The organism is Porphyromonas bennonis DSM 23058 = JCM 16335 (genome assembly GCF_000375645.1).
GTDB lineage: Bacteria > Bacteroidota > Bacteroidia > Bacteroidales > Porphyromonadaceae > Porphyromonas_A > Porphyromonas_A bennonis.
Window position 1 is genome coordinate 1 of the sequence record NZ_AQWR01000006.1, and the last position, 57,671, is coordinate 57,671.

Consider the following 57,671-nt stretch of genomic DNA (forward strand, 5'->3'; position numbering starts at 1 on the left):
AAAGAGTGGTGAACGAAGCACCCCGACAGGGGTGCCCGCTTTTTAGACCCGGGTCGAGGGGCGTAGCCCCGACGACCCGGGGGTCAGGCGTTGCTCGCGATCCCGCGACCCCGCTAGGGTGTCGCACTGATTGACTGACTGGTATGTGCGACACCATGGCGGGGTCGCTGAAGGCTATGCTCGGCGACCCACAAGGGGTCGAGGGGGTAGGGAAGGGTCTTTGTACATCGGTCACCGCTTCGCGGATGACCGATGCCTATGGAGCGAGCACCCTTCGGGTGCCTCACGGATAAGCCCTCTAGGTATATGATTACCCCAATGCTCAAATGCGTCACCCCTGTCCGAAAAACAGGACTAACGGGATATGACCTCAGACTTATGTCGGTATTAGTGATCACTATTACCGCTATTAGTGTCGACTAATACCGGTAATAGATGAGTCTAATACCGGTAAAAGAAACGAGCGAACCCTACACGCTGATTCCCAAACCTGTAAGCATACGTGACATAGGGTTCCCTTTTCTAAGATCGAGACTCCTCCTGCATAATGTGGTAGGCACTAATGCGCTGTACTGATCCGGGCAGTATATGAAGCTATTCCAAAGGGGGAAATCTCGCTCCCCCATCAGTCTAACTCTTCAGAAGACCGTTGCGGTAAGAGAGACCTGGGCAATGGGTACGACGAAGTGACCTGACCGGGGATGCCGATCAGGCTTTGCTTAGCAATTTGGATGAATAGGGGGATAGACCGACTACGGTCGGGATCAGGGATTGAGCTCCCGCAGGCGGTCACGGACCTGCTCCATCTGCCACATGGGGGTGGAGGTAGCGCCGGTGACGCCCACCGTCCGGACCTCTGGTGGGAGGGGGTCGGTGATCTCGGAGGGGTCGGAGATGAAGTAGGTGTGGGGGTTGGCCTGCAGGGCGGTGTGGTAGAGCACCTTACCATTGCTGCTATTCTTGCCGGCGATGAAGTAGATCACGTCCTTGCTCTTGGCGAAGTCGGTGAGGTCCTTCATCCGATTGGCGACCTGACGGCAGATGGTGTCATGGCTCTCGAGAGGGACCCCGGGGGCGAGATGGTCGCTGATAAAGCCGACGAGCTCCCGGTAAGCCTTGCCGTCCATGGTGGTCTGGCTGAAGAGGTAGACGGGACGACTGAGGTCGACCTTCTCCTCCACGTCGCTGATCGACTGGACGACGATCGCATGCCCCTCGGTCTGACCGACGAGTCCATTCACCTCGGCATGCCCCAGCTTGCCGAAGATGACGATCTGCCCTCCCTCGCGGGAGGTTTTCTCATAAGTCTTGCGGATCTTGCGCTGGAGGGAGAGGACGACCGGGCAGGTGGCGTCGATGATCTCCAGCCCGCGGGCGCGTGCCTCGGCATAGACCTCGGGCGGTTCGCCGTGCGCCCGGAAGAGTACCCGCTTGTCCCTCATACGGCTGAGATCCTCGTAGCGGATCGGACGGAGTCCCTTCTCGGAGAGACGGGAGACCTCCTGACTATTGTGGACAATGTCGCCGAGGGAGTAGAGCGAGTGCCCACCCTCGAGCTCGGTCTCAGCCTTCTCGATCGCAGTGACAACGCCGAAGCAGAAGCCGGACTTGCTATTAATCTCAATGTCGATCATAGGCGCTCCCTCACCCGCTCCTCGACCCAGGCCTGCTGCTGGTCGAGGGTCATATCGGAGTTGTCGAGGACAAGGGCGTCCTCAGCCTGCCGAAGGGGACTGACGGCGCGACCGGAGTCGATGCGGTCCCGCTCTCGGACGTTAGCGAGCACGGAGTCGAAGGTGACCGACTCGCCCTTTGCCGTCAGCTCATCAAAGCGACGGCAGGCACGGACCTCCGGTCGTGCGGTGACGAAGATCTTGAGCTCCGCATCGGGGAGGATGGTGGTACCGACATCCCTTCCGTCCATCACGACCCCCTTCTCCTTCGCCATATCCTGCTGCTGCCTCGTGAGTGCGGCACGGACCTCCGGTATGGTAGCGATCGGGCTGACATGCTCCGAGACCTCCATGCCTCGGATCTCCCGCTCGACATCCTCGCCATTGAGGAGAAGGTGCTGACCATCGGGGTAGATGGCGAAGCGCATCTCTATCCGGGGGAGGCGGCGGATGATCTCCTCGACCATCGGCTCCTCTCCACTGAAGAGTCCCTCACGGAGGGCATAGAGCGTGACGCCCCGGTACATGGCGCCGGTATCTACGTAGGTGTAGCCGAGGGAGCGGGCGAGACGCTTCGCGATGGTGCTCTTGCCACAGGAGGAGTAGCCGTCGAGGGCGATATTGATCTTGCTGTCTGTCATTACTGCATGCGCTTGATGATGTTGTAGGAGCCGAAGACGCCGAGAGCGCCGGCGCGGCTCATGTCCTCGTCCCCCTTCTCCTTATCCCCCGTGGCGTAGTAGGCAAGTCCGCGGGCAAAGAAGGCGTCACCAAATGAGGGATCCCTGATGATCAGATCGCTGAGGGTGGAGATCGCCTCGTGGTACTGTCCCATACCATAGAAGGCATAGGCGAGGTTGTAGAGCGCGGGGAGGTAGCCGGGGACGAGGTCGAGGACCTTACGGAAGTCCTCTATGGAGGCGGTGTAGGCCGCTTTCCTGAGGAGGTAGTCCTTGGAGAGATCTGCCTTAGAGACGTCAACGCCGAGGTCGATCTGGGTGTGGCGGACGGCCTCCCTATTGATGAAGTCCTTGATGCGGGAGACACCGCGCTGGAGGTAGGCATCGGGCTGGTCGGGGTGCTCAGTGATCACCCGGTCGAGCGTCGACACCGCCGCCGCATGGTCACTGACCATCACCTGATCCATAGCGAGAGCAAAGAGATCCTGCTGCCTCATCTGCGGGAAGGAGTCGATGCGGCTCATGTGGTAGTCAAACTGGAGCTGATTGAGTACCGGGAGGTCATTGACCACATAGATCTTACGATCGGACGTCGGCAGACGAAGTTCGCCAGAGTAGTCCCGCTCTTTGCCGAGTCGGGGCTGAGCCTCCTCCTTCATATAGTAGGAGAGGGTAAAGAGCGGCATCGGCTCCACCGGCATGTCTCGATCCTGCACGCGACCACGGATGCCGCCCTCCTCCGCCTCGGCATAGAGCTCATTGTACCCCTTCTCTCGGCTGTTGTAGACGAGGAGACGGAACTTGCGGATGTTATCGTCCCGCTCGTCCCGAACCTGGCGGGCGCCTCCCTCGGCGTACATATTCTCCGCATCCTCCTTCAGCAGCTCGGACATCTCCTTCTGCTGCTGCTCCGCCTTGCGACGGGTAGCGGGATCGTACATCATCTTGCTGGCGAGGTAATTGTCCTTCTTTGCCTCAAGGGTCTGCCCCAGACCCATATTGGCTCTGGCGCGCTCGGCAAAGGCGGGGACAAAGGTTGGATAGCGGGTAATGATCTTGGTGAGGTCGGACTTGGCGAGAGTGTAGCTGCCGAGCTCATTGGCAACTAAAGCGCGATTGAAAATCGCAAAGTAATTGTCGGGCTGCAGCATGACCACTCTGCTGAAGTCGTCGAGTGCGCCATTGAGCTCCCCCACCTGCGTCCGGAGGAGAGCGCGATTGTAGCGGGCAATTAGGTTATTAGGGTCCAGCTCCACCGCCATCGTGTAGTCGCCCATCGCTCCGCGCATGTTATTTTGCTGGTATCGGATGAGCGCTCTATTGGTATAGAGTATCGGCTCATTCGCATTGATGCGGATCGCCTTGTCGAGGTAGTCCTCCGCCTTGCGGTACTCGTGCCTGCTGTACGCGATATCCGCCATCGAGAGGTGGGCATTGGTCAGCGTGGGCGAGAGGGCGAGCGCTTTCTCAAAGAGCCCCTGAGCCGCTACGGTATCCCCCTGCTGCAGTCGGAGACCGCCATCGATCAGATAGCCATCCGCATAGTCGGGATGGAATCGATGGAGGTGGTCTAGGAGGCGACGGGCGGAGAGACTGTCCTTCATGGAGGTGTAGAGAACCGCGGCATTATGGAGCGCTCCCCGATTGTCGGGATTGTCGGCTAGCACCACCTTGTAGTCCTGAAGCGCCAGAGAGTCCTCGCCCAGCGTGTGACGGGTGAGGGCGCGGAGGTAATAGGCATCGTAGATGAAGGGATTGCGTCCGATGCTCACGGAAGCATCCTGCTCGGCACCCCTCACATCCCCAAGGCTGTACTTCGCCACCGCACGCCAGTAGTAGGGGCGTGCCGAGGTGGAGTCGACCCGGATGGCGGTATTGAAGTACTGGATGGCGAGGACGTAGTCCTTGAAGAGGATCGCATTTTGCCCTATGGTCATCACCCGGGTCGGGTCGATCTGGGCGTGTGCGGGCAGGAGATGGCAGACCACCAGTAGGGCAGTCATCCAAAGTCGTAAGCGGATCCTCTCTCTCATCCCGGATAGTTATCGGCTGTTGGTGATGATCTTGTAGTCCGCCCGGACATTGCCGCGGGACATCTTCTTGAGCTTACTGCGGATCATGGCCTTGCGCATTGCGGGGACCTTGTCCGTAAAGAGAATCCCGCGGGTGTGGTCAAACTCGTGCTGGAAGACCCGAGCGCTGAAGCCTCGGAAGGTCTCCTCGTGCCACTCGAAGCTCTCATCCTGGTACTTCACCCGCACCATCGTCGGTCGACTCACCGGCTCGCTGAGACCGGGAAGGCTGAGACATCCCTCATCCAAGGTCACCTCCTCTGTGCCATACTCCAACACCTCCGCATTGATAAAGGTGTGCTTCATATCCGCCGTCTCGGGATAGGCGTCCTTGAGGGGCGATGCATCGATGACAAAGAGCTGCAATGCCTTGCCCACCTGCGGGGCGGCCAGCCCAATCCCATCGGAGGCGTACATGGTGTCGTACATATCGGCAATCAGTTTCTGGAGACCCGGCAGGTCAGGAGTCACCTCCTTGGTCGGTTCTCTCAGTATGTCGGTGCCGTAGACGTATATAGGTAGTTCCATTGCTTACATTCTATTCATTATTATATCTCTCCCCGCTCCTGCATCTCACGATAGGTCCTGCTCTCGAGGAAGTCCCGCAGGATGATCACGGCGCTGATCTCGTCGACCAGCCCTTTCTCCCGCCTCTTCATCCGCCCCATTCCGCTCTCGAGGAGGGTCCGATTGGCGATCACTGAAGTGAAGCGCTCGTCATACCTTATGATGGGCATGGTAGGCAAAAGTTTACGCAGCCTATTGATCAACGGGGTAATGTACTTCTCACTCTCCGAGGGCGTATTGTCCGCCTGCTTAGGTAGCCCGATGATGATCGCATCCACCTCCTCCTTTTCACAGTATTTCCGTACTCGGTCAGGGATCTCGCCCGTGGAGGCATAGCCCATGCCGTCGGGGATGATCCTCAGGGGATCTGTCACCGCCATACCGGTTCGCTTGCGCCCTACATCCAGCCCTAAGAGACGTCCCATAGCAGCTCTCGGATGGTCTTACCGGTGACCGGGTCGATCACGTCAGGCGCTATCTCAGCCAGAGGCTTGAGGACGAAGAGTCGCTCCCGCATACGAGGATGAGGGATCTCCAGCCACTCGTCGTGGTAGACCAGGTCATCGATCATCAGTATATCAACATCGCAGGTCCGGTCGAAGTGGATCCCGCCGACGCTCTTCCGCTCACGCCCCAGCTCCCGCTCGATCTCGCGCGTCACCGTCAGGAGGGCACGAGGGGCAAGCGAAGTACGGACAGCGAGCACTTGATTGAGGAACTTATGCTCACTCTCAAAGCCCACCGGCTCCGTCTCCATAGGAGAAGAGACGGCGAGGACGTCCCCTACCCGCTCACCGATCAGCCGCGCGGCCTCGGAGAGGTAGTGGGTGCGATCCCCCAAGTTGCTCCCAAGAGCGATATAAGCGGTGCGCTCCATAGGTGTCAGATGATGAGCATAGCATCACCGTAGCATCCAAAGCGGTACTCCTCCTTGATCGCCACCTTGTACGCATTCATCATATGATCGTACCCACCAAAGGCCACCGCCGTGAGCAGCGTAGAGGAGTATGGCATATGGAAACCGGTCACCATACTATTGGCGATGCCAAAGGTGTACTCTGGGTAGATAAACTTCCCCGTCCAGCCTCCATAGGGCTTGATAAAGCCATCGGTGCTGAGCGCAGTCTCCAGTGCCTTCATCGTCGAGGTACCTACGCCACATATCTTATGCCCTCCCACTCGCGCCTTATTGACCACGTCGCAGCACTCCTGAGTGATAGAGATCTGCTCGGATCCCATCTTGTACTTCGCCAGGTCGTCCACGTCGATCTCGTCGTACATCACACGGCTGGTGCTCAGTTCGAGCTTGGCGAAGTGGACATCCTTCAGGTCGAGGCGCTTCATCAGCTCGCGGCTAAAGTGAAACCCTGCCGACGGTCCCACGACAGCTCCCTCCGCCTCTGCGTAAATGGTCTGGTACCGCTCAGCATCCTCCGGTGTCGGCTCACGCTTGATATAGTCGGGCAGAGGCGTCATGCCGAGGTCCTTCAGATCCTGGATGAAGTGGTCATGATCTCCGTCGTAGAGGAAGCGAAGGGTGCGGCCCCGAGAGGTGGTATTATCGATCACCTCAGCGACCAGTCGCTCATCGTCACCAAAGAAAAGCTTATTCCCGATCCGGATCTTGCGAGCCGGATCCACGAGGACATCCCAGAGATAGTTCTCAGCCTTCAGCTCGCGCATCAGGAATACCTCGATGCGGGCATTCGTCTTCTCCTTATGACCCACGAGGTGGGCAGGGAAGACCTTCGCATTATTGAGGACAATCACGTCGTCCTCTGAGAAGTACTCGATCAGATCCTTAAACTGTCTATGCTCGATCTCCCCACTCTTGCGGTGGAGCACCATCATCCGAGACTCATCACGAAAGTCTGTCGGATGCTGAGCAATCAGTTTCTTGGGCAGCTTGAAGCCAAATTGTGACAACTTCATATATCAGTGTCTCTAAAATTGATTTTATCTATTCTCCCCCTCAGCAGCAATACGATCCCGCCACGCCCTCAGGTCGGTCTGGTGGACGGAGGCGTAGACATCCAGCGTCTGCCGGATAAATGACTCAAAGTCCTCCGGACGGATGCAATCCTCCACGCTTCGGTCGCCGACCCGAGTCCGACGCAGTCGCGTGAGATGAGCCCCACAGCCGAGCTGCTCGCCCAGGTCACGAGCCAGCGCGCGGATGAAGATCCCCTTGCCCCCCGTTACCCGTACCCGTGCCAGCGGCGCCTCGTAGCTCAGCAGCTCGATCCGATCAAAGCGGACCCGCTTAGCCGGCAGCTCCACCTCATCCCCCCGGCGCGCAATCATATAGGCACGCTCGCCGCCTATCTTCGCAGCGGAGTAGGCAGGCGGCACTTGGTCGATCTCCCCCTCGTACGAGCGCAGAGCTGTACGTATCTCCTCCTCTGTGAGGTGATCGTAGGGGAAAAAGGCGTCTATGGAGTGCTCCAAGTCAAAGCTCGGCGTGGTGGCGCCCAGTCTTATCGTCGCCTCGTAGCACTTGTCGTGATCCTGCAGCTCCTCAATGCGCTTGGTGAAGCGCCCGGTACAGAGCACTACCACACCTGTGGCCAGAGGATCAAGTGTACCGGCATGTCCGACCTTGAGCCGCTTCAGATTGAGCTCCGTGCAGGCGAGTCGACGAAAGAGATTGACCAAGTCAAAGCTGGTCCAGCCGAGCGGCTTATCTACAGAGATGATCATCCCGTCGCTGAAGGGATTAGGCGGTGCGACACGCCTGCGTCCCCGCTCAGCGCCTATCTGATAGACCGCTCGAGTCAGTCGCTCCTCTCTACCGTCCATAACCCTCACTTAGAAAACAGCAAGATCCATGCCCAAGCCCAGCATCGTCAGGATGACACCCGCGACGACGATGCGATACCAACCAAAAGAGGCAAAGGTGTGCTTCTGCACAAAGGTGATGAAGAAACGGATCGCAGCCAATGCCACGACGAAAGAGATCACATTACCCACCACTAATAGGCCCATATGATCGGAGAGTACCGACAGCTCGCCGGACTTCCAGAACTTCAGCACCTCGTAGCAGGTGGCACCCAGCATCGTTGGCACAGCGAGAAAGAAGCTAAACTCAGCTGCCCGCTTCCGATCCATCCCCGCCACCATACCACCGACAATCGTACTCATAGAGCGAGACATCCCCGGCATAAACATAGCGATGGTCTGGAAGAGACCGACGACAAAGGCATTCTTGTAAGTAATCTCCCGCCCGTGGCTTCCCTTATGGAGCCACTTGTCGATGAAGAGCATCACCACACCTCCAATGAGGAGATTGACTGCGATGATCCACACCGAGCCGAGAGCATGATCCACCCAGTCGCCGAAGAGCAAACCCAGCACGACTGCCGGCAAGAGGCCGATCAGGAGAGCTATGTAGAAGCGGAAGCGGCTCACGTTTCGCTTCCACGTCGGCACATCAGGGTGATCCATCTCCGGTGCCACCCTGAAGTCGAAGAAACGCTTCCAGTAGAGCACCACCACGGAGAGGATGGCTCCGAACTGGATCATGACGGTGAAGGCCTTCACGAAAGGCGTACTCTCGATCCCCATCAGGGACTGAGCGATCACTAAGTGACCGGTACTGGAGACCGGCAGAAACTCTGTCAGACCCTCGACGATGGCGAGGATAATGGCTTGGACAACTGTCATCACTCAGTAGGCTTGGTGGTGTCGTCAGAGGGAGTCTCCTCGACGGAGTCGCTCCCCTTATAGTCGCTTCGTTTCCGCCATAGGATCGCCACGGCGATGCCGGCATATCCCAGCATACAGACCAGCGGAGCCACGCGGATGCGTAGGGGACTGAAGACCTCAGGATTAAAAGTGACCCCATCCGTGGAGGCACCTCCGCTCATCAGCAGGTACCCGATGATCAGGAGAAGGAGTGAGCCGAGGAGGATCAGGAGATTGACTCTCCCGAAGCCGTAGGTCTCAAAGTTCGTTTTCTTACCCTTATCTTTACTCATAGCTTTATGTCTTGATGGCCCGCTCTCAGGCACGATAGAGACGATCCTCATCCATCTTGAGATACCGACTGACAGCAGCGGCAGAGGCGATCCAGGAGATCAGTATCCCTGAGACCAGCACGACTGCCCCGGCGATCACCATATTCTGTGTAGACAGCACACCGCTGAGGATCGGATACTTTGTCAGGAGGTAGTAGCGGCACCAGACCATCAGCCCGATGGCAACCACCGCTGCCACCACCCCACTCCTTATGCCCGAGGCGATGAAGGGGCGGCGGATAAAGGAGCCGGTCGCCCCCACTAATCGCATGGTGTAGATGATGAAGCGTTTGGCATAGACCCGCAGGCGGATCGTATTATTGATCAGAACGACCGAGATCACCAGCAGGAGCAGCGCCAGCGCACCCATGATCAGGGCGATGGTGCTGAGATTGCGATTGAGCTCATCGACCAGGTCCTTGCGGTAGGAGACCGTCTGAGCGATAGGGAAGGACTGCAGCTCCTTAGCCACCAGCTCGATACTGTCCGGACTGGCGGCGTACTCTGAGAGGACATGCACCTCCAGCGTAGGCGAGAGAGGGTTCCACCCGAGGAAGTCCTCAGGATTCTCCCCCAGCTCCTCAGCCAGCTCCTGCATCGCCTCCTCCTTGGAGTAATAGCTCACCTCCTTAGTATACGGTCTGGAGGAGATCTTATCACGCATGGAGACGATGTCGGCATCGGGACTCTCCGGATCGAGCAGTACGGTGTAGCTGAGACTCTCGCGGATGTAGTCCCCCAGGCCACGCCCCACCAGCCCGATCATCGCCACGAGTCCGATCAGGAAGAGTACAGCACAGATACTGACTGTACTGAGGAATGTAGAGCCGGTCACCGGGACCCGATGCGATTTCTTGGGCTTAGTCGACATGTCTATCTACCACAACTTATTTTGACTATCTCGGATGGCGTTAGCTTTCTTCAGAAGCAGGCGAGAGATCTGAGAGCCGATCTCCCAGCCCCCTCTCCTCAGCGCTTCGTCACGCTTACGTCCGTCCTTTCATTACGCAAATATACCAAATCAAACGGCACACCACCCCCTCCCCCGAGCACCTTCATCAGGGGTGCAATCTATTACCGATAAGAGAGAATACTAATACCGGTAATAGACTTCACTAATATCGGTATTAGAATTCTCTATTACCGGTATTAGAGATTGGCGAGAAGTGGGCAGGGAAATGTGGTGACGGTCCGAACGGCTTCAGAAGACTTCTTTGCTCCCCCTCCAGACCACCTCCTGACCACCCTCAGCACGAGCGGCAGTGCGTCCGAGTACGAAGAAGTAGTCACTCAGGCGATTGATGTACTGCAGGACAGAGGGATCGATCTCAGCCGTCGGCTCTGCCTCGAGGAAGGCGTAGATGTCCCGCTCTGACCGCCGTGCCACCGTGCGGCAGATGTGCGCTACGGAGGCGGCTCGACCTCCGGCGGGGAGGATGAATTGCTTCAGCTTCGGCAGCTCTCCATCGAGCCGATCGACCATCTGCTCCAGGTGGCGGATGTCCTCCTCGGAGAGTCCGCTGCCGCAGTACTTCAGCAGCTCCGGGTCAGTTGTGTCCGTCGCAATGTGTGTGCCGCAGGTGAAGAGTCGCTCCTGGATCTCCTGCAGCAGATCATCCTGCCCAAGAGAGGAGGGCAGCTCGGCACGGAGCAGTCCGATGAATGAATTGAGCTCATCGAGCTGGCCGTAGGCATTCAGCCTCGGAGATGCCTTGGAGACTCGCTTACCGCCGACGAGAGAGGTTTTCCCCTTATCGCCACGACCGGTGTAGAGCTTGCTTTTCTTTTTTTCGTCCATTTTTATACTGTACTACGGTAAATGTAAAGGTTATCATTCTTGCTAAATAGCAGGGCATGGTCGTACAGGTCGATCACCACCCCGCAAGTCAGGTGGGCAACCAAGTCTCGCAGTCGCTCCTCAGCAGCCCTGTCCCGTCGGACATCGGTCAGCAGGACCGCCCTACCCTGCACCTGTAGGAAGCGAAGGGCCTCCTCGGCACTGTCGGTATAGAGCAGCGCGCGATCCATCGTCCCGAGGTCACTCAGCGGCAGAGTCCTCATGCGGCTGTCTGCGAGAGCGGCGTAGTCCATCGCCGCCTGCCGATCCGGAGTGGTCTCGCCATAGGCAGTCACCACATAGTCCAGGCGGGCAATAAGCCTATACCAGAGCGCCAGTCGGTCCCGCTCCGGTGTGGGGAGGTAGTACTCATACCTCGGCTGCACGACAGAGCAGACCATCCGGTACGCCATCGGCGAGTGGACGCCGTGTCCCCTCCCGTAGCGGAGCCGACGGAGGATCCGACAGCAGTAGAGGCTCCGATGAGGATAGAGCAAGTGCATGGGGGATCAGAGGACGTTGAGGACCTGCTCCTTGATCTGCTCGAGATGATCCTTCATCTTTACGGTGATCTTCTGGAGCGTGGCGTGGTTGCTCTTGGAGCCGAAGGTATTGATCTCCCGACCGATCTCCTGAGCGATAAAGCCGAGCTTGCGTCCCTGTCCGACCTCACCGTCCATGGTGGTCTCGAAGTAGGAGAGGTGGTTGATGAGCCTATTCCGCTCCTCGTGCACGTCGAGCTTGTCGATGTAGTAGATCATCTCCTGCTCGAGTCGGCTGGCATCGTAGTTATTCTGCGTCACACGACGGAGCTCTGTCTCCAGCCTCTCGCGGACTGTGTCAATGCGCTCCTGCTCGTAGGGCTCAGTGGAGCTGATGAGCGTCCGGATCGCCTCGATATTCTCCTGGAAGACTCGGTAGAGCGACTCACCCTCCTGTGCCCGGAAGGCAGTGAAGTGGTCGATCGCCTCTGAGAGCGTCTCCATCACGATGCGACCGTCACTCTCCGTCTCTGCCTGGTCGAGCTCGGCCGTGCGGACCACGCCCTGGAAGCCGATGATCAGACTCATGGGATCCCTGGGCAGGGGAATGCCGGTATCTGCGCTCAGCTGCTGCAGTCGCTCCCAGTAGGTGGTCGCGACACGCTCATCGATGGTGAGTGGCGCCTGTGTCTCGAGATGGTCGACGCTGATGTAGACGTCCATCTTGCCTCTCAGGCATCGATTGGTAGTGGTCTTGCGGATCTCCTGCTCCAGAGCTCGGAGGTAATTGGGGAGATGGACATTGACATCCGCATTCTTGCTATTGACAGAGTAGATCTCCACGGTGACCTTCCTTCCCTCACCGCTCCGCTCAGCCCTCCCGTAGCCGGTCATTGAGTATATCATATGTGGTGTATAAAAAAGGACAGCCACTCCGCTCCACTGTATCTCCACCGGAGTCAGGGTACGTCATGGCTGTCCTTAGATTAAGTAAATATCGTGCTTAGTTACGGTCAGAGGTTGCGGCCGTGGCAGTTCTTAAACTTCTTACCGCTGCCACAGGGGCAGGGGTCGTTACGGCCCACCTTCTTGGCAGCTCGGTAGGGGGTGTTATTCGCCTGAGCAGCCTCGGAGGCGGCGCGACCAGCCTCGGTGCGCTGCTCCGCCTGCTGCTGGTAGTCATCCTTCTGCTCACGGTAGCGACTGCGGTCATTGGCACGAGGATCATCGTGGTGCTCCCCGATCCTCACCTGCTGCTGAGCGGCGGCTGCTCGTGCCATGGCGGCGGCTCTCGCTGCCTGCGCCTGACGACGTGCCTCCTGCTCCTCAGGGGTGGCGATATTGATGTGACCGCGCATGATGATCTCGGTGATCTTCACATTGAGGTCATCGATCATGCGCTTGAAGAGGTCATACGCCTCGACCTTAAAGATCACCAGCGGGTCCTTATTCTCATACGAAGCGGTGCGGACGGCATTCTGCAGCTCATCCATCGCCAGCAGATGACGCTCCCATGCCTCGTCGATCGTGTAGAGGAGGATCGTCTTCATGAAGGACTTGGAGATGCTCTGCGAGTTGCTCTCTACCGCCTCCTTCAGATTGGTCACCACATTGTACATCAGACGACCATCAGTGACGGGGACATAGATCTGCTCCACCTGAGAGCCGTGCTCCTTATAGAAAGCCTGCAGTGCCGGATCAGCCTGCTCTGCCATCCGGTCCATACGTCGCTTCAGCGTGGCAGAGGCCTCATCCAGCAGACGGGCTGCAATATCATTAGCCTCGAGTCCCTTAAACTCGGTCTCGGAGACCGGACACTCGATGGCAAAGACCTTGTAGACCTCAGTGCGGAAGTCGTCAAAGGAGCCTCCCGCATGCTTCGTGGCGAGATAGATCGCGGACTGCTCGAGCGTATTCATCACGTCGAGTCCGATGCGCTCACCCATAAGGGCGTGACGGCGACGGGTGTAGATCACCTTACGCTGGGCGTTCTTCACATCGTCGTACTCGAGGAGGTGCTTACGGATGCCGTAGTTATTCTCCTCCACCTTCTTCTGAGCATTCTCGACTGTATTGCTGAGCTGCTTAGAGACGAGCATATCGTCATCCTTGAGTCCCATGGTAGAGAGCACCTTCGCCATACGATCCGAGCCGAAGAGGCGCATCAGCTTGTCCTCCAAAGAGACAAAGAAGACGGACGACCCCGGGTCCCCCTGACGTCCTGCTCGACCACGCAGCTGGCGGTCGACACGGCGGGACTCATGTCGCTCAGTACCGATGATGGCGAGACCGCCCGCCTCCTTCACCTCGGGGGATAGCTTGATATCGGTACCACGACCGGCCATATTGGTGGCAATGGTTACCGTACTCGACTGACCCGCCTGAGCGACGATGTCTGCCTCCTTCTGGAAGAGCTTTGCATTAAGCACATTGTGCGGGATGTGTCTTAGGTCGAGCATCCTGCTGAGTAGCTCTGAGATCTCGACCGACGTGGTACCGACCAGAACCGGTCGACCCGCTTCGGTAATCGCCTGGATCTCGTCGATGACAGCGTTGTACTTCGCCTTCGCCGTCTTGTAGATGCGGTCATTCTCATCCCTGCGGATCACCGGGCGATTGGTCGGGATCACGACGACATCGAGCTTGTAGATGTCCCAAAACTCCTTCGCCTCCGTCTCTGCCGTACCGGTCATACCGGCGAGCTTGTGATACATGCGGAAGTAATTCTGCAGCGTGATCGTCGCCTTGGTCTGCGAGGCCTGCTGCACCTGTACGTGCTCCTTCGCCTCGATCGCCTGATGAAGTCCATCGGAGTAGCGGCGTCCGTTCATGATACGACCGGTCTGCTCGTCGACGATCATCACCTGATTGTCGATCACGACGTACTGGTCGTCTCGATCGAAGAGGGTGTAAGCCTTTAGCAGCTGCTGGACGGTATGGACACGCTCACTCTTGACGGAGTAATTGGTCAGCAGCTCGTCCTTTGTGCCGGCCTTCTCCTCCTCGCTAATCTCCTTATTCTCCAGCTCAGACATCTGGGCGGCAATATCGGGTAGGACGAAGAAGGCGGGGTCCTCATTCTTCTGAGACAGCAGGTCGAAGCCCTTATCGGTCAGCTCGATCTGGTTATTCTTCTCATCTACGACAAAGTAGAGCGGATCGGTCACCACATGCATCTCGCGGTTGTTGTCCTGCATGTAGAAGCCCTCCGTATCCAGGAGGCGCTTCTTCACGCCCTCGGTACTGAGGAACTTGATCAGCGGCTTGTACTTCGGCAGACCCTTGTAGCTCCGGAAGAGCAGGAGATAGCCCTCGTCGACCTCCTTGGGGTCGTCGCTCGCGATCTTCTTCTTTGCCTCGTTGAGGAGCCGGGTACAGAGCGTCCGCTGAGCATTGACAACTGACTCCACATCCTCGCGGAACTCCTCAAACATCTGATCCCCCTTAGACTCCACCGGACCGGAGATGATCAGAGGTGTACGGGCATCATCGATCAGCACGGAGTCCACCTCATCGACGATGGCATAGTTGTGGACCCTCTGTACCATGTCCTCCGGACGACGTGCCATATTGTCACGCAGGTAGTCAAAACCAAATTCGTTATTGGTCCCAAAGGTGATGTCGCAGTCGTACGCCCGCTTGCGCTCCATAGAGTTGGGCTCATGCTTGTCGATGCAGTCGACGGTGAGGCCATGGAACTGGTACAGCGGTCCCATCCACTCTTCATCACGCTTGGAGAGGTAGTCATTGACCGTCACCACATGGACGCCATTGCCGGAGAGGGCGTTGAGGAAGACCGGCAGCGTCGCCACCAGAGTCTTACCCTCACCGGTCGCCATCTCGGCGATCTTACCCTGATGGAGGACGATACCGCCGATCAGCTGCACGTCGTAGTGGACCATGTCCCACTTGGTGAGGTTGCCACCGGCCTCCCACTCATTCTTGTAGATCGCCTTGTCCCCGTCGATGGTGACGAAGTCGTGCTCTACAGAGAGATCCCGGTCATACTGCGTCGCCGTTACGACGATCTCGCTATTCTCTGCGAAGCGCCGCGCAGTGGACTTCATGACGGCAAAGGCCTCGGGGAGGATCTCATTGAGCTTATCCTCCAGCTTATCTTTCACCTTCTCCTCCAGCACATCGATCTGCTCCCACAGCGCCTCACGCTCGCTCAGCTCAGCGCTGTCGACCTTAGCCTTCAGCTCTGCGATCTGGCTCTGCTCCTCGGCGACATGGTCGCGGAGATCCTGTCTCATACGAGCGGTGTGAGCCCTCAGCTCATCATGGCTCAGCTGATCGATCGTCTCGTAGGTCGACTTGATCTGATCGACGATGGGGTATATCTGCTTGAGGTCGTTCTGTGACTTGTTGCCGAAGATACCGGCAAGTAAGTCTTTAAAGAAACTCATATATATTGTCTAGTAAAAAAGTGTATCCGTTGTCATTCTCGAGAGTACCGGACTCCAGTGGGAGTCGAAAGGTACAAAAAATATCTGATCAGTCTCGATCAGGGCGTCGGTGGTCGGATACGAAGGACGTGGGAGATTTCTCTGGAGACCCTGCGAAGGTCGAGAGGTGCGCTGATCACCTCCGGCTCGATACCCGCTCCCCAGAGGATGAACATTGTCGGCATCGGAGCGTAAGACGGCTGAGCCGGCTCTGTACCCCGATCAACCACATAGCCGGGGCTAATCCCCACGAAGACGTCCGCCCGATGGGACGGGAGCGCGCTATGGAGTGCCGTCAGGCGTGCAGTCCCTATCCGATCCCCGGGGAGGAGATCGCGTAGGGTATGGTCGGGGATCGTGTAGGAGACTCCCGCCATCTCGAGGAGGAAGGAGGAGACTGCGTCCTGTACTTCTGCCAGGGTGAGGTCGTCCCTCTTCTCGATCAATGTGCGGTCTAAGTAAAGCTCGCCCCGATCGGTTACCTCAGTGACCAGCCCCTTGATGCCATACTTGGCATGGAGGTACATGTTGGTGATCGCTCGGCAGCGCTCGGGGGAGAAGGTGGGATACCTTTTCTTATCATTCCTGATCAACTCCTGACGTGCCATGCCGTTGCCGGTCAGCGCCAGGAGGACCTCCCCTTGTCCAAACTTCCGATCCAGAAGATCCATCAACTCCCCTACCGCACGGTCGAGGAGATGATAGCTATCCAGCAGCTCGGGGGAGATACCTGCTGGGACACCGGGCGGCGTACCTGCCGTAAGGTGGAGCGCCAGCAGATCGACCGAGGCATCGGATCCCAGTCCGGCGCCCTCTATCACCGCCTCAGCAAGTCGGATGACATACTCATTGACCACCGGGGAGTGCTTCAGGTCCTGTACGGACGAAAAGGCTCTCGTATATATATGGTCGGAAGCAAAGGCTCCACTGCCGGCATAGGGCAGAAGCGAAGCGTACAGCGCCGGGTCCGACGCCTGCCAGGTGATCGACCCCTTATCGAGTCGGGTCGCCACTGTACTGCTCTTACTGATATACCATGGCAGACCTGCGGGATAGAAGGTGGAGCTGACCCACCTCGCCGTAGAGTCATCGAGCCAGTATGCAGCCTGAGCCTCGTGTCCACCGGCAATGATTGCCTCCTCGGCACACGGAGCGATGGAGAAGACCTGTCCCAGCCCATGAGTCGCCTGAGACAGTCGGTCAGCAAGGACAGGAGCGCGGAGAGCAAGGGGTGACAGACGGTCAGCCGTCGCATAGCCGATATAGTTCTTATCCTCGAGGATAGAGCCCTCACGGCTCCGCTTGCCGCCCTCCTTGCGCACCACAGCGCGTCTGCCGGTGATCCCACTTGTCAGTCCGAGCGTTCCGGTCTGCAGTACCGCCTCACTCGCTACCGGATCGGCCGTAGCCAGCGGATGGATCACTGCATCATACACCCTCCCCTCGCGAGTCAGCCTTGCCAGACCACTCTCCGAGAGATGGGGGGCCATCGCCTCGTAGAGGTCCGTCCGAAACTCATCCACCGTCAGCAGCACCACAAGCTTAGGGACTTGCTGTGCTGCGACAGGCGAGCAGACGCTCAGGAGGACGACCAGAGGCTTGAGTAGATCTTTCATCACTTAGTACTGTAGTCAAATACCTTGCCACCCTCAGGACTCGGCTCGACAAAGCGGCAGACAAACTGATCCAAACCGACGAGGATCGCCATGTAGGCCATACCGATAGGAAGGGTCTGCACATACCCGAGTCCCAGGTAGACGAGCGACAGGATGAGATTGATCAGATAGAGGTGGCTATTGAGCCGCTTATGACGCCCCTCCTGCCACATCGTCACCACAAGGATAAGCCAGAAGGGATGAAGCAGCACCATATTGGCATTAAGCAAAGTGTGCGGGTGGGCGGAGAAGAGACTGAGGAACCAGAGTACGATCCCCGCCAGACCGAAGATGACATAAAGGGCACAGCGTAGGATCCGCCACGGTAGCGGGGTGTACCTCCGCACGACAAAGTAGCAGAGCAGGTAGACGGCGACCACAGCGAGTATCGTCACCAACGGTCCGTCAAAGCGAGGCACCTCGATCACCTGCGTCTGAGCGATGATCTCCTGCTTGCGGGCGACGATCGGCTCACCGGTATCCTCCCGATAAGCTAGGTCCATCGACTGCTCCAGCAACACCGGCAAAAATCCCGCATCGCGGACGGTCATCTGTGCATCACTCTTCACCCCGAGACAGAGATCGGTGCCAAAGGTGTACCACTTCGCCGACTTACTCGACTGCCTCGTCGCCTCACGGAAGGTCGGCAGAGACTTGCGGTCGACCCTATAGACCAGCCCTCCCTCCACGAAGCGCTCGATAAGGTCGCGCGGTCGGGTGGCGCAGTTGTCGTAGAAGTAATTGTATTGATACTCTGCATTCTCCGGCAGGGCATTCCAGTCGAGGTACTCCATCAGCGCGCGCACCTCTTGCGGTCTCAGACTAAGCTCCTGCTCCACCATGCTCCTCCCCTGATCGGCATACTCGTAGACCATGCTGTCGAAGTCAGTGACCCCGAGCATATACATCGGCTTACCGATCATAAAGTTGGGGATAAAGTTCTTCTGAGACGTCGAGAAGTACCCATAGTTGTACGCCCTATCCAAGCCGGTCTCCGGGTCCTGAATACGTATCGCCGTATGACCATAGAGGTAGAAGACATACTCCGCTGACTGTCCGCAGGTGATCAGACTCGCCCGAGGCTCGGCAGCGAGCGGCAGGATGAGACTGCTCAGTAGAGTAAGCAGGGTAGTATAGAGAAGTCGTCTATTCATGTAAGATCAAAAATGTGTGGCATATCTGACAAGACAAGCCGTGTGTCATGCAGGGAGAGACTCTTCGGGTAGAGATTATTGGCCCGAGAGCCGAGCTCCTTGACGAGAGCGATCGGTACGTCAGCATAAGTGGCGACACGATATCCTCGCTCCCCCGATCCGGTGAGGGTCTGTCGTCCTATGAGGGCAAAGGCCTCCTCTGCCGTCATCGCCCGTCTCGGGTACGGCAGCAAGCTCGAGACCCGTGAGCTGAGGACCCAAGGGGCACCTGGGATGAAGTCCCGCCCCTTGATATCCCCGAGATGAAGTCCGGAGCTCAGCACGCGGACTCCCTCACTCCCCTCCAGCAGAGCAGCGACAGACTGACCGATCGGAGAGAGCAGTCGCCAGACAGACCCGTCGGGATTACAGAGCAGATACTCCACCGGCAGACTGCTCAGCTCGTCCGGTACACCGCCCGACCTGCCGGCGATCTTACGCCCGGGCATCTGTGGAGCCACCGGGGGGCCCGGCTTTCGTACGCCGAAGCAAGTAAGCCCCTCGCTCCCTGTTGTGTGGGGGAAGAAGCGGTATACCCCCGGCTCCTCCTCGCTCTCCTGGACACCATAGTCGAGGAGCTCAGGCAGTGGGATCACCTCTGCGCCGTAGTTGTCCCGGAGGAAAGAGAGCTGCGCCTCATTCTCCGCCCTATTGTACGTGCAGGTGCTATATATAAGGAGTCCACCCTCCGTCAGCATCTCCCACGCCTCGGCGAGGATCTCCCGCTGTGTGCGGGCGCAGTGGTCCACCAGCTCAAGGCTCCAGCCGGTGATGGCGTCAGGCTCCTTGCGAAACATCCCCTCGCCGGAGCAGGGTGCGTCCACCAGAATGAGATCCGCCTCCAATCCCGCAGCTCTCAGCGCCTCGGGATAGGCTGAGGTGACGATCGTCTCGTCCGCTCCCCAGCGGAGGACATTCTCCTCCAGCACCTTTGCCCGCTTGCGATCCGGCTCATTCGTGACCAGGAGACAGGTCTCCGGGAGGTGGCTGCGGAGGAGCGTCGTCTTGCCCCCCGGCGCAGCACAGAGATCCAGCGCCACTGAGGGGGCAAAGTCGACGTGATCCAGATAGCGCGCCACCACCATCGATGCCGGCTCCTGTACGTAGTAGGCCCCTGCATGCCAGAGCGGATCGGCACCAAATAGAGGACGCTCATCGAGCAATACCCCCTCTGGACACCACGGGATCTGACCCGAGGAGTGAGGGGGAAGCTTGGAGAGATTAAGCCGAACGGATACAGGCGAGGGAACCTCCGTCAGCGCTCTCTCAAGCGCCTCGTAGGCTCTCTGCCCGAAGTCCGAAGCAAAGGACTCCCTAAAGCCGTCCGGCAGCATCATCAGATCTTGAGCGAGAAGCCGAAGCTAAAGAGCTCGTTGTACTGAAGGAGAGACTTAAAGGTCTTCGGCTCATCCAGGATCACGCTGTCATCGAAGCGGAGATTGACATTGAGCATCGTGCTGAAGTACTTATTGAAGGCATACTCCAGAGTATTCTCCAGCTCCGTCTCTATATGCTTATAGGAGGTGTTGTAGTAGAGCCGAGAGCGCCAGGAGAGGGCGTCGGAGAATTGCCAGTCCAGATTCATCCGCAGCGATGATCCGAGGCGAAGGAGATAGTCCTGATCCTCCTGCAGACCATACCTACCCCTCGTCACGTCCTTGGCGTGGATCCAGATAAATTGCATCGACGCAGGCGCCACATTGAGCGTAAAGTTGAGGTTATTGAAGGGATTACCGCCGATCTTTTTCTTCTTGAGGTTATACTTCATACCGAGACCGCCGTCGATGATCAGCGGTGCAAAGGCTCGAGTGGTGACATTGCCCTCGCGGTCATAGTTATTGAGCAGCTGGCTTCGGAGGTTGAGGTCTACGGTATAGAACCAGCGCTTCCACGCCTTTAGACCCAGGTTACTACGCATCCGGAAGACATCCTCACTGATCTTAAAGTCGGGCTTCTCCTCGAGCTTGATCTCACTTGGCACCGTAAAGAGTCCCAGCTTATACTCCAGATCATTGACCCACTCCACCTTATCCTTCTTATAGGCCAGCTGATAGTAAAGTCGAGAGGAGAGGTTGGCACTGCTGGTACCACCCTTGTGCCAGTTGGGGGAGACTTGATTCTGAGCCAGCTGGGCGTGCGCCTCGAAGCGCGGCAGCCAGTAGCGGCGCTCCACCGACACCGTCTCGATCACCCCCTGTGACTTCGTCGGCACATTGGGCATATCCATCACCGCCAGCTCACCCGAGTACGAGGGGCCCTCCACCGGCTTGTACTCCAGATGATCTGTCGGGAGGAAGTCCGAGGTGTAGCGGATCAGATCCGGATGAGAGAAGAAGAATTGCTCCCTCAGCCGCTGATCGGTATTCCACCGATCCATACGCTTCGCAAAGCCGGTCGTAGGATTATACTCCCGCTCCAGCTTATCCAGGGTCGTGCGAAGCAGCGACTGCAGGACGAAGGGATTGTGAAGACGGGGATCGGTCGAGCGAACGAGAGCCACTTTATCGAAGTGGAGGGAGGGCAGCTTCCACAGGTCGAAGAGCAGTGGAGCAAAGAGCGAGGAGGAGGGCACATACCCCTCTGTCCTCAGCTGCATCGGACGGCTGATCACACCCAGCGCCTCCGGGCTCAGACCTCGGGTCAGGGTATCATTGGCCATTATCTGCTCGGAGTAAGCAGGGTACAGAGGGACCACCTCGCCGGCATCCCCCACACTCTGAGCGCTTGCCGCCACTCCACACATCATCAGGAGAGAGCCCAGCACCGGGCTTAGCACTCTGGTAACGTATCGCATCATTATTCTCTATCTCTATTAGTCACTTCGATTATGGTGCGTACCGCCGCACCCTACATTTCTACAAAGATAATACTTTTGCTCCATCCGCCTTTTGGCGACCCGATCAGATCAGCCAAAACGCATCAGAACCATCCATCAAAAGCCACAAAACTTTTGAGACAAAAGGTACGCGACCCAATAGTCTGGTTACCAGCAGAAAGCAAAGGCCTATTCCTATTACCGATATTAGGCTCGACTAATACCGGTAATAGTGTCAACTAATACCGACTATAGTAATCACTAATACCGGTATTAGTCCGGAGACCTCAATAGAGTGAGAGGGGAGCTATAGGTCGACGGCTGTCAGCCAGCCGTGACGATCGGGGAGCCTGCCGGACTGTATGCCGGTCAGACGGTGGTAGAGCTCTCGGCATACCGGACCGGGCTCGCTACCGTAGTCGTATATGCTGCCGGTGTCAAGGTCGACTATCTTGCTGATGGGACAGATGACTGCGGCGGTGCCACAGGCTGCCGCCTCATCGAGGGTGCTGAGCTCCTCCACGGGCAGAGGACGGCGCTCCACCGACAGCCCGAGGTCGCCGGCGATGGTCATCAGACTGTCGTTGGTCACAGAGGCGAGGATCGACTCGGAGCGGGGAGTAATGTAGGACTTCCCTCTGATGCCGAAGAAATTGGCAGACCCGCACTCGTCGATGTACTTCTTCTCCTGAGGATCCAGGAAAAGGCAGCCCCCGGCGTAGCCCTCCTCATAAGCGTCTCGCATCGCACGGAAGGAGGCAGCATAGTTTCCGCCTACCTTGAACCTCCCCGTGCCGCGCGGAGCAGCCCGGTCGTAAGAGCGCTGGATCACCACCGGGACGGAGGAGACTCCGCGCCTGAAGTAGGGTCCCACAGGACAAGCATAGATCGAGAAGAGGTACTCGCTGCTCTCGCTCACGCCGACATGTGGCCCCATACCGATGACGAGAGGTCTTAGGTAGAGGGCAGCACCCGTGCCATAGGGCGGGACAAAGCGGCTATTATGCTTCACCACCATATGGCAAGCCTCCAAGAAAAGGTCCTCAGGCACCTCCGGCATCATGATCCCGGCGCAAGAGCTCTGTAGCCGACGGGCATTCTCCTCGGGGCGGAAGAGACAGACCCGACCATCCCGGCAGCGGAAGGCCTTGAGTCCCTCAAAGGCCTGCTGACCATAATTGAGTCCCGTTGCTGCCAGATGAACAGCTACTGTGGGATCGGCACACAACTCAGGCTTGCTCCACTCCCCCTTAGAGTAATAGCTCCGTACGTTATAGTCCGTCGGATAGTAACCGAAAGTCAGTGACTCCCAGTCGGTCTCTTCTTGTGGCATTGCTTTGCTCTCTTGCTCTTACTTCGCTTTCTTTGTTGTACCGGTGCGCTTGGCCGGTTTTTCTGCCCTTAGCTTATGGAGCTCCTCCTGCAGTGCGGTGATCTCCTCGCCCTGATTCTCGATCGTCTTGAGGAGGGCATTGAGTTCCTCATTCTCGATCGAGCTGGGATACTCCTCCTCCACGCGGAGGTGGAAGTCACTCAGCACATTCATATAGTTATTGAAGGCGTCGTAGGGGCTGCTGTAGGGGCTGTAGAGACCGGAGTCCTTATTCTCCATGGCTGTGGACATGTAGAGGAAGTGGTCGCTGCTCTGGAGGTAGGCCCAGTCCTGCTTGATCCGCCTATTGCCGCTCATGCGGGTCCGCTCAGTCCACTCCACAAGCTTGCCGAAGGACTCCTGCTGGAGGATATTGCCGAGCCAGGACTTCGTCGTCTTCTCCTCCTCAGACCAGGAGATGGTGTCCAGGACACTGATCTCATCCTCGGGCTGAAGCTGCGCGAAGACCTCGGACGGCGTCGCCATCTCCAGCCCGGCACGATCGACGTACTCCGGTAGCGCGCGGAAGAAGTCGAAGATCCCCGACGAGGCGGGACAGAGATTGCCCAGCACGTCGTAGCTCATGTCGAGATAGGTCACCTGCTCCCCCTTGCCCCGATCAGCGAGCCAGGAGGCGTACTTGTCCGCTGTCAGCGGATACTCGTCCCAGCTCTGGTCGCAGAAGCGCCGAGAGAGATCCTCCGATAGTGCGGCGTGACGCATCAGGAGATGGAGCTCAGGCACTACCGCACTCTGGTAGACGAAGTCGGGACTCTTCCACCCCAGCACATGCTTAGCGCCCTCGGTGAGCATCCCATGAAATCCCATCTCTGCCACTGCCAGTGCGATGTCATCATCGTAGAGGAGCTCTGTATTGCGCAGCACCTTAGGCTCGTAATTGAATATCGCCTTGAGGGCCGTGACATGCATCCCCACCTGACCCTTAAACTCCGCCTTAGACGGCGCCAGAGAGGAGAGACTGTGGGCGTAGGGCTCTGCCAGGAGCTCCACACACCCCGTCTCGGTGAGCTTACGGAAGCTGTCGATTAGCTCCGGCGTGTACATCTCGATCTGGTCCAGAGCGGTGCCGGAGATGGCAAAAGCGACTTTCACCTTGCCCTTAGTCTGCTGGATCAGGTCGTAGATCATCTGATTGGCCGGCAGATAGGATCGCTCAGCGGCGGATCTCATGTACTGCTCATTGAGGAAGTCGTCGAAGTAGTAATGGTCGTTGCCTATGTCGAAGAAACGGTAGCGCTTCAGACGGAAGGGTTGATGCAGCTGGAAGACGAGGCAGAGTTTTTTCTTATCCATGGTGAGAACTTTATCTATCGGGGAGGTTATTCATAAGAGGTATCGAGGGTATCATCGTCCGAGGACCTGATCATAGAGACCGCGTATCTTGAGCGCCACATTATCCCACGTGATCCCGGCCACCTCGTCCAGCCCTCGCTGAGAGAGGAGGTCGTGAAGTGCCGGATAGGTGACGAGAGCGTACATCGCATTCGCCATCGCATCGACATCCCAGTAGTCGAGCTTGATCGCGTAAGTGAGTATCTCGGAGCAGCCGGACTGCTTGGAGATGATACAGGGGACGCCGCACTGCATCGCCTCGAGGGGAGTAATGCCAAAGGGCTCCGACACGGAGGGCATCACGTAGACATCGCTGGCATGGTACACCTCATACACCTGACGGCCCTTCATGAAGCCGGTGAAGTGGAAGCGGTCCGAGATGCGCTTCTCGGCGACGAGACGGATCATCTCATCCATCATGTCTCCGCTGCCGGCCATCACGAAGCGGACGTCTCGCTTCTTCGCCAGCACACGCGCTGCCGCCTCGACGAAGTACTCCGGTCCCTTCTGCATCGTCAGACGACCGAGGAAGGTGATCACCTTATCCTTCACGCCCCTCTTGTCCGGGATATTGAGGATCGAGTCCTCGAGCGGGATCACGGCGTTGTGTACGGCTGTCACCTTGGCGGGATCCTGATGATACTTCTCGATCACCGTCCGGCGGGTCAGTTCGCTCACACACATGATATGATCGGCATGGTCCATACCGTCCTTCTCTATGGCGTAGACGGTAGGATTGACATTACCGCGGCTGCGATCGAAGTCGGTCGCGTGGACATGGATCACCAGTGGCACACCGAGGACCTGCTTGGCGTGGATACCTGCAGGATAGGTCACCCAGTCGTGAGCATGGATCAGGTCGTAGTGGTCGGCTCTGGCGATCACGCCGGTGACGATGGAGTAGTTATTGATCTCGTCGATCAGGTTGTCCCCATACTTCCCGGAGAACTGGATGCACCCTATATCGTCCGTCAGCATATACCTGAAGTCCGCATAGATATGGTCCCTCAGGTGGTAGTACTCCTCCGGACTCATCACGCGACCGATCCGCTGCTCGAGATACTCTCTCGAGGGATCATGGTAGACGATCGGCACCTCACTGGCACCGATAATCCTCATATAAGAGGTGTCCTCATCTCCGGACGGAGCGGGCAGCACCAGGGTAATGTCCACATCCTTTTGCGAGGAGAGCCCCTTCGTGATGCCGTAGGTAGCAGTCCCGAGACCTCCGGAGATGTGAGGGGGAAACTCCCAGCCAAGCATAAGTGCTTTCATACGATTTCTGTCTTGCTAATGGTGCTTAATCCTTGCGCTCTTCCGTCACTGCGGCCTCCTCATCCGCACCGCCCCGACCCTGATCAGGCGAGGACGAGTGGTGAGAGGTCATACTGAGGAAGGAGTCATAGAGGTCTCCCTCCTCGTCCCAGATACTCTTGTACTCCACCATACGATTCACGATGCGGAGGATAGCCGAGACGCTCATCATGAAGGAGAGGTCGCTCCGTCCCCTGTAGGGCGGGGTACCGTCATAGATCTCGGAGATGGTGCCGATGCCATTGAGGCTAAGCTCTTCCTCAAAGGGGATCAGCATCCGATCGACGAAGAAGAGACCGGTACGCTTGAAGAGCTTCAGATAGGCACTGAGGTAATAGTAAAGTGTCCACGGCCACGCTCCGCCCTGTACATAAGCGTAGTAGCGCTCCCTCTGATTGCCGCCCGAGAAGCCCTTATAGAGCGGACTGACAGGTGAGAGCGAGCGAAGTCCCTTGGGCGTCAGCAGCTCCTTGGTCACATAGTCGAGGACGGACCGCTGCAGCTTGCGCGACATGGGCGAATAGGTCAGTCCCACAGCGATGATCTGACTCGGACGGACGCTCCAGTCGAGCGGACGACCGTCGGCCACATAGTCGAGCAGGTAGCCGTGCTCATTGACAAAGGTTCGGATAAAGCTCTCACGCACCTGATCAATCAGCTCCGTCACCTCCTCGTCCCCCTGCAGGTCGTAGAGGAAGCGATAAAAGCAGAGGGCATTATACCAGAGAGCATTGTACTCCACGATATAGCCCCGCCGATCCACGACCGCTGCGCCGTCGAGCATGGTTCCCATCCAGGTGATCGGTCGGCGATCCTCGCCCGGATCGGCGTAGAGGAGACCGTTTCGTCTCATCTCAAGTAGGGGCACCCGCCCCTCCCTGATGTACCGGATCACCCGACGGAGGGTCTCCCCATACCGCTCCCGCGTCTCCTCCTTACCGACCCAGCGATAGTAGTCCTGGATCGCATTGGCCACCCAGAGCAGACTGTCCGGCTGCCAGATATCCTCGATCACCGGGTCCTCCACTCCGTCATCCATATAGGACCAGATCGCCGGCAGAGCCGTGTCCATCACCTTATGATAGATCTCCGGCTCGCCGATGCCGAAGCTGCACGAGGTGAGCCCCACCATCTGGTCTCTCAGACGGACACCGTACCAGGGGTATCCCGCCTTGAGGTAGGACTTACCCGGACGGGGCTCGTAGTAAAACTGCCTCGCTGAGCGTCTGAGACAGGTGGCAAAGGTGTCCGCCACGCCGTAGCTCCGGAGCGCCTCCTCGAAGGTCTCCTCCAGTGTCTCTGGGTCTATCGCACAGTCTGACGCTGAGAGGATGATATCCTCACCTCGTCGGATACTCAGGGAAAAGTGTCCCGGGACCGGCAGATCCTCCACGCAGGCATTGCCTCGCTCCGCCTCTCGGTCGTAGAAGAAGTCCCGATACCAGGTCGGCTCCTGATGCCAGACCGCATCGTGCTTAGAGAGCTGCAGATAGAGTCGCGGCATCCCCTTATAGAGACTCAGAGAGACGCCCTGATCCTCATCGGTATAGCTCCAGTCGATCTTGTCATTGACATGGGTCATCTCCTTTACTGAGCGAAAGGCAAGCATCGGCATCAGTCGCAGAGTCGTCGCCGAGTGCGCCTCCAGAAGACGATAGCGGATCAGCAGCTGATTGATCTTGGACGAGAAGACGATCTCCTTAGAGAGGACGACCCCTCCGACACGGTAGATCGTGCGAGGGCACTCCTCGACAGAGAATTCGCGGATATACTTGTGCCCATTTGGGCTCAGGGTCCCGTCATGATACTTATGCACAGCGAGGTGGAACTCCGCCCCATGCTGGATCACCGTCTCATCCATCGACGAGAGGAGTACGGTGGGATCCGGACCGCTCTCCGACGGCACCACCAGGAGCCCGTGATACTTACGCGTATTGCATCCCACGACCGAAGAGCAGTGGTAGGCTCCACGGCTATTGGCATGAAGAAGCTCCCGGGGAAGCGCAGTCCCCAAGTTGGTCATTATGCGACGATCAAACTTCTGATAACTCATATACTCTGCTACATTCCTGACGTGGTCTGCCATCCGGCACTCCTTAAGTACTTCTCCTCCTCTGCATCACCCTATTGCCTCTGCCGAGTCAGGAGACACCCCTCCCATCCCCAAATATACAAACATTCTGGGTTACGACCCCATTTTCCACGACTTTAACTAAAATGAGATCGGTAGGTAGATAAGTCAAGTGCCCCACACAGCCATTCACCACCCGCTCTGACCGCTCTACACGCCCTACAGAGCCGTGAAGTGGAACAAAAAAAAAGTCAGCCATCCATACCATAATAAATAGGGTGCAAGGTGAAGGTCACCCCCCATACTGAAGCAGACAAAAGATGTCAGAGAACAGCAGCCGAAATACCCCCTCCCCTCAGGGGATTATCTATTACCGGTATTAGTGTCGACTGATACCGGTAATAGTCTTCACTAATACCGGTAATAGATCAGGGGCTCATCTTGCTTATTATGATTAACTTTGCACACGCAAAAAACAGAAAATGGATAAGGCAATGGAATCAGCATGGAAGGCAGTCTGGTCCTCCGGCACACCGATCCAGACGATATTACTACTCTGCACAGTCTGTGCGATCGGGGTCTATCTGGGCAAGGCTAAGATCAAGGGATTTACTCTGGGAGTGACGTGGGTATTCTTCGTCGGCATCCTCTTTGCGCACTTCGGTGCGCGAGCCAATGCGGATATGCTGCGAGTGATCCAGGACTTCGGTCTGATACTCTTTATATACGCTCTCGGCGTGCAGGTGGGGCCGGGCTTTGTCACTTCCTTCCGGCAGCATGGCGTGTGGCTCAATCTCTGGGGGCTTGTACTGATAGCCGGGGGCTTTGCGATACTCTTTATCCTCCTCGAGACGACAGGACTAGATCTCTCGGGACTCATAGGGACGCTCTCCGGAGCTGTGACCAATACCCCTGCTATGGCAGCGGCACAGCAGGCTGCGACGACGGCGCTCTCCGATCCGGCAGAGGTGCTTCGGTCGACGAGTGACATGGCGATCGCCACGGCGATCACCTACCCGATGGGTGTGGTGGGAGTGATCCTGGTGCTGGCTCTGCTCAAGCGTCTCTTCCCCACCAAGACCCGCCAGCACTCGACTCTGGTGGATCACGAGTCGCAGCATACGGCGCGGGAGTACGTGGTCTCCAATCCTGCCCTCGACGGACAGAAGATGAGCAGCCTCCAGGAGATACTCGGCGGACACTTCGTGGTGTCGAGGATCTTCCGCGACGGCGAGTACATCACCCCCACCAACGACACGCTCCTCCGCAGAGGGGACCACCTCCGAGTCGCCAGCGAGCGGGGAGATGTGGAGCGGCTCACCTACCTCTTCGGCACCGTGGAGGATAGAGATGAGGAGCTGAAGTGGGACAATGACCACGACCCGCTGGTGATGCAGCGTCTCCTGGTGACGAAGGAGTCCTGCAACGGTATGAAGCTGAGTCAGCTGAGGATCCGTAGTCGCTTCGACGTCAATATCACTCGTGTCACCCGAAACGGGATGGAGCTGGTGGCCCGCCCCAATCTCCGACTCCACATGGGCGACCGCCTCAGCGCCGTCGGACGGGAGAAGGATATCAAGGAGCTGGCTGCCGTAGTGGGCAACGAGCTGAAGCCTCTGGACACGCCCTATGTGGTCTCGATCTTCCTCGGCATAGCACTGGGATGCCTCCTCGGTATGATCCCCCTCTATCTGCCGGGACTGGCAGCTCCACTGCGACTCGGGCTCGCCGGCGGACCGATCATCGTCGGGATCTTGATGGGAGCCTATGGACCTCACTTCAAGATGAATACCTACATTACCACGAGCGCCAATCTGATGCTCCGCAACCTGGGACTCGCACTCTTCCTCGGCGGTCTGGGGCTCAGCAGCGGTCAGCACTTCTGGGAGATGCTGGTGGATGGTCCCGGTCTGGAGTGGTTTGCCTGGGGTACCGTCATGACGATCGTGCCTACGCTGATCGTCGGGATCGTGGTACTCAAGTGGACCAATATGTCGTACAATGTCGCCTCCGGGATGCTCACCGGTGCGATGGCCAACCCCATGGCACTCAGTCTCGTCAGCGGAGGGGAGGACGACGACGATGATCCGACGATCAGCTACGCCACGGTCTACCCTCTCGCGATGTTTGCCCGAGTGATCCTGAGCCAGCTGGTGGTGGGGCTCTTCCCTGGGCTGCTCTGAGGAGGGTAAAAGTTCGCCGAGTAAGACTTGTAAGATTCAGAAAATCGTCCTACCTTTGCAGAGCAAAAGAGGGAGGGCGGAAATGCTTGAATAGCTCAGTTGGTTAGAGCATCTGACTGTTAATCAGAGGGTCCTTGGTTCAAGTCCAAGTTCAAGCGCCAGACGGTAAGTCACAGAGCGACGAAGGGTAAGTCTACCTTTCGTCGCTTTCTTTGTATACAGCATCACCCCCTAACCGCTATTTTTTATTCCTAATCTCGGTTTGGGATAGGTTAATCATCTGTAAGGGTCGGACGAAATCGGGCATAGTATTTGCAAAGTGTTAATTAGCCAATGTCTGACTATTGAATGGGAGCGGTTTAATCCGTTTATTTGTCAGGGAAATGAAGAAAAGAGATTAAATATAGATGCGTATGAAAGCAAAAGAAATCATCCTCACAAGCGCCCTGGTGATCGCCTGCTCGACACTTAGTGCGATCGGCGGGGTGGCGATCGTGAAGCATGCCGATCAGCCATCCGGAGAGACCTACGAGACCGCCGAACCGGCGAAGTCATCCAGAGCCTACATGGCCTCCACGCCACCTAACTTCGTAGAGGTGGCTGAGCAGACGATCGATGGCGTCGTCAATATCCGGACGGAGAAGGCCGTCCGCATGGCTCAGCAGAGATTCTTCGATCCATTTGAGTTCTTCTTCGGGATCCCCTCCCAGCGCGATCCTCGGCAGGGGAGACAGCAGCGGCAGGAGATGCCCAAGCAGGTGGAGATCGGATCGGGCGTCATCATCAGCAAGGACGGCTACATCGTCACCAATAATCACGTGATCGATGGGGCGGACGATGTCTATGTCACGACGAATAACAACGAGGAGTATAAGGCTAAGGTAATCGGCACAGATCCCTCCACCGACCTAGCACTGATCAAGGTCGATGCCGGTAAGGAGCTGACCGCAATCCCCTTCGGCAACAGCGATGACCTCCGTGTCGGTGAGTGGGTGCTGGCGATCGGTAACCCATTCAACCTCCGCAGTACAGTGACTGCCGGTATCGTGAGCGCCAAGGGGCGTGCTGCCGGGAGCGGTCAGGGATCACTCCAGGTGGGCTCCTTCATCCAGTCTGACGTGGCGGTGAATCCGGGCAACTCCGGCGGGGCGCTGGTCAATATGGCAGGCGAACTGATCGGGATCAATACGATGATCTACTCCAGCACCGGTAACTACGCCGGGATCTCCTTTGCCATCCCCACCTCCATCGTACACAAGGTGGTCGGTGATCTCAAGGAGTATGGCACCGTGCAGCGCGCCGTACTTGGCATCGCAGGCACCAACATCACCTCTGCCGCCACGGAGAAGTATGACCTCAAGGTCTCTCAGGGGGCACTGATCATGGAGGTGGCTGACCGCAGCACCGCCAAGCAGGCGGGTCTCAAGGAGGGGGACGTGATCACCGCGATCAATGGGCACAGCATCTCGACGATGTCGGATCTCCAGGAGGCCATCTCTACACATAAGCCCGGAGATAAGGTGCGTGCCTCAGTCGATCGCAAGGGCAAGTCTCTCACTCTCGATATGGTGCTGAAGAATAGCGAGGGGAATACCGAGGCTGTCACCCGTATCGACGAGAGCTCGATAGGAGCTGCCTTCCTCGAGCTGACGGACAAGGAGATGAGTGACCTGGGCGTCTCCTATGGAGTCAAGGTGGTAGGCGTGGACAGGGACGGAAAGTTCTTCCGCGCCGGCATCCGCAAGGGAGACGTGATCCTCGCGGTGAATAACCTCCGAGTGAGCAAGAAGGAGGATGTCGACAAGATCGTGAGCGAAGTCGTATCCGGCAGCAGCGACAAGGTGCTCTTCGTCAAGCTGATCAATACCAACGGCCGCATCAATTACGTAGCGGTAGACCTGCGAGACTGATCTCGCTCTGACAGATCATAATAGGCGCACCCCGGTGGATGATTGTCCGCCGGGGTGCGCTGCCTTCTCCTCATCGGCTCCGGAGATGCATATGGAAGAAAACTCTATATTTGTAAGACAAAATGAAGAGAGCAAGTACCATAAGTGTCCATCTGGCGGGGATCATACTGATCCTCTCCCTGCTGTCTGCTTGCCATGGAGCGAAGCAGCCGCAGCAGGAGGAGCTAGCCGCCGTCCTCGACAGTCTGGACCTCTTAGTCGACCGACGAGCCCACTTCACCGCTCTCAAGGAGACTCGCCTCGGCGACCTGCGTAGTCAGCTGGCTGTGGTGGAGGAGGGACCCGTAGAGCAGCGATACAGCACAACGCTGGAGCTGGCGCAGGAGTACCGACCCTTCCGCTTCGACTCGGCACTCTACTTCTCCAAGCAGGCTCTGGAGCTGGGGCATCAGCTGCCCGGAGCTGCCTCAGCCCGTGCTGCCGCGATAGAGATCGCCTACTGCTACCTCTCGGCGGGGCTCTTCCTGGAGGCGCATGAGACGATCGGCTCGATAGAGACCGACGATATGTCAGACGAGGAGGCAACGGCGGTCCACCTCCTCCGGATGAAGTACTTCCTCGACCTGGCGGAGTACAATGACCACAACGACGACATGGCGCATCGCTACCGGGAGGAGGGCATCCGAGAGGCAGACCAGGCTCTCTCGCTATCACCCGAGGACTCGCACGATCACTACTTTGCTCAGATCCACAAGCTACTCCACCTCCACCGCTACCGCGAGGCACTGTCCACGATCGACAAGGTACTCCAACTAAAGTCGATCACCGACCGCGACCGAGCGATCCTGCTCTCCCTCAAGGGAAGTGCTGCCACGGAGCTGGGTGACGAGCGAATGGCTATGGAGGCACTTGCTCGCTCCGCCGGATATGATCTCATCACCGGGACGCATGAGACCACCTCCCTCGCTCGGCTTGCCGGCCTGCTCTACCACACGGGGGAGATCGACCGGGCGGCGAGCTACATCGATCTCGCGATGCAGGACGCCAATTACTACGACGCCAAGCATCGCAAGATGGCAGTCGGGGACATCCGCCCACTGATCGAGCAGAGCAAGCTGAGACATCTCGACCTGCGCCGCCGACAGATGACCATATATACAGTGGTGGCCTCGCTCCTCTGCCTGCTGCTGATCGCAGCGATCGTGGTGATCATCCTCCAGATGCGCCACCTACGCCGCGCAACGACGCAGATAGAGAGGGCCAATAGCGCACTACGAGTCTCCAATGAGCGACTCGAGGAGGCCAATGCGATCAAGGACGAGTACATCGGCTCCTCCTTCTACAGACAGGGTGCCTACATACACGAGCAGGAGGAGCTCTACCGCTTTATCCTGAAGCGCTTAGAGAGCAAGCAGTACGATGCGATCCGCAAGCGGATTCGTCAGAGCGAGGTGGCGCGGGAGCGGAAGGATATGTATGCCGACTTCGACGAGACCTTTACCCATCTCTTTCCCACATTTGTCACGGAGTATAATGCGCTCTTTCCGCCCGAGGAGCAACAGACGCTCCTACCAGGCGACCCGCTGACACCGGAGATGAGGATCTTCGCCCTGATCCGCGTCGGGATCTCCAAGACGGAGCAAGTGGCTCACTTCCTCAATTACTCCGTCAATACGATCAATACCTACAAGACGAGGGTCAAAAATAAGTCCCTCGTGGAGAATAAGGACTTCGAGGGCGAGATCATGAAGATCGGGAGATCAAGATAGACCTCCTCGGGAAGGAAATGGGGGTAAAATGAGACCTCAGCCCCCTTTAAAACGACCATACTGAGGTTATATTTATGGGTTAATCAAATTAATTAGATAGCTAATACTCTGCACACTACAACCTATATAGGCTTGTACACCCTTATATTCTTTTAGTGTTAGTTGGCAGACTGCTCTGATGGGGCGAATTTTGTGTCAGAAATCATTTGAGGATCGGCTCCTCCCATTGCCTTGGAGTCTCCTCATTGCCTTCGGCCACATTTTTATACACTATAATATATAAGCAGTCATGAAACCACGTACGCTTATCCTCTCCCTGCTCCTTGCGCTGACGGTCTCGATCGGAACCACCGGAGCACAAGAGGTCCTCAAGTCCCCTGACGGCAACCTCACCCTAACCTTCCACCTCGGAAGCAAGGGCGAGCCGATGTATCGCCTCGACTATGGCGACAAGCCGGTCGTGCGGGACAGCCACTTAGGCTTCTACCTCAAGGATCACGAGGACGGTGACCTCGTCTCTGCCTTTGAGCAGCAGGGCGATGCCGTCCGCTCCACCTTCGATGAGACCTGGACGCCGGTCTGGGGCGAGGTGAGCACGATCCGCAACCACTACAATGAGATGCTCATCCACCTACGTCAGTCCGATAATGGGCGGGCGATGGACCTCCGCTTCCGGCTCTTCGATGACGGCATGGGGCTGAGGTACGAGTTCCCCGACCAGGATCGACTGATCTACTTTACGGTAAAGGAGGAGGCGACCGAGTTTGCCATGGCAGGCGATCACACCGCTTTCTGGATCCCGGGCGACTACGACACAGAGGAGTACAACGTCACCGAGTGCCATCTCAGCGAGATCCGCAGCCGGTACGACGAGGCTCACATCCACAACGCCTCTCAGCAGGACTTCTCCAAGACCGGAGTGCAGACCCCACTGCAGCTGAAGGCTGACAATGGGCTCTACATCAATATCCACGAGGCAGCGCTAATCGACTTCCCGGCACTCAACCTGGAGCTGGACGACAAGGCTATGGTCTTCCACGCCCACCTCACACCGGACGCTCAGGGAAGCAAGGGACATGTGCAGACCGCCTTCAACACTCCCTGGCGTACGATCATCGTCAGCGATGATGCGCGGGACATCCTCGCGAGCAAGCTGATCTATAACCTCAATGAGCCGTGCAAGATCGAGGACACCTCTTGGATCAAGCCGATGAAGTATATGGGCGTCTGGTGGGAGATGATCACCGGCAAGAGCACCTGGGCTTACACCGATGACCTCCACAGCGTCCACCTCGATCGTACCGACTACTCCAAGGTGAAGCCCAATGGTCGCCACGGAGCCACGACCGCTAACGTGAAGCGCTTCATCGACTTTGCCTCCGCCCACGGGATGGATGGGCTGCTGGTAGAGGGATGGAACGTAGGCTGGGAGGACTGGTTTGGACACAAGAAGGACTACGTCTTTGACTTCGTCACCCCCTACCCCGACTTTGACATCGAGGAGATCCACCGCTACGCCAAGGAGAAGGGGATCAAGATGCTGATGCACCACGAGACCTCCAGCTCGATCCGCAACTATGAGCGTCACCTGGATGCTGCCTTTGACCTGATGAAGAAGTACGACTACCCGGGCGTCAAGACCGGCTACGTCGGCGACATCGTCCCCCACGGGGAGTACCACTACAGTCAGTGGCTGGTCAATCACTACCTCTATGTGGTGAAGAAGGCAGCCGAGCGTCAGATCATGATCAATGCTCACGAGTCGGTCCACATGACCGGACTGAGCCGAACCTACCCCAACCTTCTCTCTCAAGAGTCGGCCAAGGGGCAGGAGTTCCAGACCGGTGGCAATCCCGCCAACCACCTCACCCTACTTCCCTTTACCCGCCTCATCGGTGGTCCGATGGACTACACGCCGGGGATCCTGATGATGGACCTCAGCCGGCTCAATCCGGACAACTCCAATGTCGTCCGCACCACCGTCTGCAATCAGCTCGGCAGCTACCTGACGATGTACACGCCGCTCCAGATGGCGGCCGACCTGCCCGAGCACTACGAGGAGCGGATGGATGCCTTCGAGTTTATTGAGAAGGTGCCTGTCGACTGGAGCGACAGCAAGTACCTCGAGGCGGAGCCGGGACGCTACGTTACCGTGGCACGTAAGGACAAGGGCAGCGAGGACTGGTACATCGGCAGCGTCAGCGGAGTAGACCGCACGACGAAGATCAGACTCGACTTCCTCACCCCGGGCAAGAAGTACGTCGCCAAGGTATGGCAGGATGGCAAGAAAGCCCACTACCTGACCAACCAGTACGACTACACCATCACGGAGAAGAAAGTGACCTCCAAGAGCACCCTCACCCTGCACGAGGTGGAGGGTGGAGGCTTCGCCGTGATCCTCTCTGAGATCAAGTAAATCCCTTAACCCCATATCTTAGTATGAATAAGAATAGCAGTATATTCAGACAGACCCTACGGCTGCTCGCCCTACTGGTGGTGGTCAGTGGGAGTGCACTATCTGCTCTCGCCCAGTCGATACACGCCCACGGCGTAGTGGTCGACGTGGAGGGCACGCCTCTCCCCGGTGTCACCGTGCGGGTGACCGACAAGACGGGGCAGGGGACGATCACCGATGCAGACGGGAACTTCTCCCTTCAGGTCGACAAGTCCGATCGTCTCACCTTTACCTACATCGGCTTCGTCGATCAGACGATCGCCGTCGCAGGTCAGACCTTCCCCCTTCGCCTTGTCCTCCACGAGGACTCCGAGCTCCTCGACGAGGTGGTGGTGATCGGCTATGGATCGGTGCAGAAGAAGGACCTTACCGGGTCCATCACCACGATCTCCAGCAAGGACTTCCAGAAGGGCGCCATCTCCACCCCGGACCAGCTCATCACCGGTAAGATCGCCGGTGTGCAGATCGTCCCCGGCGGAGGAGGTCCCGGCTCCGGCTCTACGATACGCATCCGTGGTGGTGCCTCGCTCAATGCCTCCAATGACCCGCTGATCGTCATTGACGGCGTCCCCATGGAGGGTGGCACACTCCCCGGAGCACCGAGCGCACTTAGCTCTATCAACCCTGCTGACATCGAGTCGATGAATGTCCTCAAGGACGCCTCAGCCACAGCCATCTACGGCTCCAGAGCATCCAATGGCGTGATCATCATCACGACGAAGAAGGGCAGCCTCGGCCAGCCACTCCGCGTACAGGCAACCACCCGCTTCTCCGTCTCCACCCCTCGTAAGTACGTCGATGTCTACACAGGCGACGAGATCCGCGAGATCGTGAAGAAGAGTGGCGAAGCGAAGTACATCGCTATGCTTGGCAAGGAGAATACCGACTGGCAAAGCGCCATCTACCAGACCGCCTTTGGTACGGACAATAACGTCAGCATCAGTGGCGCCACCTCCTGGCTCCCCTACCGCATGTCTGTAGGTTACTACAACGAGAAGGGGATCCTCAAAACGGACCATATGCAGCGCGTCACCGGCGACCTCAGCCTGTCGCCCCACTTCCTCAATGACGACCTTACCGTGACGCTGAATGTCAAGGGCTCTCACACTCGAAATCGCTATGCCGACAAGGGTGCCATTGATGGAGCTGTCCGGATGGATCCGACTCAGCCGATCATGTCCGATGATGTGATCTACAAGCCCTTCGGCGGCTACTGGTTCCTCACTGGGACCAATGACGATGGCCAGGTGATCCCCCGCTCCCTCGCTCCGCGCAATCCCCTTGCCCTCCTTATGGAGAAAGAGGACAGAGGCACCACCAGCCGCATCATTGCCAACTCGATGATCACCTACAAGGTCCCTTTCGTCAAGGGACTGAGCATGAACCTCAACCTCGCCTACGACTATGGCGTGGGGCACGGCACCGTCTACATCCCCACGACAGCTCCCCTCAATGAGTACACCAATCAGGAGGTCGGCAAGGGCGGTCTCGACAACCGGTACCGCCAGGAGAAGACGAATAAGCTCCTCGACTTCTACGTCAATTATAAGGCGGAGTCTGACGCCCTCCTCGGTGCACTCGATGTGATGGCGGGCTACTCCTACCAGGACTGGCGCACCAAGGACTACCGGTACGCCGACAAGACTGCCGGAGGGATCGAGTACAATAAGCCGGTCTTCCCCTACGATATACCGAGGAATACGCTTGTCTCCTTCTATGGTCGTGTCAATTACTCTCTCCTCGACCGCTACCTCATAACAGCGACGGTTCGTACCGACGGATCCTCCCGCTTCGCACCCGAGTATCGCTGGGGTATCTTCCCCTCCGTCGCTCTGGCATGGAAGATCAAGGAGGAGTCCTTCCTCAAGGATGTGGACGCCGTCAGCGACCTGAAGCTTCGTCTCGGATATGGGATGACCGGTCAGCAGGACGGTATCGCCAACTACAGCTACCAGCCGGTCTACTATCTCAGCGGTAATCAGTCGAAGTACCTCCTCGGCGACAAGTGGTACAATATGTACAAGCCTGCCGCTTATGATGCCGAGATCAAGTGGGAGCAGACCGCTACCTCCAATGTCGGTCTCGACTACGGCTTCCTCAATGGTCGCCTCTACGGCTCGATCGACCTCTACGTCAAGCACACCAAGGATCTGCTCAATGAGATCCCGATCCCGGCAGGGGCCAACTTCTCCAATAAGCTCCTCACCAACATCGGATCCATGACCAATAAGGGGGCAGAGCTGTCAGTGAATTATATCCCGATCGAGACGAAGGACTGGAATTGGGTGCTGAACTTCAACGCCACCTACAACAAGACCGAGATCACTCAGCTGACTCAAGTCGAGGATCCCACCTACCTCGGTGCTGAGGTGGGCGGTATCAATGGTGCCACCGGTAACTACGCCCAGATCCACTCCGTCGGCTATGCGCCCTACTCCTTCTTCGTCCACAAGCAGGTGTACGACGAGCAGGGTAAGCCCATTGAGGGTGTCTTTGCGGACCTTAATGGTGACGGAAAGATAGACAACTACGACAAGTACCACTGTGGCAAGCCGGCACCGGACTTCCTCTTCGGTCTCAGCACCTCGCTTCGGTACAAGGGGCTCACCCTATCCACCTCGCTGCGTGCCAATACCGGCAATAAGATCTACGACAACGTCTCCAGCAACAATGCCACCCTCGACTCGGTCATCGACCCTCTGGGATGGATCAGCAATGCGACACACGACTATAGTGAGTCCGGCTTTATCAATAAGCACTACCTCTCCGACTACTACGTCCGAGATGCTTCCTTCCTCAAGATGGACAATCTGACCCTAAGCTACGACTTCGGTCGCCTCTTTCACGACAGCGTAGGGATCAACCTCGGTGCGACGGTGCAGAATGTCTTCACCCTCTCCTCCTACAAGGGCATTGACCCGGAGGTCTCCGGTGGGATCGACCACCAGTTCTATCCCATTCCCCGCACCTACTCTCTTAGTCTAGGTCTCACCTTTTAAGTCATGCAAAAGATTATGAAGACTACTACCATACTCATCTCTACCCTACTCACGGGGCTACTCCTCGCCTCCTGCGTCCGTGATCTCGACCGGATGCCGACGAATGACGTAACCGGTACCAAGGTCTTTGCCACCGAGGAGGGTACACGTGAGGCCTTTGCCAAGGTCTATGGCGCCTGGGCGCTCACGGAGGGCGATGTCGCCGGTATTGACGATGGATTCACGGGATTTACCAGAGCGTTCTTCAACCTCCAGGAGCTCCCAACGGACGAAGCCAAGTGTGCCTGGAACGATGAGGCAGTCAATGGGCTGAGCGACGGCACTTGGGACGCTACTACCGGCTTCGTCGCCGGAGCCTACTACCGCTCCATCATCCAGATCAAGTACGCCAACGAATTTCTCGCCAACGTGGACAGCTCACCCCTTAAGCCAGAGGAGAAGGAGCTGATGAAGGCGGAGGCGCGCTTCGTCCGCGCCTTCCAGTACTGGGTGCTGATGGATCTCTACGGCGATGTCCCCTTCATCACCGAGCAGGACCCGACCGGGAAGACCGCTCCTAAGAAGATCGCCCGCAAGGAGCTCTACGACTACATCATCTCGGAGCTTAGGGCGGTAGAGCCACTCCTCAAGCCTGCCGGTCAGCAGGTCTATGGTCGTGCCAGTCAGGCTGCCGCACAGGCGCTGCTCGCCCGCGTCTACCTCAATGCCGAGGTCTACACCGGCACCGGTCACTACGCAGAGGCAGCGGAGTATGCCGATAAGGTGATCACCGCCGGCTACAAGCTCCACCCGAAATATAAGGATCTCTTCGGGGCAGACAACGACAAGTTTACCGACGAGATCATCCTCGCCGTCCCCGCCGATGGGCAAAATGCCCAGAGCTGGTCAGGTGCCACCTTCTTCGTCTCCGCCTCCTACAATGATGATATGCTCAATAAGCTTAAGGAGAAAAAGCTCCTCGACGGTATCGGCACCAATGGCAAGTGGGGTGGTAATAGAGCGACACCAACCTTTGCCAAGCTCTTCACCCCGGAGGACAGCCGCAACCTGCTCCTCAAGGCGACCGACACGATCGAGAAGCTGAACGACTTCAACCAAGGGGTCTACGTCTATAAGTACACCAATGTGACCAGCGACGGCAAGCCGGGCAGCCATCCCGACTACTGCGATATGGACTTCCCCCTCTTCCGTCTCGCTGAGATGTACCTCATCTATGCCGAGTGTGCTGCACGTGGAGCTGCCGACAAGGGCAAGGGACTGGACTATCTCAATCAGATCCGCAGCCGCGCCGGCATCGCGCCCGCAGGTAGCCTCGAGCTATCGCAGATCATCGACGAGCGCGGGCGTGAGCTCTACTGGGAGGGACATCGTCGTACCGACCTGATCCGCTTCGGACTCTTCACCTCCGGCAGCTATCTCTGGGAGTGGAAGGGTGGAAAAGCCTCCGGTGCAGCGATGACTGCCGACAGGCTGCTCTACCCCATCCCTGCCTCTGATGCGCTCGCCAATCCTAACCTTCGTCCCCAAAGCAAATGACTCAGACCATGAATAGAATATACCACTTGGCATCTGCGACTCTCGTCGCCCTCATCCTCTCCCTCGTGGCGGGATGTAGCACCGAGGATCCGATGGAGAGCTTTGATGCCGTCCTCTCCTCCAAGTCTCCCGCCGTGCTCGATCGGCCCGCCTCCTCAGAGCTGACGATCACCCCCGAGAGCACCGGCACGCTCGACCTGAGCTGGAGCGCCGCCAAGTATGGTGACAAGATCCCCGCCACCTACACCGTCATCCTCTCCCGCTCAGGGAGCGAGAAGCGGATCGACATTCCGGTACCCGCCGGCGCACGTCAGATCTCTATCCCACTCCAGCAGCTCAATAAGCGACTCGTCACCGAGCTGGAGATGGAGGGCGACACTCCGGGCAAGGTCTCCGTTACGGTGGAGGCACTTCCTCTGGCCGACAAGGGCAACGACCACGCCCTCGAGACCTACAGGACCACCTCGGCGCCGCTGGAGCTGACCATCACTCCCTTCTTTGCCTCCGTCCGTCCCGACCTCTACTTCATCGTGGGGGACCTCAGCGGCAGAGACGGCGCTCCTGTCTGGAAGAATGACAATACCGATCACCTCTTCTTCGCCGATGACAATAGCGCCCTCACCTACCACTACGACGGGTACCTCAAGGCTGATGCCGCCTTCAAGATCTTCCCGGAGGCCAGCATAGGTAGCTGGGATAACATCCTCGGGATGAAGGAGGGCAAGCTCGATATGGGCGGAGACAATATTGCGCTCCCCGCCGGCTCTTCTGACGGGTACTACCGTATCACCCTGACCGTCAATAGGGGCAAGCTCGATCCCGCTCAGGCGACCATCAGCTTTACGCCCATCGATGTATCAGCCAAGCCGACCCTCAGCAAGGTCGGTATCATCGGCACCGCCGGCATCGATTGGGATCACGACCTCTTCCTCGAGCAATCCAAGACCGAGCCACACCTCTGGATCGGCAGGGAGATCGTGCTGAAGGAGGGCGAGTTTAAGCTCCGCGCCGATGCTGCCTGGAGTACCAACTGGGGCGGTCAGGAAAAGGAGAAATTCCCCACCGACTTCGGCATCGCCGACGGCGGAGAGAACTGGAAGGTGACCGCCAAGGAGGCAGGGAAGTACAACGTCTACTTCAACGACCTCACCTGCAACTACTTCTTCCAGAAGCTCGACAAGTAACCTCCACACAGTAAGAAAGATTTTGATAGGTTTGCTCCCACCGGTGGCACGTTCCCGGTGGGAGCTTTTTTTATCCCGATGATTATGCAGACTCACAAGCCACTTATCACCCTCCTCCTACTGCTACTTACCTGCCCGCTCCTCAGAGCAGAGAGCCGGCTCACCATCCACCCGCAGCAGTGGTGGGTGGGGATGAAAGATCCGACACTCCAGATCCTCCTCTACGGAGACGAGCTGGTCGGTGCGACGCTCGCCGTGGAGGGCGACGGCGTCACGCTCACTGAGACGGTCACTCCGCCCAATCCTCGCTACCGTCTCCTCTATCTCGACCTCAGCGATGCCGTGCCTCAGGATCTCCGAATACGGATACAGGGGGCAGATGGCAACGAGCGTACCATCAGTTACCCTCTACTCAAGAGGAAGAGACAAGAGACAAAGGCTCAGGGTTTCTCCCCTGAGGATGTCCTCTACCTGATCATGCCGGATCGCTTTGCCAATGGTGACCCAACCAACGACACCATCGAGGGGATGCGAGAGACCCGGATCGATCGGAGCGACGGCATTGCCCGACATGGTGGGGACCTAAAGGGACTTAAGCAGAGTCTTCCCTACCTCTCCGACCTCGGCGTCACTGCCCTCTGGCTCAATCCTGTCCAGGAGAACGATATGAGCGAGGGCTCCTACCACGGCTATGCAATCACCGACTACTACCGCATTGATCCCCGTCTGGGCAGCAACGATGACTTCCGCAACTTCGTGCAGGCGGCACACGAGAGAGGGCTAAAGGTCATCATGGATATGGTCTTCAATCACTGCGGCTCCGAGAGCCCACTCTTCCGCGATATGCCTGGAGAGGATTGGTTTCATCATGGCAGCCAGTACCACCAGACCTCCTTCAAGACCTCTACACAGATGGATCCCAATGCACCGAAGAGAGAGCGGGAGGAGGCCACGGACGGATGGTTTGTAGAGACGATGCCGGACCTTAACCACAGCAACCCCCACGTGATGACCTACCTCACACAGAGTAGCATCTACTGGATCGAGTATGCGGGGATCGATGGAATACGGCAGGACACCCACCCCTACGGTGATCTGGGGGCGATGGGGAAGTGGTGCGATTCGCTCTTAGCGGAGTATCCGGACTTCAATATCGTGGGGGAGACCTGGTTTATGCTCCCCTCACAGGTAGCCTACTGGCAGCGTGGCAGTCGTCTCGCCCGCCCGGAGGACAGTCGCCTGCCGACAGTGATGGACTTCCCCCTTATGCTTGCAACAACGAGGGCATTTGACGAAGAGACCACCCCGTGGGACGGCGGACTCTTCCACCTCTACGAGTGCCTCTCAGCCGACTTCGTCTACGAGGATAGGGATAGGCTGCTCACTTTCCTTGACAATCACGACACCTCCCGCTTCTGCAAGGAAAGCACCGATGCAGCCAACCTCAGCCGATACCGGCAGGCACTCGCCTTCCTCCTCACGACACGCGGCATCCCTCAGCTCTACTACGGTACCGAGATCCTGATGGCGGCAGACAAGAGTGAGGGGGATGGTGCTCTGAGACAGGACTTCCCCGGAGGATGGGCGGGCGACAGCATCGACGTCCTGAGAGGAGAGGGGCTCTCCCCGACACAGCAGGAGGCACTCGCCTACACCCGGCGACTCCTCACGTGGCGGCGAGGCAATAAGACCGTCACAAGGGGGAAACTCCGCCACTACAGTCCTCGGGACGGCGTCTACCTCTACACCCGCAGTCTTGATGGCAGCTATGTGGTGGTGCTGCTCAACGGCACCTCCCAGGAGCGTCATATCGCGCTCCGGTCTCTACCGCTCCCCGAGGGGGTGACGATAGATCGGGAGGTCATCTCAGGGCGAGTGATCCCCCGATCAGAGACAACACTGCTCCTCCCGCCCCACGATGTGATGATTCTCGAGTAAGCCACTTAAGTAGCTCTGTAAGCACCCTCCAAATATGGCTCTCGACTATTACCGGTATTAGTGAAATCTATTACCGGTATTAGTGCGCACTAATACCGGTAATAGATTTATCCCTGAGGGAGGGGGGCTCAGAGCGCTGAGGGAACCACTCCTCTACCATTACGGGACGGGGGCTTGGGGAGATGGTGCAAAAGCGTATATTTGCGACCGCTTAGGCGAGGTCGGAGCAGCAGAGGCTGCGATTTTTTATCCACTTCATCATCCGATATTTGGAGAGGTAGCCTTTTTTTGACTACCTTTATGAAGTAAATAAAAATCACCGACCTTGCCCTAAGAGATGGAACAGTCCGACGACTTACTACACAAGACCCTCAAGCACTTCTTTGGCTTCGACACCTTCAAGGGTGAGCAGGCCGAGATCATAGCGAGCATCCTGGCCGGTCATGACACCTTCGTGCTTATGCCGACCGGCGGAGGCAAGTCCCTCTGCTACCAGCTGCCCGCCCTGATCAGCGAGGGCACCTCGATCATCATCTCTCCACTCATCGCTCTGATGAAGAATCAGGTGGATGCGATCCGAGGCTGCGCTGCAGACCCGTCCGTGGCTCATGTCATGAACTCCTCGCTCACCAAGTCTGAGCTGGAGGAGGTGCGTGCCGACCTGGCGAGCGGAGCGACAAAGATGCTCTTCGTCGCTCCGGAGAGTCTGACGAAGGAGGAGAATGTGGAGTTCCTCAAGTCGATACCTGTATCCTTCTACGCCGTGGACGAGGCGCACTGTATCAGCGAGTGGGGTCATGACTTCCGGCCGGAGTACCGCCGCATCCGGGAGATCGTCGATCAGATCGAGCGACGTCCTATCATCGCTCTCACGGCGACCGCGACGCCGATGGTGCAGCAGGATATCCTGAAGGCGCTCGAGATGAGGGACGCGAGGGTCTTCCGCAGCTCCTTCAATCGGTCCAATCTCTACTACGAGATCCGACGGAAGGACAGCGAGGTGGAGCCGGATATCATCCGCTTCATCAAGGAGCACCACCACAAGAGCGGGATCATCTACTGCATGAGCCGCAAGAAGGTGGAGAACCTCGCCGAGGTGCTCAGGGCCAACGACATCAAGGCACTCCCCTACCACGCCGGGATCGAGAGCAAGGTGCGGGATGAGACGCAGGATGCGTTCCTCAACGAGAGCATCGATGTCATCGTGGCGACGATAGCCTTCGGGATGGGGATCGACAAGCCGGATGTCCGCTTCGTGATCCATTACGACATCCCGAAGAGCCTGGAGAGCTACTACCAGGAGACCGGTCGAGCGGGGCGGGACGGCGGAGAGGGGCTCTGCATCGCTTACTACAGCAATGCCGACATCGACAAGATGGCGAAGCTCCTCCATAGTAAGAATAAGACGAATAACGAGAGGGTCGTGGGCTCCCTCCTTCTCGAAGAGATGAAGTCCTATGCAGAGAGCCCGATATGCCGACGGAAGTTTCTCCTCAATTACTTCGGAGAGACTTACGAGCAAGATAACTGTCACAACTGCGATAACTGTAAAGCGCACCATAAGAGAGTGGAAGCAAAAGAGACACTGATCAGCATACTCGAGGCAGTGAGTGTGCTTAAGGAGGAATTTAAGACCGACTACATCATTCACTTCCTCCTGGGTAAGAAGACGGTCGACATCGAGAACTACAAGCACGATGATCTCGAGGAATTTGGCTCGCTCAAGGGGGAGGACGAGGAGCTACTGGATGCGGTGATCCGTCAGGCGATCATCGACGGATACATCGACAAGAGCATCGAGAGGCACGGCATACTGAGCCTCACTGCTAAGGGACGGACCTTCATGAAGAAGCCCAAGTCCTTCCTCGTCAGTCTCCCCTCAGATGAGGAGGATGAGGATGAGGAGGCAGAGCGCGCCTCCAAAGGCGCCGGTACAGGGGGCGGTGGTGCTGCGGACCCGGAGCTCTACTCCATTCTTAAGGATGCGGTGAAGAAGAAGGCGAAGGAGCTCAAGGTGCCTGCCTACGTCGTCTTCCAGGATGCCAGCCTGCAGGATATGGCTAGCGTCTACCCGGTGTCGATGGAGGAGTTGCAGAATATCACCGGAGTCGGCAAGAGCAAGGCTGAGAAGTATGGTGCCCCCTTCATCGCTCTGATCAAGGAGTACGTGGAGGAGAATGACATCGAGCGGCCGGAGGACATTCGCATACGGACGGTACCCAATAAGTCCAAGCTCAAGGTCTCCATCGTACAGCACATCGATCGGAAGGTCTCGCTCGAGGACATCGCAAACTCCAATAACATGGACTTCAGCGACCTGCTCTCGGAGATCGAGTCGATCGTCTACTCCGGCACTAAGATCAATATCAATTACTTCATCGACGACGTCATGGACTCCGATGATGTGGATGAGATCTTCGACTACTTCCGCCACTCCCCCACGGATGACCTCGACACGGCGATGTCTGCCTTGGAGGTGTACGAGGAGGATGAGGTGAGACTTATTAGGATAAAATTCATCTCCGAGCTGGCTAATTAATATGTCATGACACGATCTAAGTCACTTCCCCTACTCCTCTTGCTGGGCAGTCTCATTCTGCTCCTCTCCGGCTGTCATAAGAGAGGCGGTGATGGGGGGATCAATAAGCAGATCAGCTGGCAGACGGTCCACGTCGAGAGAGCCTACACAGACACCCTCACCCCGAGGACCTGGCAGGACACCACGCTCTCGATCCCGACCTACACCGTCTCACTGGATCTCCTCGAGCCTACCGCCGAGGGAGATGCGGGTGTGGTCGCAGACTCGCTCAGGGTCTACCTCATCGCCTGTCACGCCCTGGAGGGTCCCGACTACGAGGCGCAGACGAGCATGCAGAGCTACCTCGACAGCGTGGTGGCTCAGGGGCTGGAGGGCTTTATCTCCGACCTGGCACGCGCCAAGACCTTGATGAGAGACGATGCGGAGTCGCCCACGGCGCTTCTCTCCTTCTTCGCCGAGGAGATGATCAAGTCCGACTCCATTACTTATAATCAGGCGGACTTGGTCTCCGTCAAGATCAGCCAGTACGACTTCAGCGGCGGAGCCAATGGCGCCTCCTCGATCCGGTCCGCCAATTACGACCTCAGGTACAATACCCCGATCACCGTCCATCAGCTCTTTGCAGACGGCACTGAGGATAAGGTCGACGACCTGCTCCTCTCGGCGCTGATGAAGTCCTTCGGAGTGGAGAGCCCCGACGCTCTGGCGGACAAGGGAGTCTACTTCTATGAGGAGGCAAAGATGGGAGAGTACTTTTACCTCACCTCTGAGGGCGTCACCTTCTACTTCAATCCCTACGACATCGCCGCCCACTTCGTCGGACCGATAGAGCTCACGCTGCCCTACGCTGATATTGCCGGCTGCCTCAAGGATGAGTACAAGCAGCGACTGATGACCGAATGAGCGCCGACCTGACCACTATAGAGCGGTACTTCCCCACCCTCACCGCTGAGCAGCTCGACCGGCTGAGCCGGCTGCCTGATCTGTATAAGGAGTGGAATGAGAAGATCAACGTCGTCTCCCGCAAGGACATCGACCAGATCCTCGAGCACCACATCCTCCACTCGATGGTGATCGGGCGGTACACCTCCTTCCGTCCCGGGACGCGGATCATCGATGTCGGCACCGGTGGCGGACTGCCTGGGATACCGCTGGCGATCCTCTTCCCAGAGTGTCACTTCACCCTGATCGACGGGACGGGAAAGAAGATCCGAGTCACCCGGGCCATCGCCGATGCGATCGGCCTGACGAACGTGGAGGCTGTCCATACCCGCTCCGAGGAGTGGCAGGGACGCTACCACTTCATCGTCAGCCGTGCCGCAATGGACCTCTCTGATCTCGTCCGCACGTCGGGTCACCTGATCGACCGGAGGGAGCAGCTCAATGCCCTCCCCAATGGGATCATCACCCTCAAGGGTGGCGATCTGACGGAGGAGCTCCGACCCTTCCGCAAGTCGGTTGAGGTGGTGGAGATCAAGAGCCTCTACCCCGAGCTCGAGTACTACGACACTAAGAAAATCATTTACCTACCCCTACACTGATGCTACACTTCCAGACATTTACCGTCAATCAGATCTTTGAGCACCCCTACCTCGTATGGGACGACACGCTCGAGACGGTCATCATCGACCCGGGCTTTGGCTCGGTCCGCGCGACGGAGCAGCTGGCCGCTTTCGTCGAGAAGAAAGGTCTGCGCCCCGTCCGCTGCATCCTGACACACGCCCACTTTGACCACGTTATGGGCGCCTCCTTTGTCCGGGACAAGTGGGGACTTGAGATCGAGGCATCGTCAGACGAGATCGGCAGCCTGCCGAGCCTGATGGATCAATTTGCCGCCATGTCACTGAAGGTTCCCGAGGGAGTACGCGAGGTGGAGCTTGTCCCCTTCCGCGACGAAGAGCAGGGGCAGATACATTATGGGGAGCGGACGCTGCGAATCCTGCGGACCCCGGGTCACACAGCCGGTGGCGTCTCCTTTTTTGACCAAGAGGCCGGGGCGCTCTTTACCGGGGACACGCTCTTCGCCGGGGGCTGCGGCAGGACCGACCTCTGGGGCGGTGACGAGGCGCAGCTGATGCACTCGATCCGCGAGGTGCTCTTTGCCCTGCCCGACGAGACGGAGGTCTACCCGGGACACGGCCCCCTAACCACCATCGGGGAGGAGAGGAAGAATTACAAATAAAAACCAGACATACAACTATCTATGAAACTAAGAGCAAAGTATCTGCTGAGCCTGCTCGCACTCCTGCTCCTCGTCCCCTCCGCCCGTGCGGACAAGGGGATGTGGATCCTCAATGAGCTGAAGAAGGAGAATATCGAGCGGATGAAAGAGCTTGGGCTGAAGGTCGACCCAACCAAGTTCTTCTCCAACACCGACCCCGGCATCGCAAATGCGGTGGTGATCTTTGGCGGCGGCTGCACCGGCATCACCGCCTCCGACATGGGGCTCATCTTCACCAATTACCACTGCGGCTTCGGCTCCATCCAGAGCGTCAGCGCCGTGGAGCACGACTACATCACCAATGGCTTCGTCGCCCACCGCACCTCTGAGGAGCTCCCGATCGAGGGGCTGCAGGTGAAGTACCTCCGGGAGACGGTCGACGTCACCGCCCGCGTCATGGAGGCGGCGGCTCAGGAGCCGGATCCGATGAAGAAGTATGGCGCTATCCGCTCCTCCTGCGAGCAGATCGCCAAGGAGTACGGCGGGGACAAGCACACCTCGGCGGAGGTGATCCCCTTCTACGAGAGCAATCGGTACTACCTCATCGTCTACGACGTCTTCACCGACGTGCGCCTCGCCTTTGCGCCCCCCGCATCGATCGGGAAGTTTGGTCGCGACACCGACAACTGGATGTGGCCCCGCCACACCATCGACTACTCCGTCTTCCGTGTCTACGCCGACAAGGACAATAAGCCCGCCGACTATGCTGCCGACAACGTCCCCTACAAGCCCGCCTACTACGCCAAGATCTCCCTCAAGGGAGTAAAGGAGGGAGACTACTCCATGACTATCGGCTTCCCCGGATCCACCGACCGCTACCTCTCCTCCTGGGGCATCGTCGACCGGATCGAGAATAGCAACAAGCCGCGCATCCTCGTCCGAGGCATCAAGCAGGATATCTGGAGTGAGTATATGACAAAGGACAATGCCATCAATATCCAGTACATCAGCAAGTATCTCGGCTCCTCCAATTACTGGAAAAACTCGATCGGCATGAATGCCGGGCTTAAGAAGCTCGACGTCGAGAGCGACAAGCGCGCCATTGAGGAGGAGTTTGCCCGCTGGGTCGCCGCCGACCCGAAGCGCCAGGCAGAGTATGGTGATGTGCTTGCGCGACTACAGCGAAACCTTGAGAAGACCGGTCCCATGAAGCACGACCTGACGATCCTCACCGAGGCGCTCTCAGGCACTGAGCTCCGTGCCCTCACCGTCCTGCCAGGAAAGAATCCGGGAGCCTTTGACGGCACCAAGCTCTACAAGGACTACAATCCCGTCGTCGCCAAGGCGACCACGCCGGCGATGCTGAGGGTGATCCGGGAGAATGTCGCCCCGGAGCACCTCCCCTCCATCTTCGCCAAGATCGACGAGAAGTTTGGCGGCAATGTGGAGAAGTACACGGACTATGTCTTCGCCAACTCTGTCGTGGTGGAGAAGGGACGGATGATGGATGCCCTCCGCAACTACGACGCACTGAAGTCCGCCTTCCCCACCGACCCGGCCGTGGAGCTGGTCTCCAGCATTATGGAGCAGGTCAATAAGATCTCCGCCGAGATGCAGCCCTACACCTACGACTACTACGCCGCCCGCAGGCTCTTTATGAAGGGACAGATGGAGATGTGGCCCGATCGTGCTCTGCCGAGTGATGCCAATTTCACCATGCGCCTCAGCTACGGCTCCGTCGGCGGGTACCGTCCCTACGACGCCGGCTGGTACGACTACTACACCACGTCGGTCGGCATGCTGGAGAAGAATGCGACCGGCAAGCAGGACTACTTCGTCCAGCCTGAGATCATAAGTATGCTCAAGGACAGTAATACCTATGGTCGCTGGGCGGCTGAGGACGGCGCACTCCACACCGACTTCATCTCCAATAACGACATCACCGGCGGCAACTCCGGCAGCCCCGTCTTCGATGGCGAGGGACACCTGATCGGTCTCGCCTTTGACGGCAATTGGGAGGCGATGAGCGGTGACATCGAGTTTGAGCCCAACCTCCAGCGCTGCATCTGCGTCGACATCCGCGCCATGCTCTACTACATGGACAAGTGGGGCAAGGCGGACAGCCTGATCAGCGAGCTCACTTTCGTGAAGTAAGCTTCCCATACCCCTTTTACGACGATTGCCCCGGAGCGTCTCTCCAGACTGCTCCGGGGCAATCGCCTTTTCCCGTGTCTGGGGGAGTAGTAGCTCTCTCCTTAGGCATCACAGCCGCTACGTCAGGCTGATGGCAAAATGCCCCCTCGAACTGAGCTTTCACTAATACCGGTAATAGTGATTTCTAATACCGATATTAGTCGTAACTAATACCGGTAATAGTCTCGATTAATATCGGTATTAGATTTGCGCCAGATGGGGAGGGGTACTTTCTCTCCACTTGATATCGTTTCTCAGGTCTTGTCCATACAGCTTTTTTGATTAGGTTTGTCAGTGATAAATTCATTCTCAATATCAGACATGTCCAGATACAGACGAGTACTACTCAAGCTCAGTGGTGAGTCCCTCCAGGGGAAGCAGGGCTACGGCATAGATCCCGACAAGCTAAGTGCCTATGCACAAGAGATCAAGGAGGTGGTCGATGCCACCGGCACCGAGATCGCCATCGTGATCGGCGGGGGCAATATCTTCAGGGGACTGACCGGCATCGGCAAGGGTGTCGATCGCGTCAAGGGCGACCAGATGGGTATGCTCGCCACGACGATCAATAGTCTCGGGCTCTCTGCGGCGCTGGAGACCGTGGGGCTGGAGTCGGTGGTCTTTACCGCCATCCAGATGGCTCCCGTCGGACGCTTCTACAATAAGTGGGACGCCATCGCGGCGCTTCGGGAGGGCAAGATCGTCATCTGCTCCTGTGGCACCGGCAATCCCTACTTCACCACCGACACCGGGGCCTCGCTCCGTGCCGTGGAGCTGGAGTGCGATGCGATGCTCAAGGGGACCCGCGTCGATGGCATCTACACCGCTGATCCGGAGAAGGATCCCTCGGCGACCAAGTACGATACCATCACCTACGACGAGATCTATGAGCAGAACCTCAGGGTGATGGATCTCACTGCCACAGCGATGTGTCGGGAGAATGGCATGCCGATCGTTGTATTCAATATGGACAAGCCCGGCAACCTCATGAGACTGCTCTCAGGAGAGACCACCGGGACTCTCGTCACCGAATAAGTACATTACTAACCGCCACAGGCGAAATAGACAAATATCCAGACCATGGAAGAACTAGACAAGATCCTTACAAAAGCCGGCAGGATGATGGGCGACTCCATCACTTCGCTCCAAGATCGTCTCGACAAGATCCGCGCAGGACGTGCTAATCCTAAGCTCCTCGATGACATCCGTGTGGAGTACTACGGCAACCTCACCCCGCTGAAGAACGTCGCCACAGTCACCGTACCCGACGCCCGCACCATGATCATCACTCCGTGGGAGAAGAAGATCCTCAAGGACATCGAAAAGGCGGTCATCGACTCCAGTCTCGGCATCACGCCGAGCAACAACGGCGAGAACATCCGCATCACCATCCCACCGCTCACCGGTGAGCGCCGTCAGGAGCTGGCTAAGCAGGTCAAGGCCGAGTGCGAGGAGGCACGCATCAGCGTCCGCAACGCCCGCCGCGATGCCAATGACAACCTCAAGAAGCTCCTCAATGACGGACTCTCCGAGGATGTCGAGCGCGATGCAGAGAACGATGTCCAGAAGCTCCACGACAAGTACATCAAGCAGATCGAGGAGTGCTATAACGCGAAGGAGAAGGAGATCATGACCGTCTAAGGTCACTCTCCGACGGTGTGCCAATGGAAGGAGTCGTTACCTGCTGCCAGGGAGATGTCTATACGATCGTGGCTGACGGAGCTGAGTATCTCTGTCACCTGCGAGGACACTTCAAGACCGCAGACATCAAGTCGACCAATCCGATCGCGGTAGGAGACTTTGTCACCTTTACCATCCCCCGGCCGGAGGATGGAGACTTCGGCTGGATCACGGCAGTGGCGGACCGGCGGAACTACATTGTGCGCAAGTCGGTCAATCTCTCCAAGCAGTCCCACATCCTGGCGGCCAACCTCGACCGGGCAATCCTCCTCGTGACGATCAATTATCCGATCACCGGGACCACTTTCATCGATCGCTTCCTGGCGACCGCCCAGGCATATGATGTGGAGACGATCCTGGTATTCAATAAGATCGACAGGTACAGTCCCGCCGAGAGCGAGGAGATGGCAAGGATGCAGGCGCTCTATGAGAGCATCGGCTACCGCTGTCTCGTCATCTCCGCCCGGGAGGGAGTCGGCATCGACGAGCTTCGACAGGAGGTGGCGCACGGCGTGACACTGCTGGCGGGGCACTCCGGTGCGGGGAAGTCGACCATCAGTAACCTCCTCTGCCCCGGAGCCAATCGTAAGACCAGCGAGATCTCCGAGCAGACTAATCTCGGAGTCCACACCACCACCTACTCTCAGATGTACCCGATCGAGGGGACGGAGGACGGTTTCCTCATCGACACGCCGGGGATCAAGGGCTTCGGCTCCTTTGACTTCCGCAAGGAGGACATCGACGGCTACTTCCCCGATCTATTTGCCTACGCCAAGGACTGCCACTATGCCGACTGCAGCCACACCCACGAGCCGAAGTGTGCGGTGCTGAGAGCCGTGCGGGACGGGCGGATCGCCCCCTCTCGCTACAAGAGCTACCTCAGTATGCTCTACGAGGATAGCGAGGAGAAGTACCGCCTGCCTCAGTAACTCCTGCTGCAAGCTCAGAGTAAAAGTCCCCGGTGAGAGTTCTCGCCGGGGACTTGCTATATATATTCGGAGGTTAAGGGCGACGTCTTCTGCTCTGATCGGTGGCGGACTATAGGAGGTGCGAGGATGAGGGACCTTTAGCATTAATTATTTCGCTATATTTATCCCACTAATGGTGAATATCATGATGAGACAGTATAGCAAAATCGCCCTACTCGGACTTCTCCTGGGACTACTGACGCTGAGCCTTACCGGCGAGGCGCAGATCGACAGCCTCAGGAGCGAGATGATGCGGGGCAACACTTCCGGCATGGAGAGCTACATCGGGAGTCTGAGCAAAGCCAAGCGGAGGACCCTCACCAATCGGACCCTGCTCACCGAGATAGCCATCGCTCACTACGACCTGAGTGAGGCTTCGGCGCAGCTCCGGGGGATAGAGTCGCTCCGTGCGTCCGACGAGCAGCAGAGGACGGTGGAGGAGCTGACGAGGAGACTCAGGGCGGCTGCGCGAACCTCCGCCGGGCTCGTCCGGATGCAGCTCTATGCCCACCGCACCGGGAGCGAGGAGGGTCTGCTGGCGGATCTGAGCCGCGAGACACCGTCGGTCGGGCAGATCAGCCGCAGCACCTTCGTGAGCGCTGACGGGCGAGAGCGGTGGCAGGTGGTCTCCGATACCCTTGGGCATGATCATCTGGTGGTGACGGGACGGCTGGGAGACGGCTCCTGGGACAGTGAGAGTGCGAGAGAGGTTGAGATCCTCGGGCTGGAGGGCGGTCGGATAGCCTTTCCCTACCTGCTCGCTGACGGAGAGACGATCAGCTTTGCCTACAGCGGACCGGAGTCTCTGGGCGGCTATGATCTCTTTGTATCGAGATACGACCGTGAGGGGGGACGCCTGCTGGTGCCGCAGCAGCTATCTGCGCCCTATAATACTATGGCGAGCGATCTGCTCTTACTTCAGGATGAGGAGCGAGGGGTAGACTGGTTACTTACCGACCGAGGCACATCGGCGCCGGAGGTACTTGCGCTCTACGCCCTCTCCCACCGCACGGCGCGGCAGGACGAGGTGACGAAGGAGCTATCGTGGCTCCTTGGCGACAGCATCCTGCAGTCCGGCATAGCCCTTCCCCCACCCGTTCAAGGAGCGGAGGATAGGCGACCGGAGGAGATCCGGGAGCCGCTCTTCTGGATCGGGGAGACACCCGTCTACGATCGGAGCAGCGTGACAGGTAGAGAGGCACAGCATTTCCTGGAGCAGTACATCCGGAAGCAAGAGGGACTCTCCGGCTTGCGGATGAGGCTGGCCTCCCTCCGCAAGCGATACGAGACCGATCGGTCCGTCAGGGGAGAGATACTCACGCTGGAGAGACAGGAAGAGGCACTTCGGGCGGAGCTTTTTGATCTCCGGAATAAGGTGATCAGGCTTGAGAGAAAGGCAAAGTAACGACGATTTTTACGCTTATATATTATGTCGATAGGATTAATCATCATCATTGTACTGCTCGCCATGGTGGCGGCAGCGCTCCTCGTGGGGGAGGTTTTCCTAATCCCGGGTGTGGGCTTCGCCGGTCTGCTGGGAGTGGGCACGGTGGCAGGCACGGAGTATTACCTCATCCGCGGGGGGTACGACACCATGGCGGTGATCTTTGCTCTCCTCACGATAGTCTTCTTCTGCATAGCCGCCTACATCATGAGCCGGAAGAAGGTGGTCCACAAGGTGGCTCTCTCGAGCGAGATCTCCTCATCAGCGCGCCGTCCTGTGGATGTCCCCGTCGGCGCTACCGGCATCGCTCGCAGCCGTCTCGCCCTCAAGGGCACAGTGGAGGTCGGAGGGAAGATCTTCGAGGCGACATCAGAGCAGGGCTTTATCGATCAGGATATGCCGATCTACGTGTCGCGCGTAGACAAGGATACGATCTACGTCAGCCTCGATAAGCGGGGCACAGAACCATTATCTGAGTAAGCACAAACCAATATCTACACATTATCTATATGACACCGACACTGATATTCTGGGGCGTAGTGGTGATCATTGCGCTGATCATCCTCGCGGTCATCTTCCGCTACTTCCCCGTCATGCTCTGGGTGAGCGCCCAAGCTTCGGGAGTGAATATCTCCCTCTTCCAGCTCTTCATGATGAGGATACGAAACGTCCCGCCTCAGGTGATCGTCCGTGCGATGGTCGAGGCGCATAAGGCCGGGATCGGGCTGACTCGGGACGAGCTCGAGGCTCACTTCCTCGCCGGAGGGCATGTGGAGCAGGTGGTACACGCTCTTGTCTCAGCCAACAAGGCGGGGATCAATCTGAGCTTCAGCGATGCTGCTGCGATCGACCTAGCCGGTCGTGACGTCTTTGAGGCGGTCCAGATGAGCGTGAATCCAAAGGTGATCGATACCCCGCCGGTCACCGCTGTGGCCAAGAACGGTATCCAGCTGATCGCCAAGGCTCGCGTCACCGTGCGGGCAAATATCTCTCAGCTGGTCGGTGGTGCCGGCGAGGAGACCGTACTGGCTCGCGTCGGGGAGGGCATCGTGTCCAGCATCGGATCTGCTGAGGCGCACTCTTCTGTCCTAGAGAATCCGGACTCCATCTCCAAGCTGGTGCTTAAGAAGGGACTTGACTCCGGTACCGCCTTCGAGATCCTCTCCATCGACATCGCAGACATCGACGTCGGACGTAACATCGGTGCCGTGCTGCAGATGGATCAGGCAGAGGCGGATAAGAACATCGCCCAGGCTCACGCCGAGGAGCGGCGCGCCATGGCAGTGGCAACGGAGCAGGAGATGAAGGCGAAGGCTCAGGAGGCTCGTGCTCGCGTGATCGAGGCGGAGGCAGAGGTGCCTCTGGCGATGGCGGAGGCATTCCGAAATGGCAACCTGGGCGTCATGGACTACTACCAGATGCGCAACATCCAGGCCGACACCTCCATGAGAGAGAATATCGCTAAGCCTCTCACCAAGCCGTCCGAGGACGTGACCAAGAAGAGCACACAGAATGATAACTCTAAGAAGACACTATAATATTTATGACTGAGAATAGAATACCCGACTCCGAGCTGATTGTCAACGAAGATGGATCTATCTTCCACCTCCACCTCCGCCCGGAGCAGCTCTCCGACAAGATAGTCGTCTGTGGCGATCCCGGTCGCGTAGACATGATTGCCTCCCGCTTCGACAGCCGGGAGTGTGACGTCAGCAGCCGAGAGTTTCACACCATCACCGGCACCTACAAGGGCAAGAGAGTGACAGCGCTCTCCCACGGCATCGGAGGCGACAATATCGAGATCGTGATGAATGAGCTCGATGCCCTCGCCAATATCGACCTCGAGAAGAGAGTCGTCAAGCCGGAGCACAAGAGCCTCACCATCGTCCGCGTAGGCACCTCCGGCGGACTGCAGGAGGACGACCCTGTCGGCGCTTACGTAGCCTCCGAGTACTCCATCGGATTTGACGGCGTACTCCACTTCTACGCCGACGAGGCAAAGGTATGCGACAGGGACTTCGAGGAGGCGCTCCTCAGCGGTCTCGACTGGAAGCTCACCGGTCTCAAGCCCTACGTGGTCAGGAACAACGAGAGTCTCTTCCGCCAGATCACCGACGGCACCGACATCATCCACGGGGTGACCATATCTGCCAACGGCTTCTACGTTCCCCAGGGACGCAAGGTCCGCTCTAAGCCACTCGACCCCGAGCTCAATCGCAAGATCATGGACTTCGAGTACCGCGGGCACAGGATCACCAACTTCGAGATGGAGGGCGCTGCTCTCGCCGGTATCGGCAGTATCCTGGGGCACCGCTGCCTCACCGTCTGCACCATCATCGCCGGGCGCAAGAAGCAGGACATGAACACCTCCTACAAGGACACCCTCGACGGACTGATCGACACTGTCCTCGACCGGATCTGACCACACAGACTCATCGCCGCCCCTCCCTGATCGTAGTCAGGGAGGGGCGGCGCCGTTAGAGTCCCATCAAGAGTACTACGAAATGGCACTTATTTGTCGAAGGAAAGAAAGATTATTTTAAATACATCCAATATTTGATTACCTTTGTGCCAGGACATGAAGTCACGTCCTCAAGAGCTTAACGCAATATACACAACTTATACAGTTCAAGATTTAACATTTATGACATCAAAGAAACTGGTACTCGCCCTGGCGGGTCTTATGGCCGGCGCCTTCGCAGGCAGCAACGCCACGGCACAGGTTCGCGACGTTAGCGTTATGGTATCTCCATACGCTTCGTACAACTGGTGGAACTCCAACATCGCGCTCAAGAACTCTCCCTTCGTCGGAGCCCGTGTTGGCTTCGGCTTCGGTCCGTTCTTCGAGATCCGCGCCAATTACGAGCAGTCCATCAATCTCAAGAACGCCCTCCAGGACAAGGACTGGAATCCTCTCAACGAGGACGCCCTGAAGAAGCTGGACGGTATGGACATGACCATCTCCCGCGTAGGTGGTGAGGCTAAGGTCAATCTCCTCGGCAACGCTGCTGTCACCCCCTACCTCACCGCAGGTGCCGGTGTCCAGGTCCTCGACTACAATCCCTTCAAGGTAGAGGACAAGGACGCCATCATCGAGGAGGCTAAGGTCATGGACAAGCAGCTCTACTACACCCTCGGTGCCGGTGTTAAGCTCCGCATCACCG

44 protein-coding genes and 1 tRNA gene (1 of these 45 running past the window's edge) are annotated in these 57,671 nt (G+C 57.8%); 22 read left to right on the plus strand and 23 right to left on the minus strand.

What is annotated here, in order from left to right:
- Positions 1 to 764: 764 nt before the first annotated feature.
- The 23 genes from B088_RS02000 to B088_RS02110 form a co-directional block, all read right to left on the minus strand.
- Positions 765 to 1,634, minus strand: coding sequence for a 4-hydroxy-3-methylbut-2-enyl diphosphate reductase (locus tag B088_RS02000; RefSeq protein WP_018106738.1), 870 nt, complete (start codon positions 1,632 to 1,634; stop codon positions 765 to 767).
- Positions 1,631 to 2,314, minus strand: coding sequence for a (d)CMP kinase (gene cmk, locus B088_RS02005; protein ID WP_018106739.1), 684 nt, complete (start codon positions 2,312 to 2,314; stop codon positions 1,631 to 1,633). The genes B088_RS02000 and cmk overlap by 4 nt, the downstream gene beginning before the upstream one ends.
- Complete coding sequence (locus B088_RS02010; protein ID WP_155802250.1) at positions 2,314 to 4,386, minus strand: tetratricopeptide repeat protein; 2,073 nt, start codon at positions 4,384 to 4,386, stop codon at positions 2,314 to 2,316. The genes cmk and B088_RS02010 overlap by 1 nt, the downstream gene beginning before the upstream one ends.
- Before the next feature lie 9 nt (positions 4,387 to 4,395).
- A complete protein-coding gene (gene def, locus B088_RS02015) occupies positions 4,396 to 4,953 on the minus strand; it encodes a peptide deformylase (protein ID WP_018106741.1) in 558 nt (185 codons plus the stop codon).
- A gap of 20 nt (positions 4,954 to 4,973) precedes the next feature.
- Positions 4,974 to 5,417 carry a Holliday junction resolvase RuvX gene (gene ruvX, locus B088_RS02020; protein ID WP_018106742.1) on the minus strand — a complete coding sequence of 148 codons (444 nt, stop codon included), beginning with the start codon at positions 5,415 to 5,417 and terminating at the stop codon, positions 4,974 to 4,976.
- A complete protein-coding gene (folK, locus tag B088_RS02025; RefSeq protein ID WP_018106743.1) occupies positions 5,402 to 5,869 on the minus strand; it encodes a 2-amino-4-hydroxy-6-hydroxymethyldihydropteridine diphosphokinase in 468 nt (155 codons plus the stop codon). The genes ruvX and folK overlap by 16 nt, the downstream gene beginning before the upstream one ends.
- A 5-nt stretch (positions 5,870 to 5,874) precedes the next feature.
- On the minus strand, positions 5,875 to 6,924 hold the full coding sequence (gene queA, locus B088_RS02030) for a tRNA preQ1(34) S-adenosylmethionine ribosyltransferase-isomerase QueA (protein WP_018106744.1): 1,050 nt from the start codon (positions 6,922 to 6,924) through the stop codon (positions 5,875 to 5,877).
- 24 nt (positions 6,925 to 6,948) lie between these two features.
- Positions 6,949 to 7,791 (minus strand): tRNA pseudouridine(55) synthase TruB, encoded by an 843-nt coding sequence (truB, locus tag B088_RS02035; protein ID WP_018106745.1) that lies wholly within the window; start codon positions 7,789 to 7,791, stop codon positions 6,949 to 6,951.
- 9 nt (positions 7,792 to 7,800) lie between these two features.
- On the minus strand, positions 7,801 to 8,655 hold the full coding sequence (locus tag B088_RS02040) for an undecaprenyl-diphosphate phosphatase (protein ID WP_018106746.1): 855 nt from the start codon (positions 8,653 to 8,655) through the stop codon (positions 7,801 to 7,803).
- Complete coding sequence (locus tag B088_RS02045; RefSeq protein WP_018106747.1) at positions 8,655 to 8,969, minus strand: DUF3098 domain-containing protein; 315 nt, start codon at positions 8,967 to 8,969, stop codon at positions 8,655 to 8,657. Before B088_RS02045 ends, B088_RS02040 begins: the two co-directional genes overlap by 1 nt.
- A 25-nt stretch (positions 8,970 to 8,994) precedes the next feature.
- Positions 8,995 to 9,879: a cell division protein FtsX gene (locus B088_RS02050; protein ID WP_018106748.1), complete on the minus strand. Its 885-nt coding sequence runs from the start codon at positions 9,877 to 9,879 to the stop codon at positions 8,995 to 8,997.
- Between the two features lie 330 nt (positions 9,880 to 10,209).
- A complete protein-coding gene (locus tag B088_RS02055) occupies positions 10,210 to 10,806 on the minus strand; it encodes a cob(I)yrinic acid a,c-diamide adenosyltransferase (protein WP_018106749.1) in 597 nt (198 codons plus the stop codon).
- Between the two features lie 2 nt (positions 10,807 to 10,808).
- Positions 10,809 to 11,348: a hypothetical protein gene (locus tag B088_RS02060; RefSeq protein ID WP_018106750.1), complete on the minus strand. Its 540-nt coding sequence runs from the start codon at positions 11,346 to 11,348 to the stop codon at positions 10,809 to 10,811.
- Between the two features lie 6 nt (positions 11,349 to 11,354).
- Positions 11,355 to 12,233, minus strand: coding sequence for a YicC/YloC family endoribonuclease (locus B088_RS02065; protein WP_025081805.1), 879 nt, complete (start codon positions 12,231 to 12,233; stop codon positions 11,355 to 11,357).
- A 107-nt stretch (positions 12,234 to 12,340) separates the two neighbouring features.
- Positions 12,341 to 15,736 carry a preprotein translocase subunit SecA gene (gene secA, locus B088_RS02070; RefSeq protein ID WP_018106752.1) on the minus strand — a complete coding sequence of 1,132 codons (3,396 nt, stop codon included), beginning with the start codon at positions 15,734 to 15,736 and terminating at the stop codon, positions 12,341 to 12,343.
- Positions 15,737 to 15,834: 98 nt separating this feature from the next.
- Positions 15,835 to 17,391 (minus strand): alkaline phosphatase family protein, encoded by a 1,557-nt coding sequence (locus B088_RS02075; protein ID WP_018106753.1) that lies wholly within the window; start codon positions 17,389 to 17,391, stop codon positions 15,835 to 15,837.
- Complete coding sequence (locus tag B088_RS02080) at positions 17,391 to 18,584, minus strand: lipoprotein N-acyltransferase Lnb domain-containing protein (RefSeq protein WP_018106754.1); 1,194 nt, start codon at positions 18,582 to 18,584, stop codon at positions 17,391 to 17,393. Before B088_RS02080 ends, B088_RS02075 begins: the two co-directional genes overlap by 1 nt.
- Entirely contained in the window at positions 18,581 to 19,960 is a 1,380-nt protein-coding gene (locus B088_RS02085) for an RsmB/NOP family class I SAM-dependent RNA methyltransferase (RefSeq protein ID WP_018106755.1), read from the minus strand. Before B088_RS02085 ends, B088_RS02080 begins: the two co-directional genes overlap by 4 nt.
- Positions 19,960 to 21,420 (minus strand): DUF3078 domain-containing protein, encoded by a 1,461-nt coding sequence (locus tag B088_RS08245; protein ID WP_018106756.1) that lies wholly within the window; start codon positions 21,418 to 21,420, stop codon positions 19,960 to 19,962. The genes B088_RS02085 and B088_RS08245 overlap by 1 nt, the downstream gene beginning before the upstream one ends.
- A 325-nt stretch (positions 21,421 to 21,745) precedes the next feature.
- Positions 21,746 to 22,771 carry a branched-chain amino acid aminotransferase gene (locus B088_RS02095; RefSeq protein ID WP_018106757.1) on the minus strand — a complete coding sequence of 342 codons (1,026 nt, stop codon included), beginning with the start codon at positions 22,769 to 22,771 and terminating at the stop codon, positions 21,746 to 21,748.
- 18 nt (positions 22,772 to 22,789) lie between these two features.
- Positions 22,790 to 24,124, minus strand: coding sequence for a glycoside hydrolase family 57 protein (locus B088_RS02100; protein WP_018106758.1), 1,335 nt, complete (start codon positions 24,122 to 24,124; stop codon positions 22,790 to 22,792).
- Between the two features lie 51 nt (positions 24,125 to 24,175).
- A complete protein-coding gene (locus B088_RS02105; RefSeq protein WP_025081807.1) occupies positions 24,176 to 25,438 on the minus strand; it encodes a glycosyltransferase family 4 protein in 1,263 nt (420 codons plus the stop codon).
- Between the two features lie 25 nt (positions 25,439 to 25,463).
- Entirely contained in the window at positions 25,464 to 27,530 is a 2,067-nt protein-coding gene (locus B088_RS02110; RefSeq protein WP_025081808.1) for a glycogen debranching enzyme N-terminal domain-containing protein, read from the minus strand.
- A 512-nt stretch (positions 27,531 to 28,042) separates the two neighbouring features.
- Here B088_RS02110 and B088_RS02115 point away from each other — a divergent pair.
- From B088_RS02115 to B088_RS02220, 22 genes are all read left to right on the plus strand, one after another.
- Positions 28,043 to 29,731: a putative transporter gene (locus B088_RS02115; RefSeq protein ID WP_038973844.1), complete on the plus strand. Its 1,689-nt coding sequence runs from the start codon at positions 28,043 to 28,045 to the stop codon at positions 29,729 to 29,731.
- Between the two features lie 84 nt (positions 29,732 to 29,815).
- Positions 29,816 to 29,892 (plus strand) — tRNA-Asn (locus B088_RS02120).
- Positions 29,893 to 30,144: 252 nt separating this feature from the next.
- Positions 30,145 to 31,641 (plus strand): Do family serine endopeptidase, encoded by a 1,497-nt coding sequence (locus tag B088_RS02125; protein WP_018106762.1) that lies wholly within the window; start codon positions 30,145 to 30,147, stop codon positions 31,639 to 31,641.
- A 122-nt stretch (positions 31,642 to 31,763) separates the two neighbouring features.
- Complete coding sequence (locus tag B088_RS02130; RefSeq protein WP_018106763.1) at positions 31,764 to 33,410, plus strand: DUF6377 domain-containing protein; 1,647 nt, start codon at positions 31,764 to 31,766, stop codon at positions 33,408 to 33,410.
- A gap of 289 nt (positions 33,411 to 33,699) precedes the next feature.
- A complete protein-coding gene (locus B088_RS02135; protein ID WP_018106764.1) occupies positions 33,700 to 35,826 on the plus strand; it encodes a glycoside hydrolase family 97 protein in 2,127 nt (708 codons plus the stop codon).
- 23 nt (positions 35,827 to 35,849) lie between these two features.
- Positions 35,850 to 38,864, plus strand: a complete 3,015-nt coding sequence (locus B088_RS02140) for a SusC/RagA family TonB-linked outer membrane protein (RefSeq protein ID WP_018106765.1) — start codon at positions 35,850 to 35,852, stop codon at positions 38,862 to 38,864.
- A 15-nt stretch (positions 38,865 to 38,879) separates the two neighbouring features.
- Positions 38,880 to 40,400 carry a RagB/SusD family nutrient uptake outer membrane protein gene (locus B088_RS02145; RefSeq protein WP_018106766.1) on the plus strand — a complete coding sequence of 507 codons (1,521 nt, stop codon included), beginning with the start codon at positions 38,880 to 38,882 and terminating at the stop codon, positions 40,398 to 40,400.
- Between the two features lie 8 nt (positions 40,401 to 40,408).
- Positions 40,409 to 41,584, plus strand: a complete 1,176-nt coding sequence (locus tag B088_RS02150) for a SusE domain-containing protein (RefSeq protein WP_025081812.1) — start codon at positions 40,409 to 40,411, stop codon at positions 41,582 to 41,584.
- Between the two features lie 84 nt (positions 41,585 to 41,668).
- Positions 41,669 to 43,522: a glycoside hydrolase family 13 protein gene (locus tag B088_RS02155; protein ID WP_025081813.1), complete on the plus strand. Its 1,854-nt coding sequence runs from the start codon at positions 41,669 to 41,671 to the stop codon at positions 43,520 to 43,522.
- Positions 43,523 to 43,859: 337 nt separating this feature from the next.
- On the plus strand, positions 43,860 to 46,061 hold the full coding sequence (gene recQ, locus B088_RS02160; protein ID WP_018106769.1) for a DNA helicase RecQ: 2,202 nt from the start codon (positions 43,860 to 43,862) through the stop codon (positions 46,059 to 46,061).
- A 6-nt stretch (positions 46,062 to 46,067) separates the two neighbouring features.
- Positions 46,068 to 46,964, plus strand: a complete 897-nt coding sequence (locus B088_RS02165) for a DUF3298 and DUF4163 domain-containing protein (protein WP_018106770.1) — start codon at positions 46,068 to 46,070, stop codon at positions 46,962 to 46,964.
- Entirely contained in the window at positions 46,961 to 47,602 is a 642-nt protein-coding gene (gene rsmG, locus B088_RS02170; protein WP_018106771.1) for a 16S rRNA (guanine(527)-N(7))-methyltransferase RsmG, read from the plus strand. The genes B088_RS02165 and rsmG overlap by 4 nt, the downstream gene beginning before the upstream one ends.
- Entirely contained in the window at positions 47,602 to 48,243 is a 642-nt protein-coding gene (locus tag B088_RS02175; protein WP_018106772.1) for an MBL fold metallo-hydrolase, read from the plus strand. The genes rsmG and B088_RS02175 overlap by 1 nt, the downstream gene beginning before the upstream one ends.
- Before the next feature lie 21 nt (positions 48,244 to 48,264).
- Complete coding sequence (locus B088_RS02180; protein ID WP_018106773.1) at positions 48,265 to 50,376, plus strand: S46 family peptidase; 2,112 nt, start codon at positions 48,265 to 48,267, stop codon at positions 50,374 to 50,376.
- A gap of 360 nt (positions 50,377 to 50,736) precedes the next feature.
- Positions 50,737 to 51,450: a UMP kinase gene (gene pyrH, locus B088_RS02185; protein ID WP_018106774.1), complete on the plus strand. Its 714-nt coding sequence runs from the start codon at positions 50,737 to 50,739 to the stop codon at positions 51,448 to 51,450.
- A gap of 45 nt (positions 51,451 to 51,495) precedes the next feature.
- Complete coding sequence (gene frr / locus B088_RS02190) at positions 51,496 to 52,056, plus strand: ribosome recycling factor (protein ID WP_018106775.1); 561 nt, start codon at positions 51,496 to 51,498, stop codon at positions 52,054 to 52,056.
- 23 nt (positions 52,057 to 52,079) lie between these two features.
- The gene (gene rsgA, locus B088_RS02195) at positions 52,080 to 53,024 is read left to right on the plus strand and encodes a ribosome small subunit-dependent GTPase A (protein ID WP_018106776.1); all 945 of its coding nucleotides are present in this window, start codon (positions 52,080 to 52,082) and stop codon (positions 53,022 to 53,024) included.
- A gap of 187 nt (positions 53,025 to 53,211) precedes the next feature.
- Positions 53,212 to 54,468 (plus strand): hypothetical protein, encoded by a 1,257-nt coding sequence (locus B088_RS02200; protein WP_155802252.1) that lies wholly within the window; start codon positions 53,212 to 53,214, stop codon positions 54,466 to 54,468.
- 24 nt (positions 54,469 to 54,492) lie between these two features.
- Positions 54,493 to 54,987, plus strand: a complete 495-nt coding sequence (locus B088_RS02205; RefSeq protein ID WP_018106778.1) for an NfeD family protein — start codon at positions 54,493 to 54,495, stop codon at positions 54,985 to 54,987.
- Between the two features lie 29 nt (positions 54,988 to 55,016).
- Positions 55,017 to 56,045 (plus strand): flotillin-like protein FloA, encoded by a 1,029-nt coding sequence (floA, locus tag B088_RS02210; RefSeq protein ID WP_018106779.1) that lies wholly within the window; start codon positions 55,017 to 55,019, stop codon positions 56,043 to 56,045.
- Between the two features lie 5 nt (positions 56,046 to 56,050).
- The gene (locus B088_RS02215) at positions 56,051 to 56,929 is read left to right on the plus strand and encodes a nucleoside phosphorylase (RefSeq protein ID WP_018106780.1); all 879 of its coding nucleotides are present in this window, start codon (positions 56,051 to 56,053) and stop codon (positions 56,927 to 56,929) included.
- Between the two features lie 222 nt (positions 56,930 to 57,151).
- Positions 57,152 to 57,671 carry the start of an outer membrane beta-barrel protein gene (locus B088_RS02220; RefSeq protein WP_025081818.1) on the plus strand. It continues 1,667 nt past the right edge of the window, so the window shows 520 of its 2,187 coding nt (coding positions 1-520); it begins with the start codon at positions 57,152 to 57,154; the stop codon falls past the right edge of the window.

Excerpts from the sequence above, each read along its gene's own strand:
- queA (WP_018106744.1), bottom strand. The coding sequence starts at position 6,924 with ATGAAGTTGTCACAATTTGGCTTCAAGCTGCCCAAGAAACTGATTGCT.
- recQ (WP_018106769.1), top strand. The coding sequence starts at position 43,860 with ATGGAACAGTCCGACGACTTACTACACAAGACCCTCAAGCACTTCTTT.
- floA (WP_018106779.1), top strand. The coding sequence starts at position 55,017 with ATGACACCGACACTGATATTCTGGGGCGTAGTGGTGATCATTGCGCTG.
- B088_RS02165 (WP_018106770.1), top strand. The coding sequence starts at position 46,068 with ATGACACGATCTAAGTCACTTCCCCTACTCCTCTTGCTGGGCAGTCTC.
- B088_RS02075 (WP_018106753.1), bottom strand. The coding sequence starts at position 17,391 with ATGAAAGATCTACTCAAGCCTCTGGTCGTCCTCCTGAGCGTCTGCTCG.
- B088_RS02050 (WP_018106748.1), bottom strand. The coding sequence starts at position 9,879 with ATGTCGACTAAGCCCAAGAAATCGCATCGGGTCCCGGTGACCGGCTCT.
- B088_RS02045 (WP_018106747.1), bottom strand. The coding sequence starts at position 8,969 with ATGAGTAAAGATAAGGGTAAGAAAACGAACTTTGAGACCTACGGCTTC.
- B088_RS02180 (WP_018106773.1), top strand. The coding sequence starts at position 48,265 with ATGAAACTAAGAGCAAAGTATCTGCTGAGCCTGCTCGCACTCCTGCTC.
- B088_RS02100 (WP_018106758.1), bottom strand. The coding sequence starts at position 24,124 with ATGGATAAGAAAAAACTCTGCCTCGTCTTCCAGCTGCATCAACCCTTC.
- B088_RS02115 (WP_038973844.1), top strand. The coding sequence starts at position 28,043 with ATGGAATCAGCATGGAAGGCAGTCTGGTCCTCCGGCACACCGATCCAG.
- B088_RS02000 (WP_018106738.1), bottom strand. The coding sequence starts at position 1,634 with ATGATCGACATTGAGATTAATAGCAAGTCCGGCTTCTGCTTCGGCGTT.
- B088_RS08245 (WP_018106756.1), bottom strand. The coding sequence starts at position 21,420 with ATGATGCGATACGTTACCAGAGTGCTAAGCCCGGTGCTGGGCTCTCTC.
- B088_RS02130 (WP_018106763.1), top strand. The coding sequence starts at position 31,764 with ATGAAGAGAGCAAGTACCATAAGTGTCCATCTGGCGGGGATCATACTG.
- cmk (WP_018106739.1), bottom strand. The coding sequence starts at position 2,314 with ATGACAGACAGCAAGATCAATATCGCCCTCGACGGCTACTCCTCCTGT.
- B088_RS02175 (WP_018106772.1), top strand. The coding sequence starts at position 47,602 with ATGCTACACTTCCAGACATTTACCGTCAATCAGATCTTTGAGCACCCC.
- B088_RS02040 (WP_018106746.1), bottom strand. The coding sequence starts at position 8,655 with ATGACAGTTGTCCAAGCCATTATCCTCGCCATCGTCGAGGGTCTGACA.
- def (WP_018106741.1), bottom strand. The coding sequence starts at position 4,953 with ATGGAACTACCTATATACGTCTACGGCACCGACATACTGAGAGAACCG.
- B088_RS02060 (WP_018106750.1), bottom strand. The coding sequence starts at position 11,348 with ATGCACTTGCTCTATCCTCATCGGAGCCTCTACTGCTGTCGGATCCTC.
- B088_RS02065 (WP_025081805.1), bottom strand. The coding sequence starts at position 12,233 with ATGATATACTCAATGACCGGCTACGGGAGGGCTGAGCGGAGCGGTGAG.
- pyrH (WP_018106774.1), top strand. The coding sequence starts at position 50,737 with ATGTCCAGATACAGACGAGTACTACTCAAGCTCAGTGGTGAGTCCCTC.
- B088_RS02095 (WP_018106757.1), bottom strand. The coding sequence starts at position 22,771 with ATGCCACAAGAAGAGACCGACTGGGAGTCACTGACTTTCGGTTACTAT.
- folK (WP_018106743.1), bottom strand. The coding sequence starts at position 5,869 with ATGGAGCGCACCGCTTATATCGCTCTTGGGAGCAACTTGGGGGATCGC.
- B088_RS02055 (WP_018106749.1), bottom strand. The coding sequence starts at position 10,806 with ATGGACGAAAAAAAGAAAAGCAAGCTCTACACCGGTCGTGGCGATAAG.
- B088_RS02135 (WP_018106764.1), top strand. The coding sequence starts at position 33,700 with ATGAAACCACGTACGCTTATCCTCTCCCTGCTCCTTGCGCTGACGGTC.
- B088_RS02205 (WP_018106778.1), top strand. The coding sequence starts at position 54,493 with ATGTCGATAGGATTAATCATCATCATTGTACTGCTCGCCATGGTGGCG.
- B088_RS02010 (WP_155802250.1), bottom strand. The coding sequence starts at position 4,386 with ATGAGAGAGAGGATCCGCTTACGACTTTGGATGACTGCCCTACTGGTG.
- ruvX (WP_018106742.1), bottom strand. The coding sequence starts at position 5,417 with ATGGGACGTCTCTTAGGGCTGGATGTAGGGCGCAAGCGAACCGGTATG.
- B088_RS02105 (WP_025081807.1), bottom strand. The coding sequence starts at position 25,438 with ATGAAAGCACTTATGCTTGGCTGGGAGTTTCCCCCTCACATCTCCGGA.
- frr (WP_018106775.1), top strand. The coding sequence starts at position 51,496 with ATGGAAGAACTAGACAAGATCCTTACAAAAGCCGGCAGGATGATGGGC.
- B088_RS02155 (WP_025081813.1), top strand. The coding sequence starts at position 41,669 with ATGCAGACTCACAAGCCACTTATCACCCTCCTCCTACTGCTACTTACC.
- B088_RS02140 (WP_018106765.1), top strand. The coding sequence starts at position 35,850 with ATGAATAAGAATAGCAGTATATTCAGACAGACCCTACGGCTGCTCGCC.
- B088_RS02085 (WP_018106755.1), bottom strand. The coding sequence starts at position 19,960 with ATGATGCTGCCGGACGGCTTTAGGGAGTCCTTTGCTTCGGACTTCGGG.
- rsmG (WP_018106771.1), top strand. The coding sequence starts at position 46,961 with ATGAGCGCCGACCTGACCACTATAGAGCGGTACTTCCCCACCCTCACC.
- B088_RS02200 (WP_155802252.1), top strand. The coding sequence starts at position 53,212 with ATGAGACAGTATAGCAAAATCGCCCTACTCGGACTTCTCCTGGGACTA.
- B088_RS02080 (WP_018106754.1), bottom strand. The coding sequence starts at position 18,584 with ATGAATAGACGACTTCTCTATACTACCCTGCTTACTCTACTGAGCAGT.
- truB (WP_018106745.1), bottom strand. The coding sequence starts at position 7,791 with ATGGACGGTAGAGAGGAGCGACTGACTCGAGCGGTCTATCAGATAGGC.
- B088_RS02150 (WP_025081812.1), top strand. The coding sequence starts at position 40,409 with ATGAATAGAATATACCACTTGGCATCTGCGACTCTCGTCGCCCTCATC.
- B088_RS02145 (WP_018106766.1), top strand. The coding sequence starts at position 38,880 with ATGAAGACTACTACCATACTCATCTCTACCCTACTCACGGGGCTACTC.
- B088_RS02110 (WP_025081808.1), bottom strand. The coding sequence starts at position 27,530 with ATGAGTTATCAGAAGTTTGATCGTCGCATAATGACCAACTTGGGGACT.
- rsgA (WP_018106776.1), top strand. The coding sequence starts at position 52,080 with ATGGAAGGAGTCGTTACCTGCTGCCAGGGAGATGTCTATACGATCGTG.
- B088_RS02125 (WP_018106762.1), top strand. The coding sequence starts at position 30,145 with ATGAAAGCAAAAGAAATCATCCTCACAAGCGCCCTGGTGATCGCCTGC.
- secA (WP_018106752.1), bottom strand. The coding sequence starts at position 15,736 with ATGAGTTTCTTTAAAGACTTACTTGCCGGTATCTTCGGCAACAAGTCA.
- B088_RS02215 (WP_018106780.1), top strand. The coding sequence starts at position 56,051 with ATGACTGAGAATAGAATACCCGACTCCGAGCTGATTGTCAACGAAGAT.